The organism is Nocardia sp. NPDC003726, assembly GCF_053586955.1.
In genome coordinates, this window is record NZ_JBSFNF010000014.1 from 111,764 (window position 1) to 169,434 (window position 57,671).

At 70.1% G+C, this 57,671-nt stretch carries 23 protein-coding genes and 1 pseudogene (2 of these 24 running past the window's edge); 11 read left to right on the forward strand and 13 right to left on the reverse strand.

What is annotated here, in order from left to right; genetic code table 11:
* On the forward strand, positions 1-273 hold the 3' portion of the coding sequence (locus ACWDMM_RS19905; RefSeq protein ID WP_195079320.1) for an MmcQ/YjbR family DNA-binding protein. Its footprint begins 66 nt before the window's first position; the window shows 273 of its 339 coding nt (coding positions 67-339); the start codon falls outside the window, past its left edge; the stop codon is at positions 271-273.
* An 18-nt stretch (positions 274-291) separates the two neighbouring features.
* On the opposite strand, the gene ACWDMM_RS19910 is transcribed toward ACWDMM_RS19905, so the two are convergent.
* Complete coding sequence (locus ACWDMM_RS19910) at positions 292-1,719, reverse strand: superantigen-like protein SSL4 (RefSeq protein WP_195079319.1); 1,428 nt, start codon at positions 1,717-1,719, stop codon at positions 292-294.
* A 662-nt stretch (positions 1,720-2,381) separates the two neighbouring features.
* Here ACWDMM_RS19910 and ACWDMM_RS19915 point away from each other — a divergent pair.
* On the forward strand, positions 2,382-3,140 hold the full coding sequence (locus ACWDMM_RS19915) for a PP2C family protein-serine/threonine phosphatase (RefSeq protein ID WP_323124054.1): 759 nt from the start codon (positions 2,382-2,384) through the stop codon (positions 3,138-3,140).
* A gap of 293 nt (positions 3,141-3,433) precedes the next feature.
* Positions 3,434-3,925, forward strand: a complete 492-nt coding sequence (locus ACWDMM_RS19920) for an adenosine-specific kinase (RefSeq protein WP_323124055.1) — start codon at positions 3,434-3,436, stop codon at positions 3,923-3,925.
* A gap of 86 nt (positions 3,926-4,011) precedes the next feature.
* On the opposite strand, the gene ACWDMM_RS19925 is transcribed toward ACWDMM_RS19920, so the two are convergent.
* The 3 genes from ACWDMM_RS19925 to ACWDMM_RS19935 all read right to left on the reverse strand — a co-directional run bounded on the left by ACWDMM_RS19925 (position 4,012) and on the right by ACWDMM_RS19935 (position 6,812).
* Positions 4,012-4,887 (reverse strand): LLM class F420-dependent oxidoreductase, encoded by an 876-nt coding sequence (locus ACWDMM_RS19925; RefSeq protein ID WP_195079317.1) that lies wholly within the window; start codon positions 4,885-4,887, stop codon positions 4,012-4,014.
* A gap of 88 nt (positions 4,888-4,975) precedes the next feature.
* Positions 4,976-6,301, reverse strand: a complete 1,326-nt coding sequence (locus ACWDMM_RS19930; RefSeq protein ID WP_449938791.1) for a DUF1214 domain-containing protein — start codon at positions 6,299-6,301, stop codon at positions 4,976-4,978.
* Between the two features lie 148 nt (positions 6,302-6,449).
* On the reverse strand, positions 6,450-6,812 hold the full coding sequence (locus ACWDMM_RS19935) for an ArsR/SmtB family transcription factor (RefSeq protein WP_195079315.1): 363 nt from the start codon (positions 6,810-6,812) through the stop codon (positions 6,450-6,452).
* A gap of 94 nt (positions 6,813-6,906) precedes the next feature.
* Between ACWDMM_RS19935 and ACWDMM_RS19940 the strand changes: the two genes are divergently transcribed.
* Positions 6,907-8,865, forward strand: coding sequence for a heavy metal translocating P-type ATPase (locus tag ACWDMM_RS19940; RefSeq protein WP_449938795.1), 1,959 nt, complete (start codon positions 6,907-6,909; stop codon positions 8,863-8,865).
* Between the two features lie 54 nt (positions 8,866-8,919).
* On the opposite strand, the gene gndA is transcribed toward ACWDMM_RS19940, so the two are convergent.
* Positions 8,920-10,365 carry an NADP-dependent phosphogluconate dehydrogenase gene (gene gndA, locus ACWDMM_RS19945; RefSeq protein ID WP_195079313.1) on the reverse strand — a complete coding sequence of 482 codons (1,446 nt, stop codon included), beginning with the start codon at positions 10,363-10,365 and terminating at the stop codon, positions 8,920-8,922.
* A 171-nt stretch (positions 10,366-10,536) separates the two neighbouring features.
* Positions 10,537-10,746 carry a hypothetical protein gene (locus ACWDMM_RS19950; protein WP_195079312.1) on the reverse strand — a complete coding sequence of 70 codons (210 nt, stop codon included), beginning with the start codon at positions 10,744-10,746 and terminating at the stop codon, positions 10,537-10,539.
* Here ACWDMM_RS19950 and ACWDMM_RS19955 point away from each other — a divergent pair.
* Positions 10,732-11,271 (forward strand): TetR/AcrR family transcriptional regulator, encoded by a 540-nt coding sequence (locus ACWDMM_RS19955; protein WP_195079311.1) that lies wholly within the window; start codon positions 10,732-10,734, stop codon positions 11,269-11,271. The genes ACWDMM_RS19950 and ACWDMM_RS19955 overlap by 15 nt on opposite strands.
* A 24-nt stretch (positions 11,272-11,295) precedes the next feature.
* Here the strand turns inward: ACWDMM_RS19955 and ACWDMM_RS19960 are convergent, their stop codons facing one another.
* Positions 11,296-11,742: a MarR family winged helix-turn-helix transcriptional regulator gene (locus tag ACWDMM_RS19960; protein ID WP_195079310.1), complete on the reverse strand. Its 447-nt coding sequence runs from the start codon at positions 11,740-11,742 to the stop codon at positions 11,296-11,298.
* A gap of 209 nt (positions 11,743-11,951) precedes the next feature.
* Between ACWDMM_RS19960 and ACWDMM_RS19965 the strand changes: the two genes are divergently transcribed.
* Positions 11,952-13,178 (forward strand): TetR/AcrR family transcriptional regulator, encoded by a 1,227-nt coding sequence (locus ACWDMM_RS19965; RefSeq protein ID WP_357102919.1) that lies wholly within the window; start codon positions 11,952-11,954, stop codon positions 13,176-13,178.
* Positions 13,179-13,398: 220 nt separating this feature from the next.
* Entirely contained in the window at positions 13,399-15,234 is a 1,836-nt protein-coding gene (locus ACWDMM_RS19970) for an acyl-CoA dehydrogenase (protein WP_357102922.1), read from the forward strand.
* An 18-nt stretch (positions 15,235-15,252) separates the two neighbouring features.
* Here the strand turns inward: ACWDMM_RS19970 and ACWDMM_RS19975 are convergent, their stop codons facing one another.
* From ACWDMM_RS19975 to ACWDMM_RS19995, 5 genes are all read right to left on the reverse strand, one after another.
* Complete coding sequence (locus ACWDMM_RS19975) at positions 15,253-15,471, reverse strand: hypothetical protein (RefSeq protein WP_195079307.1); 219 nt, start codon at positions 15,469-15,471, stop codon at positions 15,253-15,255.
* Between the two features lie 69 nt (positions 15,472-15,540).
* Complete coding sequence (locus tag ACWDMM_RS19980) at positions 15,541-16,335, reverse strand: FkbM family methyltransferase (RefSeq protein WP_357205566.1); 795 nt, start codon at positions 16,333-16,335, stop codon at positions 15,541-15,543.
* The gene (locus ACWDMM_RS19985) at positions 16,329-40,790 is read right to left on the reverse strand and encodes a non-ribosomal peptide synthase/polyketide synthase (RefSeq protein WP_449938803.1); all 24,462 of its coding nucleotides are present in this window, start codon (positions 40,788-40,790) and stop codon (positions 16,329-16,331) included. Before ACWDMM_RS19985 ends, ACWDMM_RS19980 begins: the two co-directional genes overlap by 7 nt.
* 1,333 nt (positions 40,791-42,123) lie before the next feature.
* Positions 42,124-42,573, reverse strand: coding sequence for a pyridoxamine 5'-phosphate oxidase family protein (locus ACWDMM_RS19990; RefSeq protein WP_195079304.1), 450 nt, complete (start codon positions 42,571-42,573; stop codon positions 42,124-42,126).
* Positions 42,574-42,738: 165 nt separating this feature from the next.
* Positions 42,739-44,103 (reverse strand): wax ester/triacylglycerol synthase family O-acyltransferase, encoded by a 1,365-nt coding sequence (locus ACWDMM_RS19995; protein ID WP_195079303.1) that lies wholly within the window; start codon positions 44,101-44,103, stop codon positions 42,739-42,741.
* Positions 44,104-44,287: 184 nt separating this feature from the next.
* Between ACWDMM_RS19995 and ACWDMM_RS20000 the strand changes: the two genes are divergently transcribed.
* Positions 44,288-45,424, forward strand: a complete 1,137-nt coding sequence (locus tag ACWDMM_RS20000) for an NAD(P)/FAD-dependent oxidoreductase (RefSeq protein ID WP_195079302.1) — start codon at positions 44,288-44,290, stop codon at positions 45,422-45,424.
* On the opposite strand, the gene ACWDMM_RS20005 is transcribed toward ACWDMM_RS20000, so the two are convergent.
* A complete protein-coding gene (locus ACWDMM_RS20005) occupies positions 45,414-54,527 on the reverse strand; it encodes an amino acid adenylation domain-containing protein (RefSeq protein WP_449938808.1) in 9,114 nt (3,037 codons plus the stop codon). The genes ACWDMM_RS20000 and ACWDMM_RS20005 overlap by 11 nt on opposite strands.
* Positions 54,528-54,889: 362 nt before the next feature.
* On the opposite strand from ACWDMM_RS20005, the gene ACWDMM_RS20010 reads away from it, so the two are divergent.
* From ACWDMM_RS20010 to ACWDMM_RS20020, 3 genes and pseudogenes are all read left to right on the forward strand, one after another.
* The gene (locus ACWDMM_RS20010) at positions 54,890-55,927 is read left to right on the forward strand and encodes a cupin domain-containing protein (RefSeq protein WP_195079300.1); all 1,038 of its coding nucleotides are present in this window, start codon (positions 54,890-54,892) and stop codon (positions 55,925-55,927) included.
* Positions 55,928-56,030: 103 nt separating this feature from the next.
* A pseudogene (locus ACWDMM_RS20015) lies at positions 56,031-57,655 on the forward strand (FAD-binding oxidoreductase).
* Positions 57,652-57,671 carry the 5' portion of a TetR/AcrR family transcriptional regulator gene (locus ACWDMM_RS20020; protein WP_195079298.1) on the forward strand. 592 nt of this gene lie beyond the right edge of the window, so the window shows 20 of its 612 coding nt (coding positions 1-20); its start codon is at positions 57,652-57,654; the stop codon falls past the right edge of the window. The pseudogene ACWDMM_RS20015 and the gene ACWDMM_RS20020 overlap by 4 nt, the downstream one beginning before the upstream one ends.

A 57,671-nucleotide genomic window follows, 5' to 3' on the forward strand; every position in this document is an offset into this window, starting at 1 on the left:
GCCTGGGGGATGCCGACCTTCCGGGTCGCGGGCAAACTGTTCCTCACCCTTCCGGAAGCCGAGACCTCTATGGCGGTCCGCTGTCCCATCCACGACCGCGACGAACTCGTCGTCGCCGAACCGGACAAGTTCTGGATCGCCGCGCACGAAGCAGGCAATGCCTGGGTCCGCGCACGGCTGACCGCCCTCGACGACCGGGAGGAACTCGAAGCCATCGTGCGCGACTCGTGGCGGCAGGCCGCACCGCGGCAGCTCCTCGACAACGCCGAGTGACCGCTCGGCGCCCCGGCGTCAGCGGGCGCGGCGGCGGCGTGGCCGTGGCGCGAGTTTCAGCCCGAAGAGCAGATCGGTGTTGCGGACCGGCGTCGGTTGTTCGGACTTCCTGAGCAGTCCGGCTTCGCGGATCCAGCTGTGGTGCCAGTGGTACAGATCCGGCAGGGTCACCTCGCACGCCGCGGCGAGCCTGCGGAGGCGGAAACCCGCTCCGCCGATGGCGCCGGCGAACAGCTTGGTGTTGGGTGTGGGGCGCGATTCCTGGTGCTCGCGGGCTTCGTAGAGCAGAGTTCGCGCCGACGGGGGTATCACCCACACATACAGGTCGGGAGCGTGGGTGTATCCGATGGGGCCGTTGAAGATCAACGCGTCGATGGTGAGCGCGACACACGGGATCGCGTTGAGCTCCATCGCGGTGGCGCCGGTGAACAGTGCGGTGACGATCGCCGCCGCGTCCACCGGATCGGACGTCCTGGCCCTGACCCGGGCGACGAGGTCGTCGTCGACGGGGACCGTGGTCAGTCCGGGACCGACCGAGTAGGCCAGGTCGGGCGGCAGATCCAAGCGCAGACCGTGCAGCAGGAAGGCGGCTTGGGCACCACGCAGGCGCGTGATGGTATGCCCACGGCTCGGGCTGTCGGCGACGAGGCTGCCGAGGAACCGGTACAGGCTCAGGATGTCGTTCCACTCGTCGACCAAACCGGCGCCCTGCTGGAAACGGTCCGGGACGCTGAGGCGCGGTTGCAGCACCGAGAGCATGTATTCGGCCAAGCCCGCCCCGCGTGGCCCCAGCCAGCTGCCGACACCGTTCTGATTCAAGTCGTGCCTGCACGGTCGTCCGGTGTGCTCGGCCAGCCACCGGCAGGCGGTGTGGATGCCGTCGGTGTAGACGGCGTCGATGCGCGCGAACTCCTCCGGCGGCAGGCTGCGGTAGGCATCGGCCCGGAAGGTGGTGACGTCCCCGTCGGAGATCTGCGGCAGCAGCCCGCCTCCGGCCGCTTCGGGGAGTGTGATGATGCGCGACGGCCGGTGATTGGTTTGCCCGTATCCCACGTGCCTCGTCGGTGGCTCGGGACCATCGATGCGGGTGGTCGGCGGGTCGGGGACGGCTATGCGTGTGGTCGGCGGCTCGGGAGCCCCGACACGTGTGGTCGGCGCGTCGGAGATCTCCACGCGCGTGGTCGGCGGGTCGGGCACATCGACGGCTGCGGTCGGCTGATCGGGAACGTCCACGCTCGTGGGCGGCTGATCGGGAACGCCGATGCGTCGGGTGGGCGCGGACGCACTCCGGCGGTCCCGCAACCACTGCCACAGGTCCTCTTCCGGCACGCCCAGCCGCTGCGAACTCGATCGCACCTGCTCGGCGGAAAGTTCGTCGTGTTCGTCGAGCTGGGCCAATCTCTCCAGCTCGGACGGACGCAGCGTGGGCACGCTTGCGTCGACCACAGCCACAACCTCCCGGATTACCGAACCCGTGACGCGTCACCGCGGGTTCGAGACGTCTGTTGCAGAGCATTCGATCACGTACCCGCCGGTAAGGCTGGGAATTCACCCGAGTTTCGGATGTTGTCTACGTCACCGACAACTGCATACTCTATCGAAATCGCCTTCTGCCGAATGCGTTTTGCCTAGTCATGATGTCTGCCGGCAGCCGCGACGGAAACAAGTGAGCGATACCGACATCCGAAAAATCTACGGCGCGTTGTCTACTGCGCTGGACACTCACCCCGACCCCCGCGATGGACAGCTGCGCCCTGCGCCGCATCGGCAGCGACGGCCCGCCACAGCAGGGCGAACGTACCGCCGGCAACGATCCGGCCGCAGGCCACCGGCACCGAAGAGGCGAACAAATCGGACAAACGTGATCGACGCCGGCGAGTGGTGCGCTGTGTGCGCCAGTTCTCCGACGGAGAACGCAAATGCGCCGAGCGATGATGAGTAAGCCGATTGATTGCCGGAATCCGGCCCTGACGCCCGCCGTGACCGGATCGAAAGCGAATTCTCAGCGTTCACACAACCGTCTCTCGCCAAGCCCAAATAGTGCTGCGGTGTCATTGAAGGGTGCTGGTCGGCAGCACTCCCCAGCCCAGCCCCGAGGAGACCAGTTCGTGTTTACCGGTACCACCGCGAGCATGCCGCGGATCCAGACATCGTGGCTGGGCGGGGCGACGGGCGCTTCGGCCAGCCGGCGCGCGTCCCGGTCGATCAACGCCGACGCGGTCGCGATCGATACCGACGCCACGACCGGAGCGACGGCGTACGTCGTCGCAGACGGGGTCGGAGATCATCTGCTGGGTGCCCGCGCGGCACGAACGGTCGCCGCCACCGCGGCACGCGTCGCCGCACGCGATGGGGCACGCGCGGGCATACTCGCGGCCCAGGAGGAATTGCTGCGCGAAGTCCCGGAACCCTCGGCCGACAGCGTGCTCGTGGTCGCGGTGCTTCCGGCCGCCGGTCGACCAGACGGCCCTTGCGAGGTGGCGTGGGTCGGCGACTGTCGCGCGTATCGCTGGAACGGGCGGGTGCTGCACCAGATCACCACCGACCACACCGTCGCGGAGTTGTACCGCACCCGCGGGCTCGTTCCCACCCCGCGAATGAGCCATCTGGTCACCACCTCGGCGCGCACCGTGCGGCCGGACGCGATCGGGTACGCCGCCACCGGGTCCAGCACCGGCAGGCTGCTGCTGAGCACCGACGGTGTACACAAGCCACTCGGCATCGCCGCGGTCAAAGCCATCCTCGCCGACGGCGACGCGGCTCCCACGATCGCGAGCACCTTGGTGGACGCCGCCCTCCTGGCCGGTGGAAAAGACAACGCCACCGCGCTGGTCGTGGACTTGCCCTCCCGGCCCGGCCACGACTGAGGCGTACCTCCGCCTTCGCTGCGGCCATGCGCGGGCTGACGACGGACAAAGGTCCGACTGCGCTGATCCAGGCGTACCTCCGCCTTCGCTGCGGCCATGCGCGGGCTGACGACGGACCAAGGTCCGACTGCGCTGATCCAGGCGTACCTCCGGCCAGCGGGCGATCGGCGAAGGAGGTCCGGCGCGCCCATCGGGCCGGTGCGTCCGCCGAGGCGGGGCGATCACGGGACCGACCGCGACGCGTTCGGAAACAAATACAGAAATGCTATGAATCGGCGACGCCGGGGCGCAGGATGTGCGCTGTGGAGTTGACAGCCGTGCGCATCGACAAACCGGACGATCTCAACGTCATCATCGGGCAGTCCCACTTCATCAAGACCGTGGAAGACCTGCACGAGGCGCTGGTCGGGGTCGGCCCCCACCTGCGCTTCGGGCTCGCGTTCTGCGAGGCCTCCGGACCGCGCCTGGTCCGCCATTCCGGCAACGACGACGCGCTCACCGAACTCGCCACCAAGAACGCGGTGGCCATCGGCGCCGGACATTGTTTCGTCGTCTTCCTTCGCGAAGGCTACCCCGTCAATGTGCTCAACGCCGTGCGGCAGGTCCCGGAAGTCTGCGGAATCTACTGCGCCACAGCCAATCCCGTGGAAGTACTGATCGCGGAAACGGAACTCGGCAGAGGAATCATCGGGGTGGTCGACGGTGCGGCGCCACTCGGCGTGGAGGATGCCGACGACCAGGCGGCCCGTAGGCAATTGCTCCGTCAGATCGGCTACAAACTGTAGGACCGTCCATACGGCGGTCACCTCGGCCGACGCACCGGCTGGGCCCGGAATGCCGCACAGCGATCCGGGCCCGTGCCGGGGACGTCTCAGCCGAGTTCCGCCAGTTGCGCGACGGCGGGCGCCATGCCATCTATCCATGCCGCTGGTGCGCCGGTAGTCGGCGTGACGATGGCGGCCTCGATGCCGAGCGCGGCGTAGTCGGCCATCTGGCGGACGAATTCGTCGCGGTTCTCCGGGCTCGGCCGCGGATTGTTGGCGAGGATCGTCTTGCGGATCTCGCCATAGTCGCGGCCGATGTCGTCGCAATGCCGACGCAGCACGTCGAGTTTGTGCGCGACGTCCGCCGGCGAGGAGCCGAACAGGTTGCAGGCGTCGCCGTATTGCGCGACCAACCGCAACGTCTTGCGTTCTCCCCCACCGCCGATGAGTACCTTCGGCCGGTTGATGGGCTGCGGCGAGCACAGCGTCTCGGCCAGCTGGTAGTACTTCCCGTCGAACGGCCCGTTGTCTTGCGGGTCCCACATCTGGCGGCAGATGCGCAGCGTCTCCTCCAGCCGTTCGAACCGTTCGGCGGTCGGCGGATACGGCACGCCGAGCCCGCGGTGTTCACGCTCGAACCACGCGGCGCCGATCCCGAGGACCGCCCGGCCGCCCGAGAGGACGTCGAGGGTGGTGACGATCTTGGCCAGCAGGCCGGGGTGCCGGTAGGTCACGCCGGTGACGAGCAACCCGAGATCGATGCGCGACGTGTGCGCGGCCAGATAGCCGAGGGTGGTGTACCCCTCGAGCATGTTCGCCTCCGCGGGCAACCCGGTCGGCTCGATCTGGAAGTAATGGTCCATGAACGACAGCCAGGTCGCGCCGGACTCCTCGGCGGCGGCGCCGACCCGCGCCAGCTCACCGGCGATGGCGGTGGTGCCACCGTCGATGTCGAAGATGGGAATGTGAAAACCGAGCTCCATCAAGCGGTTCCTTCTGCTGGACAACCCTGTATGACCGCACACTAAGTGCTGGAGTGCGCTCCAGGTCAAGTAGCCGATCGAACGCCCGTCAGCTCGTGCGCGCGAAATCGCCCGGCTTCCAGGTGCGGTCGAACGCCGCTTCCCCTGGTCCGTAGATGCGCAGATAGGCGAACCATCCGCGGCCGGGGACGGTTTGCAGCCAGCGGTGCTCGGCGCCGCCGGGAGGGGTGGGTCCGAAGTGCAGGCGCACGGGGCCATCGCATGGGATGTCGCGCAGCTCGAACAGCGACCGGAGGGCGGCCTTGCCTTGGTCGGCGCGGATCTGCGAGCGGGTCTCGGCGTCGTAGACCGTGACGGACCAGAACATCCCGGCCGGCACCGGTTGCGGTATGTCGAGGGTGTAAGTGGCGCCACCGTCCAGATAGTCGCCCCTCCCGTCCCGCAGGCCGAGCCAATACAGCGATCCGCCGCCGACCTGCCGCCGGAACATGCCCGGCGCGGCGGTGATCGCTTGGGCGAACCACCTTTCGCGCGCTTCGAGGTCGAGACCGGAGGCGGTGCGGAAGTCGCCGTCGCCATCGACCGACCCCACCCATTCCCACCGGCGGTCCGGCCAGGCCATACGGTCCCGGCGCGCGCCGCCGAACGCCGAGACGAGCATCTGGTCGCGCCCGGCGCGCGCCGCGGCCGTCAGCAGCGCCGCGGACCCGCGCCCGAGCGTGAACCGGGCGCCCCGCTCGAGGCCGATGGCGCCGAGCAGCCCGTACATCGACAAGAACTCCGGCACCACCGGTTCCGACTCGAGCACCCCGTGCAGCACCCGCCAGTACGAGAGGTCGTCTTCCCAGCGCAAACAGGTGCAGTCCAGGTCGAACTCGGTGATGTCGACGACGTGGAGCACCGCGCCCGCCTCCCCCACCGGATGCACCCGGACCGCTCGCAACGCATCCATCGCCCCGGCCAGATCACCGCCGATCGGAAGCGCGCGCACCGCGAGCAGCACTTTGAAGGTGGCGGATCGCCCGACGTGACACCCGGCCGGCAGCGCGCCCCGGTAACCGGGAGGAACGATGACGTAGCTGCCGCCGCGCCCTCGGTCGGGACCGGGGATGCCGAGATCGGTGATCCACCGTTGATGACGGTCGTCGACCAGCCCGATGTACGGTCCCGGCGGGAGCTCGACCACCATCGGCCCTGCCGACAGATCCAGCGCCGCAGCACCATATGGGGTGTCGGAGTTGAGGGTGAATCCGAGATGCCGCGGACGGGCCGAGAGGATTCCGATCGCGCGGTTGTCCTTCAGTCCGATCTCCCGGTTGCCGGTGCGGATACCCTCCATCGACACGGTCGGATACCAGAACCGGTACGCGACCACGGCGCGCTGGAACAGGCTGTCGTCCCAGGCCCGGGTCACGGATGTATCGACCGGGTACCCTTTCGCGAACTCGTATCGGCTGTCAACCATCGCCGCGGCCGTCATTTCCTGGACGGTGCCACCGCCGTACCGGGCAGACATCACCCGAATCGGATGAAAGGCGCTATCGCCGCCGCCGAACGGCCGGTCAGCCCGCGGTTTCGGGACGGTCGGACAATCCCAGGCGCAGATGTTCGCTGTGATAGATCGCCTCGTCCAGTAATTGGGCGACGTGGTTGTCGTAGAGGCTGTAGACGATGCTGCGCCCGGTCCGAGTGCCGGTGACCAGGCCGAGATGGCGCAGCAGCCGCAGCTGGTGGGACACCGCGGACTGTTCCATGCCGATGGCGTCGGCCAGCGCGCTCACCGGCAGCGGCCCCTGCCGCAGTTCGGTGAGGATCATCAATCGGCTCGGGGTGGCCAGCGCCTGCAACGTGGTCGCCACATGGGTGGCCGATTCGGGATCGAGACGCACGGCGGGACGGTCCCTGCCTTCGACGCCGTGTCCCATGACTGAACAGCATACTCCAAGAACAAATGAAGACATGTTCATGTGTTCTGCTATGGTCGGTCCTGTCCGTTCGCTGCCGTTCTGGAGGTGACCCATGGCCGCGCCGACGCTCGCGCCGACTCGTCCCACTCAGCCAACCGGTCGGGTACGCCCGCGCCGGACACCATTGCTGGCGCTACCCGAAATGCGTTGGGCCGCAATCGCTGTGACGTTCTTCTGTGCCGGGCTCGCGGTGCAGCTGACCGATGGCCCCCGCTGGCTGTTCTGGGGCTTGTACCTGGTCTGCTACGCCGCGGGCGGCTGGGAACCCGGGTGGGCCGGCTTGCGGGCGTTACGCGACAAGACGCTCGATGTCGACCTGCTCATGGTCGCCGCGGCGCTCGGAGCGGCGGCCATCGGCCAGATCACCGACGGCGCGCTGCTGATCGTCATCTTCGCGACCTCCGGCGCCCTGGAAGCGCTGGCCACCGCCCGGACCGAGGACTCGGTGCGCGGACTGCTCGATCTCGCGCCGGACACCGCGACCCGGGTCACGCGCACCGGCGAGGAAGAGACGGTGCACGCCACCGCACTCTCCGTTGGCGATGTCCTGGTCGTGCGGCCCGGCGAGCGGATCGCGGCGGACGCGACGGTCGTCTCGGGCGGCAGCGAGGTCGATCAGGCCACCATCACCGGGGAACCGTTGCCGGTGAACAAGACCGAGGGCGACGAAGTGTTCGCGGGCACCCTCAACGGCACGGGCGCCCTGCGAGTCCGCGTCGAGCGCCGTGCGCAGGACTCCGTGGTCGCGCGAATCGCCGCCCTGGTCGAGGAGGCATCCCGAACCAAGGCGCGCACCCAGCTCTTCCTCGAGAAGGTCGAACAGCGCTACTCCGTCGGCATGGTCGCGGCCACGCTGGCCGTGTTCGCCGTCCCCCTGCTGCTCGGCGACACCGTGCGGCGAGCACTGTTGCGCGCGATGACGTTCATGATCGTCGCCTCCCCCTGCGCGGTGGTGCTGGCCACCATGCCGCCCCTGCTGGCGGCCATCGCCAACGCGGGCAGGCACGGTGTGCTGGTCAAATCCGCGGTGGTCATGGAAAAGCTCGGCGCAACGACGCAGGTCGCCTTCGACAAGACCGGCACCCTGACCCGCGGCATCCCCGAACTCGCCGAGATCCGCTGCCTGAACTCGCGATTCACCGACACCGAGGTGCTCCGGCTCGCCGCGGCGGCCGAGCACCCGAGCGAGCACCCGCTGGCGGCGGCGATCGTGCGCGCGGCCCGCGCCCGGGAGTTGCGCCTTCCCGAGGTCACCGAATTCACCGCTCACCCCGGCCGCGGCGTGACCGCCCGCGTCGGTGACCATCTCGTCGGCGTCGGCTCCCCCACCGCGTCGGGACCCGAGCGCGGAAGCCAGGAGGCCGTCGACGCCCTGCACGCGAGCGGCTACACCGTCGTGGTCGTGACCTGCGACCGCAGGCCGATCGGCGTGCTCGCGCTGACCGACCAGGCCCGGCCGGAAGCGGTGGCGGCCGTGCGCGCGACCACCGAGGTGACCGGCAGCGCGCCGGTACTGCTGACCGGCGACAACAGCGCCACCGCCGAGCGGCTCGCCGCGCGGGTCGGGATCACCGACGTCAGGGCCGCTCTGCTGCCCGACGACAAGGTGACCGCGGTGCGCGAACTGCAGGCCGACGGACGGAAGGTCACCGTGGTCGGTGACGGCATCAACGACGCCCCCGCGCTCGCCGCGGCCGAGGTCGGCATCGCCATGGGCGGCGCCGGATCCGACCTGACCTTGCAGACCGCGGACGCCGTCGTGGTGCGCGACGACCTCACCGCGATCCCGGCGGTGATCGCGTTGTCCCGGCAGGCCCGACGGGTGGTGATCGCCAACCTGTCCATCGCCGCCACGTTCATCGGCGTGCTGGTCGTCTGGGACCTCGCCGCAACCCTGCCGCTTCCGCTCGGCGTCGCCGGGCACGAAGGATCCACCGTCCTGGTCGGGCTCAACGGGCTGCGGCTGCTGCGCACGAAAGCGTGGGAGCGAGCCGCGCGAGCACGGGACTGACTACGACCGCTGTGGCGGTGCGGAACGAACTCCGCACCGCCACAGCGCGTCCGGCTAGTCGGCGCGAACTTCGCTGCGGTCACCGCTCCACAGCGTGTGGAACTTGCCTTCGGCGTCCACCCGCTCGTAGGTGTGCGCGCCGAAGAAGTCGCGCTGCCCCTGGGTGAGCGCGGCCGGGAGACGCTCGGCGCGCAGGGCGTCGTAGTAGGACAGCGACGACGCGAACGCGGGCACCGGAATGCCGAGCAGGGTCGCGGTGGACACCACGCGGCGCCAGCTGTCGATGGCCGTCTCGATCGCCTCCCGGAAGTACGGCGCGAGGATCAGGCTCGGCAGCGCCGGGTTCTCGTCGTATGCTTCCTTGATCCGGTTGAGGAAGCGGGCGCGGATGATGCAGCCGCCGCGCCAGATCGTCGCGAGGTCGCCCGGACGCAGGTTCCAGTCGTATTCGGCGCTGCCCGCCGCGATCTGATCGAAGCCCTGCGCGTAGGCGACCACCTTCGAGGCGTAGAGCGCCTGCCGGATGTCCTCGGTGAACTGCTCCACATCGGTGGGCTTGTCGGCCAGCCGGCCGGAGGCCAGGCCCCGCGCCGCCTTGCGCTGTGCGCGGGAACCCGACAGCGCCCGCGCGAACACCGCTTCGGCGATGCCGGTCACCGGCACGCCGAGATCGAGCGCGGACTTCACCGTCCAGCGCCCGGTGCCCTTCTGCTCCGCCGCGTCGACGATCACGTCCACCAGCGGCTTGCCCGTCTTCGCGTCGACCTGATTCAGCACCTCGGCGGTGATCTCGACCAGGTAGCTTTCCAGGTCGCCGGAGTTCCACTGGGTGAACACGTCGGCGATCTGCTTGGCGTCGAAGCCGAGCGCCTCGCGGAACAGGTGGTAGGCCTCACCGATCAGCTGCATGTCGGCGTACTCGATGCCGTTGTGCACCATCTTCACGAAATGCCCTGAGCCGTCCGGGCCGATGTGGGTGCAGCACGGCGTTCCGTCGACCTTCGCCGCGATGGATTCCAGAAGCGGCCCGAGCGAGTCGTAGGACTCCTTGGGGCCGCCCGGCATGATCGCGGGGCCGTTGAGAGCGCCCTCCTCGCCACCGGAGATGCCCGCTCCGACGAAGTTCAGCCCGCGCTCGCGCATCGCGGCTTCGCGGCGAATGGTGTCGGTGTACAGGGCGTTGCCGCCATCGATGATGATGTCGCCCGGCTCCATGGCGTCGGCGAGTTCCTCGATGACCGCGTCGGTCGCCGCGCCCGCCTTCACCATGATGAGCACCCGGCGCGGCTTCTCCAGCGCGGCGACGAACTCCTCGATCGTCTCGGTCCGCACGAAGTCGCCGTCGTCGCCGTGGGCCTCGAGCAGTGCGTCGGTCTTGGCGATGCTGCGGTTGTGCAGCGCGACGGTATAGCCGTTCCTGGCGAAGTTCCGTGCGATGTTGCTACCCATGACCGCCAGACCGGTGACCCCGATCTGTGCGCGCGCTGTAGAGGTCGGCATCAATCAGCTCTCTTCGTTCGACAGGGCGGCGCGTCCGCGCGAAGCTGTTCGGCGGCGGCATCGTGGAGTCCGTTCCACGACGCTTCAGAACCTTACCCACCCCGCCGACGCGGGCACGGAGCGCATCGCGCGCCGCCGGACGAGATCGCGGGGGCCCGGCGCGGCCCGACTTCACATCTCGGCCGAGACAGGACCGGAGGCCAATTGGTCGTGCATCTCGGCGAACGCGTTCGCCAATTGGTGGATGCCTGGCGTCTCCACGGGAAAGTGCCCAGCCTCGTCCAGGACGACCAGGCGCTTGGGGGCGGCGATCCGATCGAAGAACGCCCGGCTCAGCGACAGCGGCGTCCACCGATCGGCGCCGGGGTGCACCAGCCACACGCCGGCGTCTCCATCGGCACGCTCTATCACTACGTCCCGAACAAGGACGCACTGCTCTACGCGCTCGCCGAACGCCACCTGCGGCAGGCCGCCGTGACGCTGCTGGAAACGGCCGCGCGCCTGCGCGCCGAGCAACCGCCCCTCGTGGAAACCATCCGGCAGCTGGTCGCCGCCGTGACGCGGTTGCACACGGCGCAACCGGACCTGCATCGGCTGCTGTTCGATCGAGCCCCGCGCACCGCCGAGGGTGTCGAACGACTCCGGGAACTCGAACGGGTCCTGGCCGGCGAGGTGGAGTTCCAGCTACGCCGCCTCGAGGTCGGCGGCGGCGACCCGGCGTTGACGGCGTTGCTGCTCGTGCAGGCGGTGCAAGCGCAGATCCATGGCACGGTCCTCGATCCCCCGGACGGGCGCACCGCCGACGAGTGCGGCCGGGCGATCATCGATCTGTGGACCAGGGCGCTCACGCCGCCCGCCACCCCTTGCCGACCGGCGGCCGAGTCGGCGGGAGAAGGCCACCGGTGATCCGGCACGCCGGTGCGCTCCCGGTCACCCGTAGGCGATGCGTTCCAGCAGTTCCAGCGCCTCGCCGACCTTGTGCAATTCGCCCGTCCGCAAACTCTCCGACAACGCTTGCGCCAATGCGTCGTTCGCGGACGCCTGGTGCCCGCACACCCACGCCCGGCCTTCGTCGGTGAGGGTCAGGTTCACCCGGCGTCCGTCGTTGGGGTCGCGCACACCGACGATCAGGCCCTGATCGCGCAGGCCGTCGACCACGTTGCGCATCGTCTGCGGGCGCAACATCTCCAGCCGCGCCAGGTCGACGGCGGCCATGGGACCGTATCGATGCAGTCGTCCCAGCACCGCCCACTGCGTCGCGGACAACCGCCGCTCGTCGGGGTTCCTCCGGGCGCGCCGCAGGATCACGGTGGACGCGATGCGCAGGCGGGCCGCCATGGTGGACAGTGCTGTGGCGTGCGCGATGTCGGCGCTCACGGGCGGACTCCCTCTGCGTACCTGATCGACGAACGATCCCCGGGCTGGTGATGGCTGCGGGAAGCCTACTCGACAGTAGGACTTCGGCGCGGGCTGTGACGGAATCGTCATCCGGACGGCCGCTCGCGACGGATTCGCCCTGTCGGCGGGTCGTCCGGTGGCGCGGCCCGATACCGCCGCGGACCGTTCGATGCGCGACACTGACCGCGATGGGCACACAGGCGAACAGCGGACAGCCACGGCGCAGACCGCCGCATCGGCGCGAGATGATCCTGAACGCCGCGGTCGACGCCTTCACGCACGGAGGCTATTACGGCACCACGATGGCCGACATCGCGGCGGCGGTGGGCATCTCGGCCACGGCGTTGTACCGGCACTTCCGCAACAAGCAGCAACTTCTGGGCCAATGCCTGCTGGTAGGGCTCGACGGCACGCTGGACCGGCTCGACGCCGCGCATCGCGCCGACGCTTCCGGCGGCGCGGTGCTCGCGGAGTTGGTCCGGGTCGCGCTGGAGTTGCGCGGCTTGCCGCGGCTGTGGCAACTGGAGTTCCGCAACCTGACTGCGGCGGACAAGACCGCGGTGCTCGTCCGCGCCACGCGCATCACCCGCTATCTGCGGCACACGATTCGCCTGCGCAGGCCGGAACTGAGCGCGGCCGATGTCGAACTGCTGAGCTGGTGCGTGCTGTCGATCGCGGTGAGCCCGTCCTATCACCGCGCCGAGTTGCCCGCGCAGGCGGCCGCGCAGGTGCTCGAGGCCGCGGTCGCCGCGGTCATCACCACCCGGATGCCCGAGCACCCGGACGGACACGCACCGCATCGGCCACCGCGCCTGGAAACCGGCAACACCGCGCTGGACCGGGCGCTGCGGTCGGAGCGAATGCTCGCCGAGGCGGCGCGGTTGTTCAGCACCCGCGGCTATGCCGCGGTGGGCATCGAGGACATCGGCGCGGCCGTCGGCGTCAGCGGACCCGCCCTGTATCACCATTTCGCGAGCAAGGCGGAGTTGCTGGATCAGATCGTCCGGCGCCAGGACGAATGGCTTCGGCTGCTGCTGGCCAGGGCGATCGCCGAGGGCCGCAGCGCCGAGGAATCCTTGCGCTCGCTCATGCGCAGCTTCGCGCAGTTCGGCGTCGACGAACCCGACCTTCTGGCGATCACGGTCAGCGAGACCCGTCACCTCCCCGGGGACGGGGTGCGGCGCTACCGGCGGGTTCGCCTCGACGGCATCGCGCAATGGGCCCGCCTGCTGCAGGCCGTGCGGCCGGACGTGTCCGCTCCCGTCGCGCGGGTGCTCAGCCGCGCCGTCAGCACCGTCGTCATCGATGCCGTGCGCAATCCCCGCTTCCGGCGGCGCGCCGATCTCGTGGACGTTCTCGTGGCCATCGGCGAGCGGATCGAGACGGCCGGGATGCCCGGCCGCGTTTCGCCATAGTGATTTACAGCACTTAGTCGCTATTAACTTAGTTCGGCCAATCGCGCACTAGCAGCGCGTTGATCGCAATCAGACAATCGACCATTTACTTATCGGTCATTAACAAGAGATTGCCTTCGGGGTCGGCGGTGCCGCACAGTGTGCCGTGGGTGAGCACCGATCCGTGCGCCCGCCGAATCCCTCGCCGGTACACCGGCCGTTTCTCGAAAGGCCCTGGCTCGTGAGCCATTACAAGAGCAACGCGCGTGATCTCGAGTTCAATTTGTTCGAGGTGTACGGACTCGACGACATCCTCCGGACCGGAGCGTTCGGGGACCTGGACGGCGACACCGTGCGATCCATGCTGGCGGAGGCCGCGCGCCTGGCCGAAGGGCCGGTCGCCGAGCCGTATGCCGAAACCGACCGCAACCCACCGGTCTTCGATCCGGCCACCCACTCGGTCAGCTTGTCCGAGTCGTTCAAGAAGGCGGTGCGCGCCTGGCACGACGCGGAATGGTGGCGCGTCGGCAAGTCCGAGGCGGTCGGCGGGGTGCCCGCCCCCTCGATGGTCAGCTGGGCCATCAGCGAATTCGTGCTCGGGGCGCAACCAGCGGCCTACATGTACCTGACCGGCCCGATGATGGCCCACATCATCGATGGCATCGGCACCGAGCAGCAGCGGCGCTGGGCTCGATTCATCACCGAACACAACTGGGGCGCCACCATGGTGCTGACCGAGCCCGACGCCGGCTCCGACGTCGGCGCGGGCCGCACCAAGGCGATCGAGCAGGAGGACGGCTCCTGGCACATCGAGGGCGTCAAGCGGTTCATCACCTCGGCCGATTCCGACGATCTGTTCAGCAATATCGCGCACATGGTGCTGGCCCGCCCCGAGGGCGCCGGGCCTGGCACCAAGGGCCTGTCGCTGTTCTTCGTGCCGAAGTTCCACTTCGACCACGAGACCGGTGAGCTGGGCGAGCGCAACGGCGTCTTCGTCACCAACGTCGAGCACAAGATGGGCCTGAAAGCTTCCGCGACCTGTGAGCTCACCTTCGGCGGCCACGGCATCCCGGCCAAGGGCTGGCTGGTCGGCGAGGTGCACAACGGCATCGCGCAGATGTTCCACGTCATCGAGGAAGCCAGGATGATGGTCGGCACCAAGGCCATCGCCACCTTGTCGACCGGCTACCTCAACGCCCTCGACTACGCGAAGAACCGTGTGCAGGGCAGCGATCTGACGCAGATCGCGGACAAGTCCGCGCCGAAGGTGGCCATCACCCGGCATCCCGACGTGCGCCGGTCGCTGATGATGCAGAAGGCGTACGCCGAGGGCTTGCGGGCGGTCTACCTCTACACCGCGGGCCACCAGAACGACGTGGTGGCGCAGCACATCTCCGGGGCGGACGCCGAACTGGCCGCGCGGGTCAACGACCTGCTGCTGCCGATCGTCAAGGGCGTCGGCTCCGAGCGGGCCTACCAGTACCTGACCGAGTCGCTGCAGACCCTCGGCGGTTCGGGCTTCCTGCAGGACTACCCGATCGAGCAGTACATCCGCGACGCGAAGATCGACTCGCTGTACGAGGGCACCACCGCGATCCAGGCGCAGGACTTCTTCTTCCGCAAGATCGCCCGCGACCGCGGCGTCGCGCTGGCCCACCTCGCGGGCAAGATCCGGGACACCGCGCAATCCAGCGTGGGCAACGGCAGGCTCAAGACCGAGAAAGTGCTGCTGGCCACCGCGCTGGAGGACGTCCAGGACATGGCGGGCCGGTTCACCCAGCACCTGCTCGCCGCCCAGCAGCAACCCACCGAGTTGTACAAGATCGGATTGAATTCCGTCCGGTTCCTGCTCGCCGTGGGCGACCTGCTCGTCGCCTGGCGACTGATCGTCGCCGCCGAGATCGCCTCGGCCGCATTGGATGCCGAGCCCGACCACCAGGACCGCGCGTTCTATCAGGGCAAGATCGCCGTCGCGTCGTTCTTCGCCAAGACGGTGCTGCCGCATCTCAGCGCGGAATGGTCGGTCATCTCCGATGTCGACATCAGCGTCATGGATCTCGACGAAGCCGCGTTCTGACCCGGCGGGCCAGCAGGATCAGGCGAGCCGCCGCATCCGGACGATGCGGCGGCGGCCGGGTTCCTCCACTGACAGTCGCGCCCGCGTCGTCGGCCCGGCCCGTCCTTCGCCGAAGCGGACCGGCCGTTCGGCACGCCGATCACGGCCGACGACCTCGGCCGGCTCGACGCCGGCGCCTGGGAGCTCTACCACGTCGCCGAGGACTTCGCCGAGACCCGCGACCTCGCCGCCGAACACCGCGACAAGCTCATCGAGATGATCGCCCGGTGGTATGTGGAAGCGGGCCGTGCCCGTGTACGGCGACCGTCAGACGGTCTCCGGCCGGACGGCGTAGATCTCGTGCAGCTCGGTTCCGGCCAGGCTCGGGTCCTGGCGCGTTCGCGCGTGCAGACCGTGCCTGCCCAGCAACGCGCAGCATTGGGCCAAGCGATCGTCGCGATCGTGCACCTCGGCGACGACGGCGCGGATGCGCGGCCAGTCCGCGTCGGCGATGCCGCGCAGCACATCCAGCTCAGCGCGCTCCACGTCGATCTTGAGCAGGCCGACCTCGGCGTTGCCGCCGTGCTCGTCGAGGATTCGCGAGACGGTGGTGACCTCGACGTCCATCCGCTCCCCCTCGTGCAGCCCGGCGGTGATGAGCGCGATCGCCTCGTCGTTCAGGCCGCTGTTGCGCAGATAGATCTCGGTGGCCCGGTCGTCGGCTTCGCGGTCGGCGTAGAGACCTGAATTCGCCGACGCCCGTGGGTACCAGGTGAACGACGCGTTGCCGGGCGCCGCGCCGACCGCGACCGGCAACGGCACGCCGCCGGGCACGTGCGCGGCGATATTGCGCTGCAGACAGTCGAAGGTCGCCGGGGCGGGCTCGGCGGCGATCACCCGGACGCCGGGGCAGGTGTCGGCGAACATCATCGCGCTCAGCCCGATGTTCGCGCCGATGTCCAGTGCGATGTCCCCTGGCCGCAATAGCGCGGCCGCCAGCCGATAGAAGCCCTCGGTCGACATCTCGCCCCACAACATCCGCGCCTCGGCCGGACTGGTGCAGGCGACCGTCCTGCCGTCTTCGAGCCGGAGTTGCTGGAGTTGTTCGAGAGTCCTCAGCATGCGTTCAAGAACCTTTCGAGGATCGGGCCGATGACGGCCAGAGCGTGCGGGTGGGTCAACTCGAGATGTCGTGCGTCGATGACCGTGTTGTGCAGGTCGCCGGTGACGAACGGCCGCCACGTCCGCGCGGCGGCGTCGTGGTCGGCGCGATCCTTACCCGCGGTGAAGAAGACCAGATCGCCGTCGAAGACCTCCGGCCGGTATTCCTGGGCGATGTCGCTCGCGGTCCGGAAGCTCTCCATCACCCGGCCGACCTGGTCGGCGGTGAACATCCCGGTGGCGGTGACCTGGTCACGGATCACCGCCCAGGCCTGCTCGTGGGTCCGCGCGCTCACCTCGGCGCCGAGATCGAACAGCTCACGCCAGCCACCGAGCAGATCGGCCATCAGTTCGCCGGGCGCGGGCTCGTCCGCGGCGCCGCTCATCGATGCGGCCAGCGACTCGGCGTCGCCGACGGCGCTGTCCATCATGGCCAGCATGCCGACCTGCTGTCCCTCCCGCTGGAGCCGGACCGCGACGGCATGCGCGATCGCACCGCCCAGCGACCACCCCAGCAGGTGATACGGGCCGCTCGGCTGCACCCGGCGGATCTCGGCGACATAGCGTTCGGCGAGTTCGTCGACCGAATGCGCACCGGGTTCGCCCGCCACGACATGGGGATCCTGCAAGCCGTAGACCGGTCGGTCCTTGTGCAGGTGCTCGACCACGCCGCCGTAGAACCACGCCAGCCCGCCCGCGGGGTGCACCGCGAACACCGCAGGCTTCGGGCCGTGGGCGCGCAGTGGCAGCAGCACCTGCAGCCCCGAGCCGCCCGCCGTGCCGTCGGCCCTGGCCGCCAGGGCTCGCGGCGTCGCGTCGTCGAACATCCACGGCAACTGGATGGTCACGCCGCGCCCGCGCAACTCGGTCACCACCATGGTGGCCAGCAGCGAGTTGCCGCCCAGATCGAAGAACCCGTCGGTCGCCCCGACCCGCTGGACGCCGAGGACCTGCGCGTAGACCTCGCCGATCACCTTCTCCGTGTGGGTCCGCGGCGCAACGAACGCGGTCGTCGGCTCCTGGAACTCGGGGTCGGGCAGTGCTTTGCGGTCGAGCTTGCCGTTGACCGTCAGCGGCAGCGCGGGCAGCACCATGATCGTCGCGGGCACCATGTAGCCGGTCAGCACCTGGGCGGCGGTCTCGCGGACCTCGGCCGGGTCGATCCGCTCGCCGTCGACGCCGACGACGTAGCCGATCAACTGATCCACACCCCGCTCGTGCCGGTGCACCGTGACCGCGGCCTGGGTGACGAGCGGGTGCCGCAGCAGCGCCGACTCCACCTCGCCGAGTTCGATGCGGAAGCCGCGCAGCTGCACCTGGGCGTCGGCCCGTCCCGCGTACGCCAACTCCAGTCCGCTCCCGGACTTCCGCCACCGGCCGACGTCCCCGGAGCGGTAGAGCCGGGCGCCGCCGGGCTCGAAGGGATTCGCGACGAATCGGCTCGCGGTCAGCGCCGATGCGCCCAGATACCCGCGCGAGAGCTGGCCACCGGCCACGTAGATCTCTCCGGCGACGCCGATCGGCGCCGGCCGCAGCCGGTCGTCGAGGACGTACACCCGCAACCCGGGCAGCGGCACACCGATCCCCGCCGAGCCCGGCCGGGTCACCTCGGAGAACGTGACGTGCACGGTCGTCTCGGTGATGCCGTACATGTTGATCAGCCGTGGCGTACCCGGCGCGTGCGCGGCGAACCAGTCGTCCAATCGCGACGCGTCCAGCGCTTCACCGCCGAAGACGACATAGCGCAACGCGAGATCGCCTGCGGGGCAGCCGGACTCGCGATAGCGGCGCTCCGCGTCCATGAATCCGTAGAACGCCGACGGCGTCTGGCTCAACACCGTCACTCCCTCGCGCGCCACGACGTCGACGAACGCCTCCGGCGACCGGGAGATGTCGTAGTCGACCACGACGACCTTGCCGCCGGACAGCAGCGCGCCCCAGATCTCCCACACCGCGAAATCGAAAGCGTAGGAATGGAACATCGTCCACACGTCGTCGGGTCCGAGGTCGAATCGCTCGGCCGCGTTGGTGAACAGGGTGACCGCTTCCCGGTGGCCGACCGTCACACCCTTCGGGCGGCCCGTCGATCCCGACGTGTAGATCACGTAGGCGACATTGCCCGGCCGCGCGCCCGATACCACCGCGTCGGAAGCGTCCGCATCGTCGCTCGCGCAGTCCTCGACGAACAGCACCGGCGCGGCGCACTCCGGCACCCCCGCGGACAGTACCGCCGAGGTCAGCACCGCGGCCGGACGAGCGTCGTCGAGCATGAATCGCAATCGCTCCGGCGGATACGCCACATCCAGCGGCAGATATCCCGCACCCGCGCGTACGACGCCGAGCAGGCCAACGATCAGATCCGCCGAGCGCGGCAACGCGACGGCCACAAGGGTTTCCGGACCCACGCCCAGCTTCGCCAGCCGAGCCGCCACCGCGGCGGAGCGCCGATCCAGCTCCGCGTAGGTCAGCCGCGACGCGCCGTCGGTCACCGCGACCGCGTCCTGGCGCGCGGCGGCCTGGGCGGCGAACAGTTCCGCGAGGGTCGTCTCCGGCACCGCGACTCCGGCGCCACCGGCCGCGCCGAGCAGCTCGCGACGCTGCGCCGGACCCACGAGGTCGATGTCGCCGACCGCGACGTCCGGGTTCGCGGTGACCTGCTCCAGGATCCGCACGAAGGCCGCCGCGAACCGGATCATCGTCTCCTCGACGAACAGATCGGTGGCGTAGGTCAGGCGTCCCCGGATACCGTCCGCCTCACCCTCGGCGCCGGACCGTTCGACCAGATTGAGGTTCAGGTCGGCCTGCGCCGGTTCGAAGCCGTTCTCGACCGGCTCGACGGTCAGCCCCGGCAGCCGCAGCGCGGCCTTGCCGGGATTCTGCACATCGAGCGTCACCTGGTACAGCGGCAGGTGGGCCGTTGACCGCGGCGGATTGATCGCCTCCACCACCTGTTCGAACGGCACATCGGCATGCGCGAACGCGGCCAGATCCGTTTCCCGCGTCGCGGCGAGCAGTTCGGTGAACGACCGGCGCGACGACACCCGTGACCGCAGCACCAAGGTGTTGACGAACATGCCGATCAGATCATCGAGTTCGCGCTCCCCTCGGCCTGCCACCGGGGTGCCCACCGCGACATCGCCGACACCGGCCGAGCGCGACAGCAGGACGCTCAGCGCGGCGTGCACGACCATGAACACCGTCGCGTTGGCCGCGCGCGCGACCGCGCCGATGCGCTCCTGCAACGCCGCGGAGATCTCGAAATCCACGGTCCGGCCGCGCATGGACGCCACCGGGGGACGCGGCAGGTCGGTGGGCAGTTCGAGCAGTTCCGGCAGCCCGCTCAGGGTGTCGGTCCAGAAGCGCAGCTGCCGGGACATGACCGAACCTGGGTCGTGCTCGTCACCGAGCACCTCGCGCTGCCACAGCGCGTAGTCCGCGTACTGCACCGCGAGAGCGGGCCAGAACGGTTGCGTGCCTTGCCTGCTCGCCTGGTAGGCCATCGCCACATCCCGCGCCAGCGGCAGCATGGACTGTCCGTCGGCGCAGATGTGGTGCACGGCGATGACCAGAACGTGCTCGTCGTCGCCGAGCCGGAACAGCGCCGTGCGCAGCGGCGGCGCCTGCGTCACGTCGAAGCTCGCCGAGACGGTGGCGAGCACGCGCTCCATCAACCGCTCCGGCTCGACCGGCACGGCGGTCAGACCGGTCGCGACCTCTTCGACGGGGACCACGACCTGATGCGGCGTCCCGTCGGTCATCGGGAACTTGGTCCGCAGCGACTCGTGCCGGTCGATGACCAGCTCGCACGCGCGCCGCAGCGCGTCGATGTCGAGTTCGCCTTTCAGGCGGATCACCAGCGGGATGTTGTACGCGCCCACGGAGGTGTCGAGCTGGTTGAGGAACCACATCCGCTGTTGCGCCAGCGACAGCGGCACCAGCGCCGGACGGCTGCGCGGGACCAGCGGAACCCGGACCGTCCGCTCGGAAGCGTCGAGGCGGGCGGCGAGTTCCGCGACCGCCGGGGCTTCGAACAGGTCGCGAACGCCGACGGCGACGCCGAGCGCGGTGCCCAGCTGGGCGGTCACCCGCGTGGCCGACAACGAGTTGCCGCCGAGGTCGAAGAAGCTGTCGCCCGCCCCGACCCGGTCGATGCCGAGCACGCTGCCGAAGACTTCCGCGACTTGCCGTTCGGTCTCGGTACGCGGAGCGGTCCAGGCCCGCGCCGCAGCGAACCGCGGTGCGGGAAGCGCCAAGCGGTCGAGCTTCCCGGTTCGGGTGAGCGGGAATTCGGCGAGCACCATGCACACGTCGGGCACCATGTGCGCGGGCAGCCGCAGCCGGACGGCTGCCCTGACCTCCTCCGGATCCACATGCTCGGCGCCGACCAGATAGCCGACGAGCCTGCCGACGCCGCGTTCGTCCTCGCGCAGCACGACGACCGCGTGTTCCACATCGGGGTGCGCGGCGAGCGCGGCCTCGATCTCACCGAGTTCGATCCGCTGCCCGCGGATCTTGACCTGGAAGTCGCTGCGACCGAGGTATTCCACGGTGTGCTCCGGCGTCCAGCGGGCCAGGTCGCCGGTGCGGTACATGCGCGACCCCGGCGCGCCGAACGGATCGGCGATGAACGAGCCCGACGTCGCCGCGGGCCGGTTCACGTATCCGCGGGCCAATTGCACACCCGCCAGGTACAACTCACCGACCACGCCCACCGGCACCGGACGCAGCCTGGCATCCAATACGACGGCCTCGACGCCGCTGATCGGACCACCGATCGTGACGGTCTCACCGGGATGCAGCGGGCCGCTGATTCCGGCCAGAATGGTCGTCTCGGTCGGACCGTATCCGTTCAGCAGTCGCCGTCCCGGCGACCACTGCGTGACGATCTCCGGCGTCACGGCCTCGCCACCGGCCATCAGCACCCGCAGGGACTCCAGCCCCTCCGGCGACATCGTCGACAGCACGCTCGGTGTCATGAACGAATGCGACACCCGCTGCTCGCGAATGAATTCCGCCAGTTCGGGGCCGCCGAACACCTCCGGCGGCGGCACCACGAGCACCGCGCCGTTGGCGTGGGCCAGCAGCAACTCGAGGACCACGACGTCGAAACCGGGAGCGGAGGCGTTCAGTACCCGCGAGCGGCTGTCCACGCCGAAACGGTCGCGTTCCACGGCCGCGAAATTGGCCAGCCCCTCATGGGTGACCGCCACGCCCTTCGGCGTCCCGGTCGAGCCCGAGGTGTACAGCACGTACGCGGTGTCGCGGATGTGTGGCGTCCGCGTCCGGTCCGTGTCGGTCACCGCGGCCGGCGACCGCGCCTCGATCGTCTTCCTGGTTTCCGGATCGTCGAGCACCAGTCGCCGGACCGGGCCGGACACCAGTTCTCGCGACGCCAGCACCGTGACCGCCACCCCCACCTGGGAATCGGCGACCATGTGCCCCACGCGTTCGGCGGGGTTGCGCGGGTCGACGGGCAGGAAGGCCGCGCCGGTCTTGGTGACCGCCCACATGCCGACCACCAATTCGACCGATCGGGCCATCGCCAGCGCCACCTGGTCGCCGGGACCGACGCCCCAGTCGATCAACTCGCGCGCGACCCGGTTCGACCAGGCGTCCAACTCGGCGTACGACATCGTCCGCCCGATCGAAACCACCGCTGCCGCCTCCGGTCCCACCGCGGCACCGGCGGACAACAGGTCCGCCAGTAGGCGGGGCGGCGCGGCGGGTCCGCCCGTCGCGGGTACGAGGGCACGGCGTTCGGCCGCGCTCAGCAGGTCGACCGCGTCCAGCCGCGCCTGCGGATCGCGCGTGACGGCGCGCAGCACGGTCGCCATGCGGGCGGCCAGACCGGCGGCCGTCCGGTCGTCGACGCGGGACTGCTGATAGCGGATCCTGACGTGCAGCTCATCGGTCTGGTGAGCCTGCACGGTGATCGGGTAGTGCGCGGCGTCGCTTCCGTCCGCCGCGACCACCCGCATGCCGTCGATGTCCGCGTCACCGAGGCCGCTGCTGTCGACCGGGTAGGACTCGAAGACGACCAGCGTGTCGAACAGCTGGGCAGCGCCGGCGGCCGAGAGGATCCGGGACAGCTCGACGTCGTGATGATCGAGCACGCGGGTGTTGTCGTCCTGCAACCGGCGCAGCGCGTCCTCGATGGTGCACGTCGGCGGGACGTGCACCGCGACCGGGATGGTGTTGATGAACAACCCGATCATCGACTCCACGCCCGGCAGGTCGGCGGGACGTCCCGACACCGTGCTGCCGAACACCACGCGCTCGGCGCCGAGCAGATTCCCCAGGACCACCGCCCAGGCGAACTGGACGATCGTCGCCATGGTCAGCGCCCGCGCCCGGGCGAAGTCCACCAGTTCCGCGGTGACGGCACGATCCAGCACCACCGCCAGGTCGACCGGGATGCCGACCGTCGTGTGCGTCCGCGCGTCGGCGACCACGGTGGGTTCGGTGAAATCGCGCAGGACCTCGCGCCACACCTCGAGCCCGGCCGTCGGCTCGCGCCGATCCAGCCATTCCAGGTAGCCGCGATACGACGCCGCGGCGGGCAACAGGTTCGTCCGCGCGCCGACGGCGTACAGGCCGATCAACTCCCGCCACAGCAATGGCAACGACCAGCCGTCCAGCAGCAGGTGGTGCGCCGTCAGCACCAGCCGGAAGTCCTGCGGCCCGACCACGATGAGCAGGAATCGCAGCAACGGAGGATCGGCGGGATCGAACGGGACCGCTCGCTCCGCCGCGATCAGCTCCTCCGGTGTCGTCGCGTCGCGCAGCTCGACGCGCCGCCAGCGCACGGCCGTGGACGCCGGAATCACCTGCGCCGGAGCACCGTCGGCCGTGCGGACGAAGGCAGCTCGCAGGTTGGGATGGCGCTCGAGCAAGGCCGCGGCGGAGCGCTCGAGCCGATCCTCGTCGATCACACCGGCGAGGGTGAGCGTCGATTGCGCCGTGTAGACGTCCAGGTCACCCGCGGCGAGCTCGGCGTGGAACAGCAGGCCCGCCTGCAGCGGCGCCAGCGACCAGACCTCGCCGAGGGTTCCGTAGCGGCCGGCGAAGGTGTCCAGATCGGATTGGGCGACCGTGACGAGCGGAACGTCGGCGGGTGAGAGTCCCCAGTCCTCGTCGGCGCGGGCCGCCGTGGCGATGGCGGTCACCGCACCGGCCCATTCGGCGGCGAGTTCGGCGACGTCGTCGTGCTCGAGCAGCCGGGACGCGTAGCCGATGTGCGCCGACAGGCGCGGTCCCGCCGCGGTGTCCTCGATGTGCACGTCGATCGTGACGGCCGCTGCCGCGGGCATGTCCGGATCGAAGGCTCCGCGCCGGTCGAACGACTCGTCGGTCGGAATCCACGCCAGCTCCGACAGGGCCGTGAGATCGACGCCGACCCGGCCGAGATTGTTGAAGCTGATCTGCGGCTCCGGCAAGGCCGCGAGCCGGTCGCGGGTGTCCGCGTGGAGGTAGCGCAGCAGGCCGTAGCCGATCCCCTTGTCGGGGATCGCGCGCAGCTGGTCTTTCACGGATTTCACCGCGGCGCGCGGATCGTCCGCGTCGACACCGCTCAGATCCAGCGCCACCGGGTAGGTGTCGGTGAACCAGCCCACCGTGCGGGAGACGTCGGCTCCCTCGGCGATCTGTTCGGCGCGGCCGTGACCCTCCAACAGGACTTTCACACCCGCGTGCGCGACACCGCGCCGGTGACGCCAGCGCGTCGCCGCCACGGCCAGGCCGGCCAGCAACGCGTCGTCGACGGTGCCGTGCGCCGCCTCAGGCACCGCGTCGAGCAATGCCGAAGTGACCTCCACCGGAAGCGACAGCGTCAGATGCCGCACGGTCGAGTGCGTGTCGATGGCGGGATCCAGCGCCGCGCCGCCGAGCAGCGGGTCGGGGGCAGCGCCCATTCGCCGCCACAGTTCGAGCTCCCCGGCGCGGGCCGCGGCGGCGTCGGCCAGCGCGTGCGCCCACCGCCGCATGGACGTGCCCTGCGCGGGCAATTCCACCGCGCGTGCCTGTGTGACCTGCTGCCATGCGGTCGCGAAGTCGGGAATCAGGATGCGCCAGGACACGCCGTCGACCGCCAGGTGATGGATCACGATGAGCGCCCGCGCCTCCGCGTCGAGGCCCGGTTCGGGCAGCAGGCACACGACCTGCACCATCCGGCCCTCGGCCGGGTCGAGCCGGTCCGACGCCTCGGCCAGCGCCGCTTCCACCACCGCGGTGAAACCTTCGCTGCCCGGTGCATTGTGCGCGCCGAAGGTGCGGGTCAGCACCGCGCCCGCGGCATCAGCTGCGGTCGGGGGCGGTACCTGCATGCACTGTTCGCGCAGCCGCGCGCGCAGCATGTCGTGCTGTCGCAGCACGGCCAGCACGGTCGCGGTCACGTCGTCGACTCGCGCGTCGCTCGGCAAGCGCACCAGCATCGACTGCGCGAACCTGGGTGCGGCGCCGAGGCGTTCGGTGAACCAGCGGACGACCGGCGTGAACGGGATCTCGCCCACGCCGCCGCCCGGCAACTCGGCCAGGCCGATCCGTCCGGCGGCCGCGGCGACCCGCGCCAGACCGCGGACGGTCTTCTGCTCGAAGATGTCGCGTGCCGTCACGACGACGCCCGCGGACTTCAACCGGGACGCCAGCTGGATCGACAGGATGGAATCGCCGCCGAGGGAGAAGAACGAGGTGGAGACACCCACCGACGCGACGCCGAGCACATCGGCGAACGCCGCCGCGATCGTGCGTTCCAGATCGGTCGACGCCGCCTCGGCGTCGACCGCGGCGGCGCGGAAGTCGGGCTCCGGCAACGCCTTCCGATCGACCTTGCCGGTCGAGGTGATCGGCATGCGGTCGAGCACGGTGAGCACCGACGGCACCATGTGCGCGGGCAGCACCGAGGCGACGTGTTCGAGCACGGCGTCCGGGTCGGCGGCCGTCGCGGCCTCGGTGACGATGTAGGCGGCCAGCACCGGCTGTCCGCCCGGTCCGGTGCGGCTGACGGTCACCGCGGCGGCCACCGCCGGATGGGTGAGCAACGCGGCGTCGATCTCGCCGAGTTCGATGCGCTGGCCACGGATCTTGATCTGGAAATCGCTGCGGCCGACGTATTCCAGCGTGCGCCGCGCCGTCCAGCGCACGATGTCACCGGTGCGGTACATCCGCGCGCCCGGCCCGCCGTAGGGATTCGCGACGAACGCGCCTGCCGTGACCGCGCGCCGGTTGAGGTATCCGCGCGCCAACTGCGCACCCGCAAGGTACAGCTCCCCGGCGACTCCGACCGGCACCGGACGCAAGCGCGCGTCCAGCACCAAGGCCTCGGCGCCGCGGATCGGGCCGCCGATCGCGATCGGATCACCCGGCCGCACCGGATCGCTCATCGTGATCACGATGGTCGTCTCGGTCGGGCCGTAGATGTTGTGCAGCCGCCGTCCGGGCGACCACGTGGCGATCAGCTCCGCGGGCACCATCTCGCCGCCGACCGCGAGCATCCGCACCGACTCGAGACCGGCGGGCGCCATGGTCGCCAGCACACTCGGCGTCAGGAACGCGTGCGTCACCTCGTGTGTCCGGATCAGTTCGGCCAGCTCCTGGCCGCCGAACACCTCCGGAGGCGAGATGACCAAGGCCGCGTGGGCGGCATGGGCCATCAGCGCTTCCAGCAGCACCGCGTCGAACGCGGGCGCCGCCACCTGCAGTACCCGCGACGTGCCGTCGACCTGATAGCGATCGGTTTGCTCGGCCGCGAAGTTCGCCAATCCGGCATGCGTGACCACGACGCCCTTGGGCGTTCCGGTCGAACCGGAGGTGTAGATCAGGTATGCCGCGTCCTCGATCCGCAGCGCACGTCCGCGCTCCGCGTCCGTCACCGCGTCACCGGAACTCGCCGCGATCCGCTCCGCCGTGCGCGGATCGTCGAGCACCAGCCAGCGCACGGCGTCGGGCAGCTCCGCGCCAGCGGTCGCGACCGTGATCCCGATGTCCACACCGGAATCAGCGATCATGTGCGCGATCCGCTCGGCGGGGTAGCGCAGATCGATCGGGACGAACGTGGCGCCGGTCTTCGCGATCGCCCACATGGCGACGTGATAGCCGACCGACCGGGGCACGGCCAGCGCGACGAATGCCCCGGGCCGGGCGCCCTGGGCGAGCAGATGACGAGCGAGCCGGTTGGCCCTGGCATCCAGCTGTGCGTAGGTAAGGGTTTCGGTGTCCCCGATCAGGGCGACCGCGTCCGGAGCGGCGGCCACGGCCGTGGCCAGCAGATCGGGAAGCAGGCACGGCCGCGTACCCTCGCTGCCTCGTGCGGGCACCAGACGTTCGGTATCGGCGGCGCTCAGCAGACCGATGCCCGCGATGGCTCGCGCCGGATCGGCGGTCACCGCTTCGAGGACGCGAACGAACCTCTCCGCCAGCGCATGCGCGGTCGACTCGACGAAAAGATCGGTGGCGTAGATGATCTCGCCGTCGATTCCGGCGGGCCGGTCACCTTCGCGGCGCTCGGTCACCAGCACGGTGAGGTCGGCCTTGGCCTGCGCGATGCCGGGGTCCATGACCTCGACGCCGATCCCGGGCAGCTCGAACCGGGCCGCCGCGGTGTTCTGCAATCCGAACATCACCTGGAACAGCGGCGAATACGCCGTGGAACGCGGACGCCCGATGACGTCGACGAGTCGTTCGTAGGGCAGGTCGGCGTTGGCGAGCGCTTCCAGGTCGACATCCCGCACCGCGGCGAGAAGTTCCCGGAACGAGCGGTTCTCGTCGACGCGGGTACGCAACACCACGGTGTTGACGAACATGCCGACCAGATCGTCGAGTTCGGGCCTGCCGCGTCCGGCCACCGGAGTGCCGACGGAGATGTCGTCGCTGTGCGCGGTGCGCGCCAGCAGGATCGCCAGCGCCGCGTGCAGCACGACGAACACGGTGACGCCCTCACGGTGGGCCAGCCGCACGATCTCGTCGTGCAGTCGCGCCGGCAGCTCGAAGCGGACGTTGCCGCCGTCGGTGGAGAGGGTGGCAGGCCGCGGCCGGTCCGTCGGCAGGGCGAGCAACTCGGGGGAACCGTCGAGAGCGTCGGTCCAGTAATCGATCTGCCGCGCGATGGGCGAGGCCGGATCGTCCTCGGAGCCGAGCAGTTCCTGCTGCCACAGGGCGTAGTCGGCGTACTGCACCGCAAGCGGTTCCCAGCGCGGCGCGTGGCCGCTCACCCGCGCCCGGTACGCGGCGAACACGTCGCGGGCCAGCGGAGCCATCGACGCCCCGTCGGCCGCGATGTGATGCACCACCACCACCAGCACATGCTCCCGCGGCGCGGTGCAATACAACCGCGCCCGCACGGGCACGGCTTGCGCGATGTCGAATCCCGCCTCGACCGCGGCCCGGATGCGATCGGCCAGCTCCGTTTCACCGGCGACCGGCTCGGCGTCGAACGCCAGGTCCGCGGCGATGCTCGCGACGTCTCGCACGAGCTGGCAGGGTTCGCCGTCGACGAGCGGATACACCGTCCGCAGGGGTTCGTGCCTGGTCACCACGTCGAGGAACGCGGCGCGCAGCGCATCGGCGTCCAGCGGGCCGGTCAGGCGGGCCGCGAAGCAGATGTTGTAGGCCGCCGACTCGGTGTCGAACTGGTTGAGCAACCAGATCCTTCGCTGTGCCGCCGCCAGCGGGACCGCGGCGGGGCGCTGCCGCGCGGTCAGCGCGACCACGGTCGACCGGCTCCGCGCCGCGATCCGCTCGGCCAGTGCGGCGATGGTCGGCGCGTCGAAGACGTCCTTGATGCCGACATCGACACCGATACCCGCCTGCGCCCGCGCCGCGAGCTGCGCGGCCGACAGCGAGTTGACGCCGATCTCGAAGAGGTTCGCGGTCACGCTCACCCGCCGCGCGCCGGTGAGCTCGGCGACCAGGCGCCCCAGCACCGCCTCGGCGTCGGTGCGCGGCGAGACGAACTCGCCCTCGTCGAACACCGGCCGCGGCAGCGCCGACCGGTCGAGCTTGCCGTTGGCGGTGAGCGGCATCGCGTCGAGCACCTGCACGACGTCGGGCACCAGATAGGACGGCAGGGTGCGCGTCAGCTGCTCGCGGACCGTGCGCCCGTCGGTCACCGCGCCCGGCGCCAGCGTCACGTAACCGACGATTCGATCGGTCGTCACGATGGCCACCGCACGCGCCACCTGCTCGACCGCGCGCAACGCGGCTTCGATGTCGCCGGGCTCCACCCGCTGACCGCGCACCTTCACCTGGAAGTCACTGCGCCCCACGTACTCCAGCTCGCCGGTCTTGCGCCACCGCACCAGGTCACCGGTCCGGTAGAGCCGCTCCCCCGCCGCGCCGAACGGGTTCGCGACGAAGGCGCCGCAAGTGAGGCCGGCGCGCGCGTGGTATCCGCGCGCCAATTGCACACCCGCGACGTACAGCTCACCGACGACACCGACCGGCACCGGCCGCAGCCGCGAATCGAGCACGTACACCTTCATCCCGGCGGCGGGCGCTCCGATCGGCACCGCCGCCACGGCCGCCGCGCCCGGCGCGCACCGCTGCGCGGTGACCACCTCCGCCTCCGCGGGGCCGTACCAGTTCACCAGCTCCGCGTGCGGGAAGACGGGCGCGGCGGCGTCGACCGTGCGCTGCGCCAGCGCCTCACCCGCGACGAACACCCGCCGGATCGACGGCAGTTCCGCGACGCCTGCCGATTCCAGCAGGACGTCGAGCATCGAGGGGACGAAGTGCACGGTGGTGATCTCGTGCCGTGCGATGACCTCGGCCAGGTATGCCGGGTCGCGATGTCCGCCCGGTTCGGCGACGACGATGTGCGCGCCGGTCTGCAACGGCCAGAACAATTCCCACACGGCGATGTCGAAGGTGATCGGCGTCTTGTGCAGCACCGCGTCGGACGTTCCGTGCGGCCACTGCCGCTGCGCCCACGCCAGCTGGCTCACGGTGGCGGCATGGGTCAGCGCCACGCCTTTGGGGACGCCGGTGGACCCGGAGGTGAACAGCACGTAGGCCAGATGGTTCGGCCGCAGCGGTGTGCGCCGCTCGGTATCCGTGATCCGGGCGCCGGACAGGCCGCTCACGTCCATCCGGTCGATCCGCTCGTATGCGAATCCGTCTGGCAGGCCGCGCCCGTCGTTCTCGGTCGTGAGCACGAGCAGCGGATCGGCCGCGCCGAGCACGTGCGCGATCCGCGCGCTCGGGTGATCCGGGTCGATGGGCAGGAACGCGGCGCCCGCCTTGACCACCGCGTACAGAGCCGTGACCAGCTCGGCCGACCGGCGGACGGCCACCGCCACGACCGTCTCCGGCCCGGCGCCGCGACCGATCAGCCAGCGGGCCAGCCGGTTGACGCGTGCGTCGAAGTCCCGGTAGGTCGCCGTGCTTCCGTCCGGAAGCCGCAGCGCCGTCGCGTCCGGGGTGCGCGCGACCTGTTCGTCGAAGACGTCGACGAGTGTGCGGCCGGGTGCGGCGGAGCCACCGGTGTCGTTCCACCGCTCCAGCACTCGGGACCGCTCCGCCTCGTCGAGCAACGCGATCTCGCCGACCGTGGCCGCGGCATCGCAGGCCGCGGCATCGAGGATCCGGACGAGCCGGTCGGCGAAGTGGCGCACCGTGTCCTCGTCGAAAAGGTCCGTGGCGTAGGTCAGGCGCAGCGTCATTCCGGTCGGCTCGTTGTGCGTGCCGTGCCCTTCGCTGATCATCAGCAGCAGGTCGTAGATCGCCGCGCTGTCGCCGGGGTCCACGTTCTCCACGGTGAGCCCCGGCAGCTCGACACGAGCACGCGCCATGTTCTGGTAGGCGAGCAGCACCTGGAACAACGGTGTGTGCGCGGTCGATCGCACCGGGTTCAGCGCATCCACCAATTGCTCGAACGGCACGGTGGCGTGGTCGAACGCCTCGATGTCGGTGCGCCGCACCTCATCCAGCAGGTCGGCGAAGGTCTGGTCGAGCGTGACCCGCGACCGCAGCACCAAGGTGTTGACGAACATCCCGACCAGGTGGTCCAGCGACCGGTCGCCCCGGCCCGCGTGCGGCACGCCGATGGTGACGTCGGCGCTGCCGGACAGCCTCGACAGCAGCACCGCCAATGCCGCGTGCACCACCATGAACGTGGTGACGCCGGACCGCCGTGCCAGCGATTCCACCCGGCCCTGCAGTTCACCGGGTATGGCGAGGTGCAGTACCGCGCCGCGCTGCGACTGCTCGACCGGCCGCGGCCGGTCGGTCGGCAACTCCAGCAGCTCGGGTGCGCCCGCGAGGCGGGTTCGCCAGTAGGCGATGTCGCGGGCCACCACCGAGTCCGGGTCGTCCGCGGAACCGAGGACCGCGCGCTGCCACAAGGCGTAATCGGCGAACTGCACCGGCAGCGGCGCCCAGTCCGGCGCGACGCCGCCGGAGCGGGCGCGATACGCCGTCACCAGGTCGGCGGCCAGCGGCGCCACCGAGAAGCCGTCGCAACCGATGTGGTGCGCGGCCAGCGCCAGCGTCCACGCCTCGTCCGACAACTGGTACAGCGCCACGCGCAGCGGCACACCCTTGGCCACGTCGAATCCGGTTCCGCAGAATTCGGCCAGCCGGTGCGGCAGTTCCCGCTCGCCGACCGCCTGCGGGGTGAGATCGACCGTCGCCAGCACGTCCTCGGCGTTCAGCACGACCTGCGTAGGCGTGCCGTCGACCGCCGGATACATGGTGCGCAGGCTCTCGTGCCGCTCGACGACATCGCCGACGGCAGCGGTCAGAGCAGCCGGATCGAGCGCGCCTTCCAGCCGGATCGCCAGCGGCACGACGTATCCGGGCGCCGCGGGGTCGAACTGGTTGAGCAACCACATCCGGGTCTGCGCGTGCGACAGCGGGATGCGGTCCGGCCGCGTCATCCGCGTCGGCGCGGGCAGACTCGGCACCGCGCGCAACCGCGCGATGCGCTCGGCCAGAGCGGACACGGTCGGGGCCTCGAAGATGGCGCGCACCGGAATGGTCACGCCGAGGACGTCCCCGATCCGGCTCAGCGCGCGCGTCGCGACCAGCGAGTTGCCGCCCAACTCGAAGAAGTCGTCGTCCGCGCCGATCTCGGGCCGGTCGAACAGTTCCGCGAAAACCGCGGCGACGGTCTGTTCGACCAGGCCGCGCGGCGCACGGAACTCGGCATCCTGGATGCTCGCGTCCGGCTCGGGCAATGCCCGGTAGTCCACTTTGCCGTTGGCGTTGAGCGGAATCGAGTCGATCCGGGTCACCGACGACGGCACCATGTAAGCGGGCAGCCGGTCCAGCAGCGCACCGCGGACCTGCCGGACGTCCAGCGCGGCGTCCGCTACGACGTAGGCCACCAGACGCTGCTCGCCGCCCTCGGCGCGGACCTGCGCGACGGCCGCGCGCACGTGCTCGTGCGCGATCAGCGCGGCTTCGATGTCGCCGAGTTCGATCCGCAGGCCGCGCACCTTCACCTGCGTGTCGGCTCGGCCGACATAGCGCAGGTTCCCGTCCTCGCCCCAGCGCACGAGGTCACCGGTGCGGTAGAGGCGCGCGCCGTGCGTACTGCCGAACGGATCGGCCACGAACGTCGCCGCCGTCAGATCCCGCCGTTCGTGGTATCCGCGAGCCAACTGCGCCCCGCCCAGGTAGAGCTCGCCGGTGACGCCGACCGGCACGGGATGCAGTCGGGAATCCAGCACGTGTACGGTCACATTCGCCTCGGGGACGCCGATCGGCACGGCCGCGCCTTCGACCGCGTCGATCCGGTGCGCGGTGACACTGACCGCCGCCTCCGTCGGGCCGTACAGGTTGTCGATCCTGGCCTCGCTGAAACCCTGGAAGCGCCGGGCGATCTCGGCGGACAACGCCTCACCGATGCACAGGACGCGCCGCAGAGCCGGGAATTGGTCCGGACTGGCCACATCGAGGAACGCCGCGAGCAGCGACGGCACGAAATCGACTGTGGTCACGCGGTACTCGGCCATCAGCCGGGCGATCTCGCGCGGATCGCCGTGCGCGTCGGGACCCGCGACGACCAAGGCGGCGCCACAGGTGAGAGCGGAGAACAGCTCCCAGACCGAGAGGTCGAAGGTCACCGGGGTGCGCAGCAGCATGACGTCGCCGCCGCCGAGCCGGTAGTGCTCGCGCATCCAGCGCAACTGGTTGACCACCGCGGCGTGCGGAACGGCGACGCCCTTGGGCACACCCGTCGAGCCGGAGGTGTAGATGACGTAGGCCAGATCCTCCGGCCGCAGCGGCCGGGTCCGGTCGGCATCGGTCAGCGGCGAGGCGTCCAAGCGCTCGTCCTCCAGATCGCCGATCGTCCAGACCGGCACGTCGCCGGGCAGGTTCGCCTCGTCGTCCGAACGGGTGAGGATCGCGCGGGCACGCGCGGCGGAGAGCACGGAGCGCACCCGGTCGGCCGGATGGTCCGGATCCAGCGGCAAGTAGGCCGCGCCGGCGGCGTGGACGGCGTACAGCGTGACCAGCAGATCCACCGAGCGGCGCATCGCCACCGCCACGATGGCGTCCGGCCCGACGCCGCGCCCGATCAGCGCGCGGGCCAGCGAATTCACCCGCGCGCCGAATTCCAGGTAGTCCAGCCGGGCGCCGTCGGCGGCGTCGAGCACCGCAGGGTGTTCCGGCGTCGCCGCCACCTGCGCGGCGAACAGGTCCGCGATCGTCGCCGCTGGAGCCTGTGTCCGCACGCCGCTGGAGCGGGCCGCGATCCGCCGCGCCTCCCGCGCGGTCAGCAGATCGACGTCGCCGATGGCGCGGGTCGGGTCACCGACGACGGCGCGCAGCAACAGCAGGTAGCGATCGAACATGGACCGGATCGTCGCCTCGTCGAAAAGATCCGTGGCGTAGCCGAATTCGACGGCCATGTCACCCGGCTCGCCATCCGCGGCCAAGGCGTCGACCAGATTCAGGTGCAGGTCGTATTTCGCCACGCTCGGGTCGGCCATCCGCGCCGACACGGTCAGTCCCTCGAACCGCACCGTCGGGATCTCGATGTTCTGGAACGAGAAGCCCACCTGCGTCAGCGGCGCGTGCGCGGTCGAGCGCGGCGGGTTCAGCACCTCCACCAGACGCTCGAACGGGATGTCGGCGTTCTCGAACGCGGCCAGGTCGGTGGCCCGCACCTGATCCAGGATCCGGACGAAGGACGCGCCTGGCTCGATGTGCGTCCGCAGCACCAGCGTGTTGACGAACATGCCGACCAAGCCGTCCAGCCCGGGCTCGCCGCGGCCGGCGATCGGTGTGCCGACCGCGATGTCCCCGGTGCCGGACAGCCGCGCCAGCAGTGCCGCGTAGGCCGCGTGCATCACCATGAACACCGTCGCGTCGTGGCGGCGGGCCAGCGCGACCACCGCGCGGTGCAGCTCCGCGGGGACGATGGCCGAGACGGTCGCGCCGCGGAAGGACTGCCGCGCAGGCCGTGGACGGTCGGTGGGCAGATCCAGCACCTCGGGCAGGCCGGCGAGGGCCGCCAGCCAATACCGGGTCTGGGCGACGGCCGGGCTGTGCGGATCGTCCTCGCTGCCGAGCGACTTCCATTGCCACAGCGCGTAATCGGCGTACTGCACCGGCAACGGCGCCCACTGCGGCGCCTCGCCCCCGACCCTGGCGCGGTAGGCGGTCATCAGGTCCGCGGCCAGCGGCGCCAGCGAGGACCCGTCGAAGCTGATGTGATGGACGACGAGCACCAGGGCATGGTCGTCGGGCGCGCTGCGCAACAAGGCGACCCGGAACGGCACCTCGCTGGTGACGTCGAAGCCCACGGCGACCTCGGCGGCGACGCGAGCCTCGACCTCGTCGGCCGCGACCGGCACCGGCGTCAGCGCGGGCAGCGCCGTCGGCACCGAGACGATCACCTGATGCGGCCCGCTGTCGCTGTCCGGGTAGACCGTCCGCAGCGCCTCGTGCCGTTCCAGCACATCCGCGATCGCCGCGTGCATGGCGGCCACGTCGAGGTCGCCCGACATCCGCACGACCAGCGGGATGTTGTACACCGCCGAGCCGGTGTCGAATTGATTGAGAAACCACATCCGGGCCTGGGCGGGCGAGAGCGGGATCCGGGCCGGGCGCTCCTGCGGCGCCAGCGGCGTCCTGGTCGCCGCGTCGGCGCTGCGCAGCCGCTCCGCCAGCGCCCCGATGGTCGGCGCCTCGAAGATCGCGCGCAACGGCACCTCCACGCCGAACGCGCCGCTGAGCTGCGCGGCCGCGCGGGTGGCCGACAGCGAGTTGCCGCCGAGATCGAAGAAGCTGTCCAGCACGCCGACGCGTTCGATCCCGAGCACGCCCGCGCAGATGTCGGCCACGATCTGCTCGGTGGCGTTGCGCGGTGCGACGAACTCCACGGCGGGAGCGAATTCCGGTTCCGGCAGGGCGGCGCGGTCGACCTTGCCCACCGACGACAGCGGCAGCCGGTCGAGCACCACGACCGTGTCCGGCACCATGTGCGACGGCAGGCGCTGTGCCGCGTACCTGGTCAGTTCCGCGGTGTCGACGGCCCCGTCGGCAGGCACCACGTAGGCCGCCAACCGCGAGCCGGTCTCGGCCTGCACGCCCACCACGACCGCCGCCGCGACGGTGGGATGCCCGGCGAGCACGGCTTCGATCTCGCCCAGTTCGATGCGCTGGCCGCGAATCTTGACCTGGAAGTCGGTGCGCCCCAGGTACTCCAGGGTGTGATCGGCCGTCCAGCGCGCCAGGTCGCCGGTGCCGTACATGCGGGTGCCCGCCGGGCCGTACGGATTGGCGACGAACGTCGCGGCGGTAGAGGCGGGACGGTTGAGGTACCCGCGCGACAGCTGCACGCCCGAGACGTACAACTGTCCGGTCACCCCGACCGGGACGGGCCGCAACCGGTCGTCGAGTACCACCGCGTCGACGCCGCGGATCGGGCCGCCGATGGTCACCGGTTCGCCGACGCACAGCGGGTCGCTGATCGCCACCATGATCGTGGTCTCGGTGGGGCCGTAGCCGTTGTGCAGCCGTCGCCCCGGCGCCCAGACGGCGACCGTCTCGGCCGACACCGCTTCCCCGCCCGCCACCAGCACCCGCAGCGAATCGAGTCCGGCGGGCGACATCGTCGCCAGCACGCTGGGGGTCACGAACGCGTGCGACACCTCGTGCGCGCGAATCAATTGCGCCAGCTGCGTTCCCGCGAACACTTCCGGCGGCGACACGACCAGCACCGCGCCGTTCGCGTGCGCCATCAGCAGCTCGAGCATCACCGCGTCGAAGCCGGGCGCGGCCACCTGCAGCACGCGTGACCTGCGGTCCACCCGATAGCGCTCGCGCTGCTCGATCGCGAAGTTCGCCAAGCCCTCGTGGGTGACCGCAACGCCCTTCGGCTTGCCGGTCGAGCCCGAGGTGTACACCACGTAGGCCGCGTCGGCCACGCGGCAGGGGCGTACGCGATCCGCGTCGGTCACCGCGGCCGCAGACTGCGTGGCGAGGAACGCCTCGGTGCCCGGGTGGTCGAGGACCAATTGCCGCACATGGCCGGGAAGCAGGGCGCACGACGCCTCGACGGTGAGCGCGATCTCGATGTTCGAGTCCGCGACCATGTGCGCGACCCGCTCGCCGGGATGACGCGGGTCGATCGGCACGAACGCCGCGCCCGCCCGCGCCACCGCCCAGACGCCGACCACGAACTCCACCGACCGCCCCATGGCCAGCGCGACCTGATCACCCGGTCCGACACCCCAGTCGATCAGCACCCGCGCGAGACGATTCGACCAGTCGTCGAGCTCGCCGTAGGTCAGCACCCGGTCCCCCGCCACCACGGCGGGCGCGGTGCGCTCGCCGACCAGCAGCACGTCGGCCAGCACCCGGGGCGGCTCGGCGCGGCCGCCGGAGGCCGGGACCAGTCCCAGACGCTCGACCCCCGACAACAGGTCGACGTCGCCGACCCGCGCGCGTGGGTTCGTGACGAACGCCTCGAGCACCCGATTCAGCCGTTCGGCCAGTTCTTCGATGGTTTCCCGATCGAACAGGTCGGTCGCGTAGTTGACGCGCAGCGGGACATCGCCGCCCGCGGCGGTGTTCTCGGCCACGGTGACGATGAGGTCCACCTTCGCCGGTTCGGCGCCTGGATCGAGCAGCTCGACGGTCAGCTCGGACAGCTCCAAGCTCGCCCGGTCCATGTTCTCGAACGCCAGATACACCTGGCACAGCGGCGCGTACGCCAGCGACCGCTTCGGATGCAGTTCGTCCACGAGCCGCTCGTAGGGCAGGTCGCTGTTGGCGAAGGCGTCCACGTCGATGCCCTTGACGCGGGTCAGGAACTCGGTGAACGACTCATCGGCGGACACCTCGGTGCGCAGCGGCACGGTGTTGACGAACATGCCGATGAGCGGCTCGAGGGCGCGTTCACCGCGACCGGCGACCGGTGTGCCGACGGTGACGTCCGCCGAGCCCGACATCCGCGCCAGCAGCACGGCCAGGGCGGCGTGGACGACCATGAACGTCGTGACGTTGGCCGTGCGCGCCAGCCGCTCGACCCCGGCGAAGGTCTCCGCGGGGATCACGGTGTTCGCGACGTCGCCGCGCATGGAACGGCGGGCCGGACGCGGCCGGTCGGCGGGCAGCTCGAGCACCGGCGGCATTCCCGCCAAACGCTGTGCCCAGTACCGCAATTGGCGGGCAGCGCGGGAATCCGGATCGTCCGGGTCGCCGAGCAGGCTGCGATGCCAGACGCTGTAGTCGGCGTACTGGACGCTCAGCGGCTCCCAGTCCGGGATCTTCTTCTGCGCCCGAGCCTCGTAGGCGATCGCGACATCGGCCGCGAGGGGCCGCAGCGACGAGCCGTCGCAGCAGATGTGGTGCAGCACCACGGCCAGGACATGCCGCGTGCGGTCGGCGGTCGCCAGCAGCGCCACCCGGATCGGGGCGCGTTCGCGCAGATCGGTCCCCACCGACGCCAGGTCGCGAATCCGGTCCTCGATGTCGTCCTGGTCGGTCGGCCGCGGCGTCAGGTCTAGCCCGGCGACGACCTCGTCGGCCGGCAGGATCACCTGTGCCGGTTCGCCGTTCACGGCGGGGTAGACGGTGCGCAACGACTCGTGCCGATCGATCACGTCGGTCAGCGCCGCACGCAGCGCCGCCACGTCGAGACGTCCGGTGAGCTGCACGATCAGCGGGATGTTGTAGGCGGCCGAGGCCGGGTCGGTCTGGTTGACCAGCCACATCCGGTTCTGCGCCGGGGCGAGCGGAATGGGATCGGGCCGGGCCGCCGCCCGCAGCACCGGCCTGCCGGAGCGGTGTCCGTCCTCGATGTGGGCGGCCAGTTCCGCGACGGTCTGCTTGACGAACAGGTCGCGCACGGACACGTCGCACCGGGTCGCCTCCGCGATGCGCACCGCCGCGCTGGTCGCGGTGATCGAGTTGCCGCCGAGTTCGAAGAAGCTGTCGAACACGCCCACCCGGTCGGTGCCGAGCACCTCGGCGAACACGTCCGCGATCGACTCCTCGACGATCGTCCGTGGCGCGACGTACGCCGCGGCCGAATCGAACACCGGCTCGGGCAGCGCCCGGTAGTCCACTTTGCCGTTGACGGTCAGCGGCACCGCGTCGATCACGACGACGCTCGACGGCACCATGTATTCCGGCAGCATCTCGCCGACGTGGGCACGCAGGGCATCCGGCTCGCAAGTGGCGCCGACGGCGGGCACGACGTATCCCACCAGCCGGGCGGCCTCCGTGCCGGGCAGATGCACGACGACGACGGCCGCGGCGACGCTGCCGTGGGCCAGCAGCGCGTTGCGGATCTCGTCGAGCTCGATGCGGAACCCGCGCAACTGCACCTGCTGGTCGGCGCGGCCGCGATACTCCAGCTCGCCCTGATGGTTCCAGCGCGCCACGTCACCGCTGCGGTAGAGGCGCTGCCCCGGAGCGCCGAAGGGATCGGCGACGAAACGCGCCGCGCTCAGCGCGGGCCGGTTGAGGTAGCCGCGCGCCAGCTGCGTTCCCGCGACGTAGATCTCGCCCCACGCTCCGAGCGGGCACGGACGCAGCCGCTCGTCCAGGACATAGGTGCGCAAGCCCGGCAGCGCCGGACCGACCGTGCTCGGCGCGCCCGGAACGGCGATGTCCGGCGTGAGGGCGGTGTAGGTGACGAAGACGGTGGTCTCGGTGATCCCGTAGCTGTTGGCCAGCACCGGCAGGCCGGGGTTGTGCTCGTACCAGTCGGCCAGCCCGGCGGGATCGAGGGCTTCGCCCGAGAGGACGACCAGCCGCAGCGACAACTCACCCTCCGGCTCACCGGCGTGCGCGTACCGCTGCCGTGCCGCGGCGAATTGGTAGAAAGCCGAGGGCGTCTGGCTGAAGACGGTGACCTTCTCCCGCGCCGCGAGGCGCACCACGTCATCCGGAGAACGGGCCGTGAGGCCGTCCACGACGACGATCCGGCCGCCGGTGACCAGCGGGCCGAAGATCTCCCAGACCGAGTAGTCGAAGGCGAAGGAGTGGAACAGCGTCCAGACGTCGCCGGACCGGATCCCGATCTCCGCGCACGAGTTCACCAGGTAGGTGGACACGGCGCGGTGGGTGATCGAGACGCCTTTCGGGCGGCCGGTCGAGCCGGAGGTGTAGATGACATAGGCGAGGTGGTCGGGGCGCAGCAAGCCGGTCCGCTCGGCCTCGGTGATCGGATCGGCGGATTCCCGCGCGGCGAGAACGTCGTCGAACAGCACCACGCGGCCGGGATCGCCAGGCACGTGCTCGCGCATCTCCCGCGTGGTCACCACCGCGATGGGGTTCGCGTCGCCCAGTACGTATTCCAGCCGCTCGGCCGGATGGGCGATGTCCAGCGGAAGGTACCCGGCGCCGGATTTCAGCACGCCGAGCACGGCGACGATCAGGTCGGCGTCGCGGGGCATCGCGATGGCCACCAGCGCTTCCGGCCCGGCGCCGAGCGCGATGAGCCTGCGGGCGAACCGGTTGGACCGTTCGTCGAGTTCGCGGTAGGTCAGGGTGGTGGACTCCGCGGTCACGGCCACCGCGGACGGCGTCGCCGCCGCTTGCCGGGTCAGCAGATCCACCAGTGTGGCCGAGGGGGATTCGCCGTCGCGGCCCGCGAGTTCGGTCACGATGCGCTGTTGTTCGGCGGGGCCGACGAGCTGGATGTCACCGATGCGGGTGTCGAGGGGGACGTCCATCATCCGCTGCAGGAAATCGAGGAATCGGTCGGCGTGCGACTCGAGTTCGTCCTGCCCGTAGAGATTCGGATTGCCGTGCAGCTCGATCAGCAGCGGCGCGTCCGCACCGGAGCGATACAGGTTCAGCTGCAGATCCTCGAGCGCGCCCGAGGTCAGCGCGCGGTAGCGCCCGACGGCCGAGCCGAGGCGGATCTCCGAGTCGAAGAACAGGATGTTCACGATCGGGCCGAACGAGTTCGCCGCCGAGTCGATCGCGGCGGAGTCGCGGCGCAGATCCTCGAACCGGTACAGCTGGTGGCGCATGGCCGAGACGATCTCGGACACCGAGGCCCGCACCAGCTCTCCGACGGTGGTCGAGTGGTGCACGGCGAAGCGGATCGGCACCATGTTCGCCAGCATCGCGGCGGCGTTGCGCAGGCGCTTGGTCACCCGCGCGGTCACCGGAAGCGACAGCGCGACGTCTTCCGTGCCGGTCATCCGGGCGAGGAACGCGGCGAACGCCGCGATCACCACCTGCGCGGCGGAGGCGTTCACTTCGTCGGCGAAGCGGTCGAGCCGGTCGGTGAGATGAGCGGGCAGCTGCAAACCGGCGACGCGATCGATCTTGCTGGAGCGGGCCGTGCGGCCGGACAGGCTGACCGGCTTCGGCAGATCGGAAACCTTGTCCAGCCAATACGCTCTGTCCGCCTCGTATCGCGAGCTGGCGCGATAGGCGTGCTCCGCGGCGACGATGTCGTGCAGGCTCGCCGCGTCCAGTCGCGTCGGCGGCCTGCCCTCCAGCAGGGCGTTGTAGTGCTCGGCCATCCGGGTCAAGCTGTTGAAGGCGCCGTACCCGTCGATCACCAGATGATGCGCGCGGCCGTACCAGAAGTAGTGGTCCTCGCCGACCCGGATGAGCCTGGTCTCGGTGAGCCGGTCGCGGCTGAGATCGACCGCCTTGGTGTTGTAGTCGCGGCGCATCCACTCCATCGCCGCCGCGACCGGATCCTCCGCGTCGCTGAAATCCAGCACCGGCTCGTCGTAGATGATGGTCCGGTCGACGAATTGGTAGGGCCTGCCGTCGGATTCGATCACGCGCACCACGAGCGACTCGGTTTCGTGACCGCCGTCGTTCACCGCCCGGGTGAACGCGTCGTAATCCACCGGCCCCTCGATCTCGACGCAGTGTGCGATGTTGACAGCCGGCGCACCGGGCATGTGGTCCGCGAGCCACATGCCGTATTGCGCACTCGAGAGCGGAATCAGACCCGGCTCGCCGTCGGCGCTTCCGTCTGACTTCAGATGCATCGCATGAACCCCTTATTCCTACCCGGACGCGCGAAGGTATGGCGGAAGCCCGCCGGGCTCTCCGCGTCCGAAATCCGGCTTTCTCTGCACTTCGTCTACTCAGAAGCGGCGCTACCCCTGCCGTACGCCGCGCCGTTCAGGTTTCGCGTGTAGCACGATCGGCCGGTTCCCGGTATCCGAATCGGACACCCCGACCTCTGCGGCGGCTCCCACACCTCCCGTTTGTCGGCATTTCCAGTCGTCTCAAAATCTGAAAACAGAACTTTTGAATCTGCGGTGGAGCATCGACACTCTGGTGGGACAAGCTATCTGACAGCAGCCTGGCTCAGTCTAGTCGTATCAAACCTGTGGACCCCGCACGGAAGCCGGGTGTTTCCGAATCCCGATTCGAGCAATGCAGACCCATGGCACACCTCGCACGGCACCACGGACCTTACGCCCCATCCCCCGAGAAGAGCCTGGTTCCGAGGGACGAAGCCAACGAAGGACACCTGCGATCGGGCATCGTACATGCCGGGTCAGGGCCGCAAACAAGCCGGGACGGCCAAGACCGCCGAGGTGGCCGAGAGTGGACAGCAAATCCTCACCGCCCACGCCTCCACTCGGTTGCCCAATTACCGATCCGTACATCAGCAATAAACCGGCAATCTGCCATTGATGCCAAACGATGCCACTATTACCAATCATCACCGAGCGCCGCCACTTTTATCCGATCCCGGATTCCATCACGCCGGAAATCAGTCACACCGGATTACTCTCCTGCAATACATATTTCCGTTCGGCAGTGCACTCATATCGGCCCCGCCGATCGCCTTTCGCGGTATCGCCCGCCTCGAAGAGGGCTTCCGGAGCAGGGCGGGTCGCAGCGGCAGTTCCGCGTCCGCGACGATTTCCACGCGCCTGCGAGCGGCCGCCGATCAGCGTCCGCGAGCAGATCTCGCCCCGGTCAGGCCGTGGATGCGACGCGGCGGGCGGTTGATCGAGCATTGCTCCGGCGACCATGCCGGAGCAATGCAGGACTTTCGCGCCGGGCTCGCACCGGCACGGCGTCCAAGGCATTTCGACCGCAACCGAACCGGTCGGCGGCGAAGCCGCGTACCGGTCCGCCGGATACGTCTTCGCAAAGAATTCTCGGTAGGAGAGTGCGGCAAATTGGCGCGCGGTCTCCCACCGCAGGCGGGGCACGACGCCGACGGACAAATCACCGGCACCACGCGATCTCTTGAAACGCAGCTGTCACCCGCCCGGAGCGACCGAGCCCATCACGTGGATCTGTGACCGCCGCCCACCACCAGGCGTCTCGGCGGTCATGACGATCTTCCTCCGGCGAGGGCTACCCTTCCTCGCCGAGCAGCCGGACTCCCGTCACGATCGTGGGTTCGATCGCGACGACGGTGTCCATGACCCCGTCGGCCCACGGGCGAAGCAGGCGCGTATAGCGGGCGATTCGTTCCGGATCGGTGACCGTGCGGGCGAGACCGGTCACGACGACCGACCAGCCCGCATGGGTCACCGCGTCGATGTCGTCGGCCTCGTAGGCCACGACGACCGAGGGATCGGCACGGACGGTGTCGGTGAGCCGCGAGGTGACCCGGGTTCGCACGATGACCACACCGCCGTCGACGAAATGGTTGACCGGGCGGATCGCGGGCAGCGCGTCGCGGGTGTACACCACGCGGCCGTAGGCGACGCCCGCCAGCAACCGCAACGCCTCCTCACGGTCGATCTCGACCACCGTACGGGCCTGCGCGCCGTTGTCGGCGAGGCCGTTGGAGGCGATCATGAACTCGCCCCGGGGCGCGTCGCGTGTGCGATTCCGGTCTTCACTCGCCACCACGGCCTCCCGTACCATCACCGAGTCCCCCTGCCGGACAGGGCAGAAAGTCCCCGATCCGTCCTCTTCGCACGGCCGATCCCGGAGGCAGGCAGACCACGCCGGAAAGGCGCGTCACGGCAAGGTCACCTCCGGCCTGGACGGTCGCCGGATCCCGGCACGCTCCCGCAGCCGCCGGATCTCTCGCTCGATGCCTTCGGCGAGCACGGCGACGTCGGGCGCGGTGTCGTAATCCCCGGTGATGCCGAAGGTCAGGTGGCCCGCATAGCTGAGGACCGCGATCGCGGTGCGCAACCGCATCGCGATCGGCATGGCGGGCAGCAGCTGCGAGACCACCTGCCCGCGCACGGTCAGTTCTTCCCGCGGACCGGGCACATTCGTCACCAACGCGCCGACGGTTCGTTGCGGAAACCGCGCCAGCAGACGGAAAGTCCACGCCAGGGGCGCGAACGGCAGCAGGCCCGCCAACGCGAGCACCGAGTCCTCCGCTTGCGCTTGGCCGCCCGACTTGTGCCGGTTCATCCGCTCCCGGATCGTCTTCAGCCGCTCCACCGGGTCGGCGATTTCGATCGGCAGGAACGGCAGTACCGCCGAAACCCGGTTGTCCAGGGTGTATTTCGCCTGTTCGGACCGCATCGAGACCGGGACGAGGATACGCAGTTTGTCCGGCGACAGCCGTTCGCCGCGGCCGACCAGCAGTTCACGATAAGCGGCGGCGACCGCCGCCAGGACGACATCGTTGACCGTGACATCGAACGCCGCACCGATCTCATGGACATCCGCCAAGGCGGCGCGGGCCACGACATACCGGCGCTGCCGTCCGATGGGGCCGTTGAGCGAGGACTCCACGGCAGGCGACACGAGGGCGGACAGCAGCGGAGCCAGGCCCCGCGTCATGGCTGCCACCGACCGCGGCAACACGACGGGCAGCCGCGACACCTCACGAACCAGATCCGGCCAGCGCACCTCGGTACGCCCCTGCGGCTCGGCGGTGTCCCGCGGCTCCCCGGTCACGGCATCGCAGAAACTCTGGAACACCGAGATCCCGGAAACGCCGTCCACCAGGCTGTGATGCGCTTTGACCAGCAGTGCCCAGCGGTCTCCCGCGAGGTGTTCGACGACGACGCACTGCCACAGCGGATGATCGCGATCGAGTCGCTCCTCCAGCTCCGTGGCCACCAGTTCGCACAACGCGGTCTCGTCACCCGGCGTGGGCAGCGCGGTCCACCGGATGTGGTGCGCCAGATCGAAATCCGGGTCGTCCTCCCACACCGGCACGGTCAGGTCGAGCGGCGCGCGGCGCACCTTCTGGCGCAGGCGCGCGTTCCGCTCCACCCCCCTCGCGACAACGCCGCTCAGCTCGGAGCGGCTCGGCGGGGCTCCGGCGACGATCGCCACCGCGCCGATGCCGAGACTGATGTGCCGGTCGGCGTCCTCTAGTTCCATGAAGCCCGAATCGAGGGGGCGTAATTCTGTCATGCGGATGCTCGTTCAAGTCGCTTGGTCCTTCCAGCATCGCGCGGGGCGCGGGCGCAGATGATGGCCGAAGGTCACCGAATGCAGAGCACTCCGGCCACGGCGCGGGCCGCCGCGGGGACCTCGGTCGCCGGGGGGGGACCGCAAGCGCTCGACTCGGCGGCGCAGGCAGGAGAAGAATCGGCGTATGCGAACCGTACTCATTCTCGGTGCGGGGTTCGGAGGGCTGGAGCTGGCCACCCGTCTGTCGGATTCGCCGGCCGACGAGTTCCGTGTCGTCGTCATCGACCGGAGCGACTCGTTCACCTTCGGCTTCGCAAAACTGGACATCCTGTTCCGTGACCTGTCGCCGGAGACCGCGCGGGTGCCGTACTCCCGCTTCACCCATCCGCGCGTGGAATTCCGGCAGGAGGAGGTCACCGCGATCGACCCGGTGGCCCGCCGGGTACGCACCGATCAGGCGGTCTACGACCCCGACATCCTCGTCGTCGCGCTGGGCGCCGACTACGACCCCGGGGCGACCCCCGGCTTCGCCGAAGACGGCTACGAGTACTACTCGATCGAGGGCGCCCGCCGGTTGCGCGAACGCATCGCGCGCTTCGACGGCGGGGCCGTGGTCCTGGCGGTGCTCGGTGTTCCGTTCAAGTGCCCGCCCGCGCCGTACGAAGGCGCGATGCTCCTGCACGAGACGCTCGCCCGGCGCGGGGTCAGGAGCCGCACCGACATGCGATTCCTCACCCCGATGGACGCACCGATCCCGGTGTCGGCCGACACGTCCGCCGCGATCGTCGAAGCGCTGGCCGGGCGTGGCATCGCCTACGCGCCGGGGCGCGCGGTGCACGCGCTCGATCCGGCCCGGCGCATGGCGCTCACCGAGACCGGCGATGTGCCCTACGACCTGTTCATCGGAATCCCCAAGCACCGGGTGCCCGCGGTCGTCGCGGCGTCGGGGCTCACCGAGGGCGGGACGGACGGCTGGATCGCCGTCGACCCGCACACCCTCGAGACGCCGTATCCGGGCGTCTACGCGCTCGGTGACTGCGCCGACGCACCGGTCCCCCGGGCGGGTGTGTTCGCCGAGGACGCCGCGGGCACGCTCGCCGCGGCCATCGGGGCGCGGTTGCACGGCCTCGCTCCGCCGGAACGCTACCGTGGGCGTGGCACCTGCCACATCGAGTTCGGCGGCGGGCTGGTCGGCAAAGTGGAGGCCGATTTCCTCTCCGGCCCCGCGCCGGTCGCGCCGTTCACCGCGCCGTCGGCGGAACTCGCGCGGGAGAAGGCCGCCGCGGCCGAGGCCAGGCTGCGCCGCTGGTTCACCGGCTGACCGGCTCGTCCCCGTCCGGTTCTGCCGCCCGCCAGGCGCGGGTCAGCACCCTGGCGATCTCGGCCAGACCGGATGCCACGGTCATCCGCCAATGCGTCGTCGGCACCAGGTGGTTGTGCACGCGTCCGTCGACCACCTCGCTCCAGATCGACGCACCGAGACAGCCGGTCGGATCGTCGAGCGCGGCGGTGAAATAGATGACGTCGCCCCGGTAGACCGGCGGGTCGTAGGCGCCGCGCAGCGCGACCGAGTGCACGGCCGCGTCGAGGATCCGGGTGACGCGGTCGGAGCCGAACGATGCGAAGGGTTCCGGAAGTCCGGCCATTCTCTCCGGCAGCGCGGCCCAGTCCACATCCGCGACGTTGCCGAGATCGCCGGCCTGCTCGCCCAGCAGACCGCCGATCAATTCGGCCACCGGGACCTGGCCCGCGTCACCCGGCGGCGTGCCGGGCGGATCCGCCATGTAGCTGTCCATCACCGCGAGCAGCGCGACTCGCTCGCCTTCGCGTTGCAGCTGGACCGCCATCTCGTGCGCGATGACGCCGCCGAAGGACCAACCGAGCAGATGGTAAGGACCGGTCGGCTGTTTCGCGCGGATCAGCTCGACGTAGCGGCGGGCCCATTCCTCGATCGAACCCGGCATGACCGCGTCGCTCGCCAGCACGGGAGTCTGCAGGCCATAGAGCGGTCGTTGCGGGTCGAGGTAGGCGGCGAGCCCGGCATACGACCAGGAGATTCCCGACACCGGATGCACGCAGAACAGCGGCGCGGCCGAACCGCCCGGCCGCAGCGGCAGCAGCAGGTCGAAGGCCGCCTCGGTCTGGACTTCGCCGCTCGCCCGGCGAGCCAGGTCGGCGACCAGTTCCGCGGGGGTGGGCGCGGTGAACACCCGCATCACCGGAATCCGCGTGCCGAGCGCGGAGGACAGCCGAAGGGTCAGCTTCGCGGCGAGCAGGGAGTTGCCGCCCTGTTCGAAGAAGTTGTCGTCCATGCCGAAGCGCTCGGCGCCGAGCACCGCGGCGAAGGCGGCGGCGACGGTCGCTTCCACGGGAGTGACGGCCGCGCGGAACTCGCGGGCGCGGAAGACCGGCGCGGGCAGCGCTCGCTTGTCGAGCTTGCCGTTGGGGGTCAACGGGAGAGCATCGATCACGACGATCGCGGCGGGCACCATGTAGCCGGTCAGATACGCGGCCACCTGGTCGCGTACCTCGGCCGGATCCGGCCGCGCACCCGGCTCGGGCAGGACGTAGCCCACGAGCTGATCGCCGAGCGTGGGATCGGTCCGGACCAGCGCGACGGCCTGACGCACACCGGAGCACCGCACCAGCGCCGCTTCGATTTCCCCCAGTTCGATCCGGAATCCCCGCAACTGCACCTGCTGGTCGCCGCGGCCGGCGTAGGCCAGCCCGGCCTCGCCGCCGAAGCGGCCCCAGCGCGCGAGGTCACCCGAGCGGTACATCCGTGAGCCGGGCGGTCCGAACGGATTCGCGACGAAGCGCGTCGCGGTGAGTCCTGGCCGTCCCGCGTAGCCGCGGGCGAGCTGATCACCGGCGACATAGATCTCGCCGGGAGTGCCGGTCGGGGCCGGTCGCAAGCGGATGTCCAGCACATGGGTGTCCAGCCCTGGCAGCGCGCGGCCGATCAGGCTGGCCGGGCTGTCCGTCAGTTCCGCGCCGACGTCGAGGAACGAGACGTGCACGGTGGTCTCCGTGATGCCGTACATGTTGACCAGTCGCGGCGAGTCCCCCGGATGGCCCTCGCGCCAGCGTCGCAGCTGCCGCAGATCCAGCGCCTCACCGCCGAAGATCACATACCGCAGCGCGAATTCACCGGATCCGGCCGGGGCGTCGCGGTCGGCGTCGATCAGTTGGCAGAACGCCGACGGCGTCTGGTTCAGCACCGTCACCCGCTCGCGAATCAGCAACTCGCGCAACAGTTCCGGTGAGCGCGATGTCGCGTAGTCGACCACGACGACGGTGCCGCCGGTCACCAGCGCGCCCCACAGTTCCCACACCGAGAAGTCGAACGCGAAGGAATGGAACAACGTCCAGACGTCGCGCTCGCCGAATTCGAACAGCGGTTGCGCCTCGGCGAACAACCGCACCGCATTGCGATGCGTCACGCCCACGCCCTTCGGCACGCCCGTCGATCCCGAGGTGTAGATGACGTAGGCGAGGTTGTCCGGCAGCAACGGCGCAACCCGGTCGGCGTCGGTGATCGGATCGTCGGAGAACTCCGCCGCCTCCTCCAGGAGAACGGTGGGCAGTGCGGTGTCCGGAAGGGCCGACCGCTCGGCGGCGGTGGTCAGCACGCACACCGGCGCCGCGTCGGCGAGCACGAAGGCCTGCCGCTGCGCCGGATAGCTGAGGTCGACGGGCAGGTACGCGGCACCGGCGGCCAGCACACCGAGCAACGCGACCGGGAGCTGTTCGGTGCGCCCGACAGCCACGGCGACAACGGTTTCCGGCCCGGCTCCGGCCGCGATCAGCGCGCGGGCGACGCGATTCGCCTGCCGGTGCAACGCGCCGAAGCTCAGCGTGGCAGCGCCGCACCGCACGGCCTGCGCCTCCGGTGCGCGCCGAGCCCGCTCGGCGATCAGCTCGGGCAGGGTCGGCGCGGGGGCGATCCCGGCCGGCGGCTCGTGCGACCGCGAGACCGCCGGGCGGCGTTCGCTTTCGTCCAGGATGTCGATGTCCCACACCCGCACCGAGGGATCTTCGGCGACCGCGGACACGATGCGCTCGAACCGGCGAGCGAAGGCGCGCACGGTCGCTTCGTCGAACAGGTCGGTGGCGTAGGTGAAGGTCACCGCCGATTCCGTCCGGCCGTCGCCGCGCACGCGTGGCTCGACGACCACGTGCAGGTCGAATTTGGCCGTGATCGCGCCGTTGTCCACGGCGGTGACCGTCAGCTCCGGCAACTCCAGGTCGGGCTGCTCGATGTTCTGGAACGACAGCATCACCGGGAACAGCGACGCGCGCGCGCCCGTTCGCGCGGGGTCGGCCTCCTCGACCACGCGCTCGAAGGGCACATCCGCGTTGGCGAAGGCCGACAGAGCCGCCGCACGGGACCGTTCGACGAGATCGTGGAACGTCAGGGCGGGCTCGACGTCGACGCGCAGCGCCAACGTGTTGACGAACATCCCGACCAGCTCGTCGAGCGCACGTTCACCGCGCCCCGCCACCGGGGTGCCGATGACGACGTCCGTGCCCCCGCACAGACGCCCGATCAGCGTGGCGAGCGCCGCGTGCAACACCATGAACGGCGTCGCGTTGTGCTCACGCGCGATCTCGGCCAGCCGCTCGTCGACCCGCGCCGGGATCGTGCAGCCGGTCGACGCGCCGCGGGCCGAGGCCGTCGACGGCCGCGGGCGGTCGGTGGGCAGTTCCAGCGGTCCGGCGAGCCCGGCCAGTTGCCCACGCCAATACGACAATTGGTGCGCCGCGACGGAATTCTCGTCGTCATCGGATCCGATCGTGGCATGCTGCCAGATCGCGTAATCGGCGTACTGCACCGGCAGCGGCGACCAGCCGGGCGTGCCGCCGCCGCGCCGGGCCGCGTAGGCGGTCACCAGGTCGCGGGCCAGCGGCGCGAGCGACGACCCGTCCGCGGCGATGTGGTGGGTCACGATGACGAGCAGGTGATCTTCGCCCGAGGTGAACAGCCGCAGCCGGACGGGCGCGGCCGCGGTCACGTCGAAGCCCGCGGACATCAGCGCCGCCACCACGGTCGCGACGTCGGTGATTCCGTGCTCGATCGCGATGCCGTCGGGAAGGGCCGCGCCGGTCGGCAGGACCTCTTGATACGGCTGCCCGTCGGCGTCGACCGGGTAGCGGGTGCGCAGCACCTCGTGCCGTTCGATCACGTCGGCGATCGCGTGGCGCAGCGCGGGCAGGTCGAGGGCGCCGGTCAGCCGGACGGCGAAGGGCATGTTGTAGGCGGGCGAGTCCGGCTCGAGCCGGTTGAGCAACCACATCCGCTGCTGCGCGAGCGACAGCGGTATCCGATCCGGCCGTGGCGAGCGCGTCAAAGGCGCGCGAGCGTTTCCTGCCCCACCGGCGGCCACCTTCGCGGCGAGTGCGCTCACCACGGGCGCCTCGAACAGTTCCCGCACGGTGACCCGCGATCCGAGCACCTCGTTCACCCGCGCGACGGCCCTGGTCGCGATCAACGAATTGCCGCCCAGCGCGAAGAAGTCGTCGTCGATGCCCACGCGTTCGACACCGAGCAGCTCGGCGAACACCTGCGCGACGGCTTGTTCGACGGGCGTGCGCGCCGCCAGGAACGCCTTGGTCTCGACCGCGGGCTCGGGCAGCGCCGAGCGATCGAGTTTCCCGCTCGCGTTCAGCGGCAGCGCGGTCAGCTCCACCAGTGCGGACGGGATCATGTAGGCGGGCAGGACCGCCGTCATCCCGGCCACGAGTTCGCCGCGATCGACGACCTGCCCCGGTCGCGCGACCACATAGGCCGCCAGCCGCTCGCCCGACGGCGAGGGCACCACCGCCGCGACCGCTTGACTCACCGACGGCTGCGCGAGCAACGCGGTCTCGATCTCACCGAGTTCGATGCGCTGGCCGCGGAATTTGACCTGGAAGTCGGTGCGCCCGAGGTATTCCAGGCGCTGGGGCTCGTCGGCGCGCGGCGCGCGCCAGAGCGCCAGATCGCCGGTGCGGTACATCCGCCTCCCGCGCTCGAACGGGTTGGCGACGAAACGGCCGGCGGTCAGCGCCGCCTGCCGCACGTAACCGCGGGCGAGCTGATCCCCGGCCAGGTACAGCTCGCCCGGTACCCCGGCCGGAACCGGCCGCAGGCGCGAATCCAGCACGTATACCTGCGTGTTCCACTGCGGCCGGCCGATCGGCACCGTCGCGCCGTCGCCTGTTCCGGCGGGCCAGTACGTCACCGAGACCGCCGCCTCCGTGGGGCCGTACAGGTTGTGCACCCGCGCGCCGGTGACCGCGCGGACCGCCCGGACGGTCTCCGGCGCGAGCGCTTCCCCGATGACGAACAGATCTCGCAGTGTCGCGAGGCGTTCCGGCGTCGCGTGCGCGGCGAACTCGGTGAGCATCGAGGGCACGAAATCGGTGACCGTGACGCCGTGCGCGGCGACGGTGGCGGCGAGGTAGTCCGCGTCACGGTGCCCGTCGTGGTCGGCGAGCACGAGTTTCGCGCCCGCGCGCAGCGGCATCAGGTAGCCCCACAAGGCGACGTCGAAGGTGGCCGCGGTCTTCTGCAGGTACACCTCGCGCGGACCCAGGGGGTACCGGTGGAGCATCCACTCGATCTGGTTGTCGATCGCGGCGTGCGAGACCACCACGCCTTTCGGACGTCCGGTCGAACCGGATGTGAAGATCACATAGGCGGGGTGCTGCGGCCGCACCGCCCCCGAAAGTTCGCCAGGATCAAGGGCGGCGCCCGAGCGCTGATCCGCGCCGAGGCCGTCCAGAAGCAGGACGGCGACATGATCGGGCAGCGGAATCGCGTCGGCGGACCTGGTGAGCACGCAGACCGGTCGGGCGAGGTCGAGCACGTGCGCGATCCGCTCGGCGGGGTGATCCGGGTCGAGCGGCAGGTACGCGCCGCCTGCGGTGAGAATCGCGTACATGCCGGTCACGAGGTCCAGCGATCGCCGGACCGACAGCGCAACAACGGTTTCGGGGCCGACGCCGTGGTCGACGAGCACCCGGGCGAGCCGGTTGACCCGCTGGTCGAACTCGCGGTAGGTCAGCCGCGTGTCCGCGTGGACGACCGCGATCTCGTCCGGATACCGGGCCACCGCACGCCGGTACCCGTCGAGCACCAGGCCCGCGGCGACCGGGTGCCCGGTGTCGTTCCACCCAGTCAGGATCGTGGTGCGCTCCACGGGGTCGAGCAGTTCGATCTCCCCGATCGCCCGATCCGCCGAATCCGCGACGGCCGCGAGGATCGCGCACAGCCGCCGGGCGAATGCCGCCACCGTGGCCTCGTCGAACAGGTCGGCGGAATAGGTGAACGCCGCCGAGATGCCCAGCGGCGTCCGCTCGTCCTCGTGCGGAACCATGGTCAACTCGAGGTCGAATTTCGCCAGCGGCAGCGCGAAATCCACCGGGGATACTCGCAGGCCGGGCAGTTCCAGCGCCGTCGGGGTGAAGTTCTGGAAGGTCAGCATGGTCTGGAACAGCGGGTGGTGCGCGCTCGACCGCACCGGGTCCAGCACCTCCACCAGGCGTTCGAACGGCACGTCGGCATGGCCGAACGCCTCGATGTCGCGGCCGCGTACCTGCTCGAGCAACTCGGCGAAGGTGTGGCCGGGGTCGATTTCGGTGCGCAGCGCGAGCGTGTTGACGAACATGCCGATCAGGCCGTCCACCGCGGTCTCGCCGCGACCGGCCACCGGCGCGCCGACGGTGATGTCACGGGTGTTCGACAGCCGGGCCAGCAGCACCGCGTAGGCGGCGTGCGCGACCATGAACAGTGTCGCGTCGTGGCGGTGCGCCAGCCGCTGCAGCGCGGCGTGCACCGTCGCGTCGATCTTGAATTCGTGAGTGGCGCCGCGTCCGGAGAACACCGAGGGGCGCGGCCGGTCGGCGGGTAGGTCCAGTCGTTCCGGCAGGTCGGCCAGCCGCTCTCGCCAGAAGCCGATCTGACGGGCCAGTGTCGAGTCCGGATCGCTTTCCGCACCGAGCGTTTCGCGCTGCCACAGCGCGTAGTCCGCGTACTGCACGGGCAGCGGCTGCCAATCCGGAGCGCGGCCCGCGGTCCGGGCCGAGTAGGCGCTCATCAGGTCGGCGGTCAACGGGCCCATCGAGGAACCGTCGGCGGCGATGTGATGGACCACGCCGACCAGCACGTGCTCGGTCTCGCTCGAGCGCAGCAGACGCAGCCGGATCGGCGGCGCGGCCGTGACGTCGAAGCCGTCGACCACCGCGGCCACCGTGCGTTCGAGGATCTCGGCCTCGCCGACGTCGAGCACCGTCAGCTCGGGCACCGCGCCCGGCTCCGAGATGGCGTGCACGCGCTGGGTGCCCGCCCCGTCGTACTCCGGATAGCTGGTGCGCAGCACCTCGTGCCGCTCGACCAGATCCCGGATCGCCGCCCGCAGCGCGTCCACGTCCAGCTGTCCGCTCAACCGCACCGCCAGGGGGATGTTGTTGCTCGCTCCGGCCGGGTCGAAGCGATTCAGGAACCACATCCGTCGCTGGGCATACGACAGCGGCACCCGCTCCGGGCGCGTCATCGGTCGCGGCGCCGGATGGGCGACTCGGCCCAGTTCGTTCAGTCGTTCGGCCAGTCTCGCCACCACCGAGGCCTCGAACAGCAGCGTGACCGGGACACGAACGCCGAGCGCGGCGCCGAGCCGCGCCGCCGCCCGCGTCGCGATCAGCGAATTGCCACCCAGTTCGAAGAAGTCGTCGTTCGCGCCGACCCGGGCGGGGCCGCACTCGCCCGGCGGGAGGAGCAGCGCGGCGAAGACGTCGGCGACCATCCGCTCGGTCGGCGTGGCGGGCGCACGGAACTGCCGGGTGGCGAGCACCGGCTCCGGCAGCGCGGCGCGATCCAGTTTGCCGACCGGCGTGAGCGGCAGTTCGTCGAGCACTGTGATCGCGGCCGGAATCATGTATGCCGGAAGGGTTTTCGCCAGGAGATCGGCCAGTTCGGCGGTGTCGAGCCGCACCCGCTCGCCGCCGTCGGGAGCCCCTTTCGCTCGCGGTAATACGTAGGAGACCAGCGCGGTGGCGCCGGACGGGAGTGTGGTGCCGATGGTCGCGGCATAGTCGATGTCGGGGTGGGCGGTCAGCGCGTTGTCGATCTCGCCGAGCTCGATCCTCAGTCCGCGGATCTTGACCTGGAAGTCCACCCGTCCGTGGTGTTCGAGGAGTCCCGCCGAATTCCGCCGCACCAGATCGCCGGTGCGATACATGCGGGAGCCGGGCGTCGCGGCGAACGGATTCGCGACGAACCTGTCGGCGGTCGTTCCGGGGCGTCCGAGGTAGCCCTGCGCCAGCGCCGGTCCGGACAGATACAGCTCCCCGATCACGCCGGTGGGCACCATTCGTAGCCGCCCGTCCAGCACATGCACACCCAGGCCCGGTACCGGAGTGCCGATATGGGTCGCGTCGCCCGGACCGAGCGCTTCGGTGCCGGTGGCGAAGATGGTGGTCTCGGTCGGGCCGTAGACGATGTAGAAGGACCGGCCGCCGGTCGCCCACCGGGCGGCCAGCTCGGGGCCGACGCGCTCGCCGCCGCACAGGATGGCCCTGAGGTCGTCCAACCCCGCCGGATCGATCGATTCCAGTGCCGCGGGGGTGATGCACAGATGCGTGACCCGCTCGCGCCGCAGCAGATCCGCCAGTTCGACACCGCCGAACACCGTGGGTGGCGCCACGACCAGCGTCGCGCCCGCCGAGAAGGCCAGCAACATCTCGATCACCGAGAAGTCGAAGCTCGGGCTGCACAGATGCGAGACTCGCGATGCCCGGGTCACCGCACGGACGGCGAGCTCGTGTTCGACCAGCCCGGCCAGCCCGGCGTGGGTCACCGCCACGCCTTTCGGCTTGCCCGTCGAGCCGGAGGTGTAGATCAGATAGGCGAGGTGCTGCTCGGTGAGGGGACGAATCCGATCCAGGTAGCAGATCGAGTGGCCGGGTTCGGCGGCGACTTCTGCCAGGTGGGTTTCGGAATCGAGTTCGATCCACGTCATGCCGGGCGCGGTGAGCGCCGCGCGATGCGCCGAGGTGGTGAGGCCGACGCCTGCGCCGCAGTCGGCGATCATGTGCCCGACCCGGTCCGCCGGATAGGAGGGATCGACGGGCACGTAGGCGGCGCCGGTCTTGGCGACCGCCCACACCGCGAGCACCGACTCGATCGAGCGGGTGACGGCCACCGCGACGAAGTCACCCGGTCCCACCCCGAGCCCGATCAGGTAGCGGGCCCATCGCGAGGACATCTCGTCCAGTTCCCGGTAGCTGAGCTCACGCTGATCGGCAGGATCGCCCGTCGGATTGTACCGGACAGCCGCCGCGTCGAAGGCCGTGTCGACTGCCGCGGTGAGCAGTTGCGGGAAAAGGAGATTGCGTGCTCGGGAGTGCTGAGCGCGACGTGCGGAACGGCGTGTCGGGGTCATGCGGCGGCGAGTTCACTCTCTGGTCGATCATCATCCGCTCTGGCTATGGAGCCAGAAGCGGCGCTTCAAATGCGTGAACCATGACCCGAGCGTGCAGAACGGACCTTAGCGAAGACCGATCGGATCGGCGCGCCCAGGTTGTGAAAGGTCTCAGGGTTACCCCGCGCGAGATTGGGCTATGACATGGTGTGATGTGAAAAACACTTGTTGGGCAGCGCGAACAGGCAGTGTCTTTTGTGGCGAAGATCACTTTTCATCGTCATCTGCTATGACTCGGTCGGCTCGATACTCCAGGGCTGCCGCACGCCCAGAACGGCGCGATCGCGCGAAACCGATCCTTCGACCGCGAGCGAGGAGCAACCGTGCAGACACCATCCGTCCATGTCGCCTCCCTACGGAAGGGCGAGCAGATCCACCGCAGCGAACTCGGCTCGCTCACCCGGCTCACCGCCGACAACTTCCCGATCCTCAGCGGGCTGTCGATCAAACGCCTCACGCTCGCGCCGGGCGCGATCCGCGAACCGCACTGGCACGCCAACGCCACCGAACTGACCTATTGCACCGCGGGGCGGGCACTGGTCTCGGTGCTGGACGACGCGAGCAGATTCTCGTCGTTCCTGGTAAGTGCGGGCGAGATGTTCCACATCGACTCCGGCGCGCTGCATCACGTGGAGAACGTCGGCGAGACCGAGGCCGAGTTCATCCTCGCCTTCCGGCACGAACGACCGGAGGACTTCGGATTCAGCGCGAGCCTCGGCGCCATGACCGATTCGGTGCTCGGCAACACCTACGACCTGCCCGCCGCGGACTTCGCCAGGATCCGGCGCGACACCACCGCCAAGCTCGTCGTGCGACGCGAGGGCGAGCCCGACATCCCGCACGCCGCCCACTACGGCGACCCGCACCACTTCGCGATCGAGGCGATGCCCGCGCCGGTGGACTCGCCGGTCGGGTCGGCTCGCACCGCCCGCGCCCAGTTCTGGCCCGCACTGCACGACATCTCGATGTACTCGCTGCGGGTGCGCGAAGACGGCATGCGCGAACCGCATTGGCACCCCGTGACCGCCGAAATGGGTTACGTCCATCGCGGCTCGGCGCGAATGACGATCATGGACCCGGACGGCGCCTTGGACACCTACACCGTGCGCGAGGGCGAGGTGTACTTCGTCCCGCGCGCCTACCCGCACCACATCGAAGTCGTCGACTCCCCCGAGATCCACTTGCTGATCTTCTTCGACCAGCCCACGCCCGCCGACATCGGATACCGCGCCTCGATGAGCGCGTACTCCCGGAAAGTACTCGCGGCGACATTCGGCGTCGCCCTCGACGAACTTCCCGACCTGCCCTTCACACCGACCGATCCGTTGATCGTCACGCGCAACAACGCACTCGCCCCGTAATCACGCCTGAGCACCCGCCGCCCACAACCTTGCGCTCGACCATTCCCCGTCGATTGATCGTCAGGTAATTTACCATCCAGTCAATTCAGCGAGGAGCGATGCGGTGGCGACGAGATCGTGGTGGGGATGGGGCAACCGGGAAGACGCGGTGACCGGCGCCGAGCGGGAAACCCTCACCCGGCGCGTGGCGGCGCTGCTGCCGGAGGCCGAGTTGACGGTGCACGAGGCGCCGGATCTGATGTCGTTGCGCGTCCCCGCACCTCGCGTCCGGGTCCCGGACGCGCTTGCTCCCTTGGCTTCCGACGAGCTCGGCGATCGGGTCGCGCACGGCCACGGGCAGGCATTCCGCGATGTGGTGCGCAATCTGCTCGGCCGTCTCGCCCACGTGCCCGACCAGGTGTTGCGGCCACGAACCGAGCAAGACGTGCTCGACATCCTGGACTGGTGCGCGAGCGCCGACGTCGCCGTGGTGCCGTTCGGCGGCGGGACATCGGTGGTGGGTGGTGTCGAATTCCGCGAGGCCGACGCCTACGCCGGATCGGTGTCGCTGGACACCGGCCGACTGAATTGGAACTGGACCGCACCAGCCGGGCGGCGCGGATCCAAGCGGGCATCCTCGGCCCGGCGCTGGAGGCGGCATTGCGACCGGACGGGTTGACGCTGCGGCACTTCCCGCAGTCGTTCGAGTTCTCCACGCTCGGCGGCTGGCTGGCCACCAGGGCGGGCGGCCACTACGCCACCGTCTACACCCACATCGACGACATGGTCGAGTCGATGCGGGTGGTCACGCCCGCGGGGATCAGCGAATCCCGCAGACTGCCCGCGTCGGGGGCCGGTCCCTCACCCGATCGGTTGTTCCTCGGCTCGGAGGGCGCGCTCGGCGTCATCACCGAGGCGTGGATGCGTGTGCAGGACCGTCCGCGCTGGCGATCCGGAGCCTCGGTGGTGTTCGGCGACTTCGCAGCGGCCGTAGCCGCGACGCGCGCCATCGCCCAGTCCGCGTTGTATCCGGCGAACTGCCGATTGCTGGATCCGGTGGAAGCGTTCCTCAACGCGGGCGCCGGCGCGGCGGGCGGTGTGCTCGTCCTCGGCTTCGAGTCCGCCGACCATCCCGTCGACGAGCCGATGCGCCGTGCGGTGCAGATCTGCCGCGAGCACGGCGGCGAGATTCCGGACGGCGTCCGCACCACCGATTCGGCGGAGGACTCGGTTCGCACGGGCGCGGCCGACACCTGGCGCTCGGCGTTCCTGCGCATGCCCTACCAGCGCGACGCGCTCGCCGCGCAATCCATGATCGTGGAGACCTTCGAAACAGCGTGCACCTGGGACCGTTTCGACGCCCTGCGGGCGGCCGTGCAGGAAGCGACCACGTCCGCGTTCCGATCCGCCGGTGTGACGGGGGTGTCCACCTGCCGGTTCACCCATGTCTACCCGGACGGGCCCGCGCCGTACTTCGGCATCTACGCCGCGGGCCGATGGGGGCGGACCGTCGAACAATGGGACGAGATCAAGGCCGCCGTATCGGAGGCGCTGCACCGCAACGGCGCGACCATCACCCACCATCACGCCGTCGGCCGCGACCACCGCCCCTGGTACGACCGCCAGCGCCCCGACCCGTTCGCCGCGGCGCTGCGGGCGGCCAAATCGGCGCTCGACCCCGCGGGCATCCTCAATCCCGGCGTGCTGATCGACCCCATCGCGCACCGGCCCGTCGGGGAGGACCGGTGAGCAGGCCGGGCACCAA

What these genes read in the sequence shown, in the direction of transcription:
- ACWDMM_RS19920 (WP_323124055.1), top strand. Translation starts at nt 3,434, where the DNA reads ATGTGCGCTGTGGAGTTGACAGCCGTGCGCATCGACAAACCGGACGAT.
- ACWDMM_RS19925 (WP_195079317.1), bottom strand. Translation starts at nt 4,887, where the DNA reads ATGGAGCTCGGTTTTCACATTCCCATCTTCGACATCGACGGTGGCACC.
- ACWDMM_RS19935 (WP_195079315.1), bottom strand. Translation starts at nt 6,812, where the DNA reads ATGGGACACGGCGTCGAAGGCAGGGACCGTCCCGCCGTGCGTCTCGAT.
- ACWDMM_RS19940 (WP_449938795.1), top strand. Translation starts at nt 6,907, where the DNA reads ATGGCCGCGCCGACGCTCGCGCCGACTCGTCCCACTCAGCCAACCGGT.
- gndA (WP_195079313.1), bottom strand. Translation starts at nt 10,365, where the DNA reads ATGCCGACCTCTACAGCGCGCGCACAGATCGGGGTCACCGGTCTGGCG.
- ACWDMM_RS19965 (WP_357102919.1), top strand. Translation starts at nt 11,952, where the DNA reads ATGGGCACACAGGCGAACAGCGGACAGCCACGGCGCAGACCGCCGCAT.
- ACWDMM_RS19980 (WP_357205566.1), bottom strand. Translation starts at nt 16,335, where the DNA reads ATGCTGAGGACTCTCGAACAACTCCAGCAACTCCGGCTCGAAGACGGC.
- ACWDMM_RS19985 (WP_449938803.1), bottom strand. Translation starts at nt 40,790, where the DNA reads ATGCATCTGAAGTCAGACGGAAGCGCCGACGGCGAGCCGGGTCTGATT.
- ACWDMM_RS19990 (WP_195079304.1), bottom strand. Translation starts at nt 42,573, where the DNA reads ATGATCGCCTCCAACGGCCTCGCCGACAACGGCGCGCAGGCCCGTACG.
- ACWDMM_RS19995 (WP_195079303.1), bottom strand. Translation starts at nt 44,103, where the DNA reads ATGACAGAATTACGCCCCCTCGATTCGGGCTTCATGGAACTAGAGGAC.
- ACWDMM_RS20000 (WP_195079302.1), top strand. Translation starts at nt 44,288, where the DNA reads ATGCGAACCGTACTCATTCTCGGTGCGGGGTTCGGAGGGCTGGAGCTG.
- ACWDMM_RS20005 (WP_449938808.1), bottom strand. Translation starts at nt 54,527, where the DNA reads ATGACCCCGACACGCCGTTCCGCACGTCGCGCTCAGCACTCCCGAGCA.